Origin of the sequence: Aeromonas dhakensis (assembly GCF_000820305.1) — a bacterium.
Taxonomy (GTDB): Bacteria; Pseudomonadota; Gammaproteobacteria; order Enterobacterales; family Aeromonadaceae; genus Aeromonas; species Aeromonas dhakensis.
In genome coordinates this window covers 56307-113977 of the sequence record NZ_CDBH01000015.1, presented here as the reverse complement: position 1 = coordinate 113977, position 57671 = coordinate 56307, and the positions used below count along the sequence as shown (strand labels likewise).

Annotated in this window: 38 protein-coding genes and 1 tRNA gene (2 of these 39 cut by a window edge); 13 read left to right on the top strand and 26 right to left on the bottom strand. The window is 63.6% G+C overall.

Annotation, left to right across the window (positions count from 1 at the left end; genetic code table 11):
• Positions 1-735, top strand: partial view of a siderophore ferric iron reductase gene (locus BN1143_RS01515; protein WP_042049396.1) — the 3' portion only. Its footprint begins 72 nt before the window's first position; only the last 735 of its 807 coding nucleotides appear in the window; the start codon falls outside the window, past its left edge; its stop codon occupies positions 733-735.
• Between the two features lie 147 nt (positions 736-882).
• Here BN1143_RS01515 and BN1143_RS01510 read toward each other — a convergent pair whose 3' ends face one another.
• Positions 883-1803, bottom strand: a complete 921-nt coding sequence (locus tag BN1143_RS01510) for a LysR substrate-binding domain-containing protein (protein WP_042049395.1) — start codon at positions 1801-1803, stop codon at positions 883-885.
• Between the two features lie 170 nt (positions 1804-1973).
• On the opposite strand from BN1143_RS01510, the gene metE reads away from it, so the two are divergent.
• Together metE and BN1143_RS01500 are read left to right on the top strand one after the other, a co-directional pair.
• Positions 1974-4238, top strand: coding sequence for a 5-methyltetrahydropteroyltriglutamate--homocysteine S-methyltransferase (gene metE, locus BN1143_RS01505; protein WP_042049393.1), 2265 nt, complete (start codon positions 1974-1976; stop codon positions 4236-4238).
• Positions 4239-4665: 427 nt separating this feature from the next.
• Complete coding sequence (locus BN1143_RS01500; protein WP_082038392.1) at positions 4666-5331, top strand: substrate-binding periplasmic protein; 666 nt, start codon at positions 4666-4668, stop codon at positions 5329-5331.
• 72 nt (positions 5332-5403) lie between these two features.
• Here BN1143_RS01500 and BN1143_RS01495 read toward each other — a convergent pair whose 3' ends face one another.
• Positions 5404-6525 carry a glycosyltransferase family 9 protein gene (locus BN1143_RS01495; protein WP_042049391.1) on the bottom strand — a complete coding sequence of 374 codons (1122 nt, stop codon included), beginning with the start codon at positions 6523-6525 and terminating at the stop codon, positions 5404-5406.
• Between the two features lie 284 nt (positions 6526-6809).
• Here BN1143_RS01495 and BN1143_RS01490 point away from each other — a divergent pair, with 284 nt between their 5' ends.
• Positions 6810-7937 (top strand): HPP family protein, encoded by a 1128-nt coding sequence (locus tag BN1143_RS01490; RefSeq protein ID WP_042049390.1) that lies wholly within the window; start codon positions 6810-6812, stop codon positions 7935-7937.
• Positions 7938-8068: 131 nt separating this feature from the next.
• Here the strand turns inward: BN1143_RS01490 and BN1143_RS01485 are convergent, their stop codons facing one another.
• The 3 genes from BN1143_RS01485 to BN1143_RS21655 all read right to left on the bottom strand — a co-directional run bounded on the left by BN1143_RS01485 (position 8069) and on the right by BN1143_RS21655 (position 11158).
• On the bottom strand, positions 8069-9322 hold the full coding sequence (locus BN1143_RS01485; protein ID WP_042049389.1) for a D-amino acid dehydrogenase: 1254 nt from the start codon (positions 9320-9322) through the stop codon (positions 8069-8071).
• Between the two features lie 151 nt (positions 9323-9473).
• The gene (locus BN1143_RS01480) at positions 9474-10994 is read right to left on the bottom strand and encodes a cryptochrome/photolyase family protein (protein WP_042049388.1); all 1521 of its coding nucleotides are present in this window, start codon (positions 10992-10994) and stop codon (positions 9474-9476) included.
• Positions 10994-11158 carry a DUF2256 domain-containing protein gene (locus tag BN1143_RS21655; protein WP_082038391.1) on the bottom strand — a complete coding sequence of 55 codons (165 nt, stop codon included), beginning with the start codon at positions 11156-11158 and terminating at the stop codon, positions 10994-10996. Before BN1143_RS21655 ends, BN1143_RS01480 begins: the two co-directional genes overlap by 1 nt.
• A gap of 470 nt (positions 11159-11628) precedes the next feature.
• On the opposite strand from BN1143_RS21655, the gene BN1143_RS01475 reads away from it, so the two are divergent.
• On the top strand, positions 11629-13014 hold the full coding sequence (locus BN1143_RS01475) for a tryptophanase (RefSeq protein WP_042049387.1): 1386 nt from the start codon (positions 11629-11631) through the stop codon (positions 13012-13014).
• A gap of 107 nt (positions 13015-13121) precedes the next feature.
• Here BN1143_RS01475 and pbpG read toward each other — a convergent pair whose 3' ends face one another.
• From pbpG to nrfA, 9 genes are all read right to left on the bottom strand, one after another.
• Positions 13122-14042, bottom strand: a complete 921-nt coding sequence (gene pbpG / locus BN1143_RS01470; protein ID WP_017782682.1) for a D-alanyl-D-alanine endopeptidase — start codon at positions 14040-14042, stop codon at positions 13122-13124.
• Between the two features lie 401 nt (positions 14043-14443).
• Positions 14444-14899 (bottom strand): NUDIX hydrolase, encoded by a 456-nt coding sequence (locus tag BN1143_RS01465; RefSeq protein ID WP_042049386.1) that lies wholly within the window; start codon positions 14897-14899, stop codon positions 14444-14446.
• Between the two features lie 137 nt (positions 14900-15036).
• Positions 15037-16227, bottom strand: coding sequence for a heme lyase NrfEFG subunit NrfF (gene nrfF, locus BN1143_RS01460; RefSeq protein ID WP_042049385.1), 1191 nt, complete (start codon positions 16225-16227; stop codon positions 15037-15039).
• A complete protein-coding gene (locus BN1143_RS01455; protein WP_042049384.1) occupies positions 16224-16823 on the bottom strand; it encodes a DsbE family thiol:disulfide interchange protein in 600 nt (199 codons plus the stop codon). Before BN1143_RS01455 ends, nrfF begins: the two co-directional genes overlap by 4 nt.
• Positions 16820-18781 (bottom strand): heme lyase NrfEFG subunit NrfE, encoded by a 1962-nt coding sequence (gene nrfE, locus BN1143_RS01450; RefSeq protein WP_042049383.1) that lies wholly within the window; start codon positions 18779-18781, stop codon positions 16820-16822. The genes BN1143_RS01455 and nrfE overlap by 4 nt, the downstream gene beginning before the upstream one ends.
• A 173-nt stretch (positions 18782-18954) precedes the next feature.
• The gene (gene nrfD / locus BN1143_RS01445; RefSeq protein ID WP_042049409.1) at positions 18955-19908 is read right to left on the bottom strand and encodes a cytochrome c nitrite reductase subunit NrfD; all 954 of its coding nucleotides are present in this window, start codon (positions 19906-19908) and stop codon (positions 18955-18957) included.
• A gap of 90 nt (positions 19909-19998) precedes the next feature.
• The gene (gene nrfC, locus BN1143_RS01440) at positions 19999-20673 is read right to left on the bottom strand and encodes a cytochrome c nitrite reductase Fe-S protein (protein ID WP_042049382.1); all 675 of its coding nucleotides are present in this window, start codon (positions 20671-20673) and stop codon (positions 19999-20001) included.
• A complete protein-coding gene (nrfB, locus tag BN1143_RS01435; RefSeq protein ID WP_042049381.1) occupies positions 20670-21263 on the bottom strand; it encodes a cytochrome c nitrite reductase pentaheme subunit in 594 nt (197 codons plus the stop codon). Before nrfB ends, nrfC begins: the two co-directional genes overlap by 4 nt.
• 51 nt (positions 21264-21314) lie before the next feature.
• Positions 21315-22760 (bottom strand): ammonia-forming nitrite reductase cytochrome c552 subunit, encoded by a 1446-nt coding sequence (gene nrfA / locus BN1143_RS01430; protein WP_042049379.1) that lies wholly within the window; start codon positions 22758-22760, stop codon positions 21315-21317.
• Between the two features lie 720 nt (positions 22761-23480).
• Between nrfA and BN1143_RS01425 the strand changes: the two genes are divergently transcribed.
• Complete coding sequence (locus BN1143_RS01425; protein WP_042049378.1) at positions 23481-34163, top strand: retention module-containing protein; 10683 nt, start codon at positions 23481-23483, stop codon at positions 34161-34163.
• Positions 34164-34274: 111 nt separating this feature from the next.
• On the opposite strand, the gene glpC is transcribed toward BN1143_RS01425, so the two are convergent.
• The 4 genes from glpC to BN1143_RS01405 form a co-directional block, all read right to left on the bottom strand.
• Positions 34275-35477, bottom strand: coding sequence for an anaerobic glycerol-3-phosphate dehydrogenase subunit GlpC (gene glpC / locus BN1143_RS01420; RefSeq protein ID WP_042049377.1), 1203 nt, complete (start codon positions 35475-35477; stop codon positions 34275-34277).
• A gap of 51 nt (positions 35478-35528) precedes the next feature.
• Positions 35529-36809: a glycerol-3-phosphate dehydrogenase subunit GlpB gene (gene glpB, locus BN1143_RS01415; protein WP_042049376.1), complete on the bottom strand. Its 1281-nt coding sequence runs from the start codon at positions 36807-36809 to the stop codon at positions 35529-35531.
• Positions 36799-38478, bottom strand: a complete 1680-nt coding sequence (glpA, locus tag BN1143_RS01410; protein ID WP_042049375.1) for an anaerobic glycerol-3-phosphate dehydrogenase subunit A — start codon at positions 38476-38478, stop codon at positions 36799-36801. Before glpA ends, glpB begins: the two co-directional genes overlap by 11 nt.
• A gap of 193 nt (positions 38479-38671) precedes the next feature.
• Positions 38672-39127, bottom strand: coding sequence for a YchJ family protein (locus BN1143_RS01405; RefSeq protein ID WP_080689407.1), 456 nt, complete (start codon positions 39125-39127; stop codon positions 38672-38674).
• Between the two features lie 131 nt (positions 39128-39258).
• Between BN1143_RS01405 and BN1143_RS01400 the strand changes: the two genes are divergently transcribed.
• The 4 genes from BN1143_RS01400 (at position 39259) to BN1143_RS01385 (ending at position 44514) form a co-directional block, all read left to right on the top strand.
• Positions 39259-40926, top strand: coding sequence for a methyl-accepting chemotaxis protein (locus BN1143_RS01400; RefSeq protein WP_005300314.1), 1668 nt, complete (start codon positions 39259-39261; stop codon positions 40924-40926).
• A gap of 130 nt (positions 40927-41056) precedes the next feature.
• On the top strand, positions 41057-42268 hold the full coding sequence (locus tag BN1143_RS01395; RefSeq protein WP_005300317.1) for an ROK family transcriptional regulator: 1212 nt from the start codon (positions 41057-41059) through the stop codon (positions 42266-42268).
• Positions 42265-43848 (top strand): ATP-binding protein, encoded by a 1584-nt coding sequence (locus BN1143_RS01390; protein ID WP_042049373.1) that lies wholly within the window; start codon positions 42265-42267, stop codon positions 43846-43848. Before BN1143_RS01395 ends, BN1143_RS01390 begins: the two co-directional genes overlap by 4 nt.
• Complete coding sequence (locus BN1143_RS01385) at positions 43849-44514, top strand: response regulator (protein ID WP_042049372.1); 666 nt, start codon at positions 43849-43851, stop codon at positions 44512-44514.
• 78 nt (positions 44515-44592) lie between these two features.
• Here BN1143_RS01385 and BN1143_RS01380 read toward each other — a convergent pair whose 3' ends face one another.
• The 6 genes from BN1143_RS01380 to BN1143_RS01350 form a co-directional block, all read right to left on the bottom strand.
• Entirely contained in the window at positions 44593-46125 is a 1533-nt protein-coding gene (locus tag BN1143_RS01380) for a tripartite tricarboxylate transporter permease (RefSeq protein ID WP_042049371.1), read from the bottom strand.
• Between the two features lie 9 nt (positions 46126-46134).
• Positions 46135-46596, bottom strand: a complete 462-nt coding sequence (locus BN1143_RS01375) for a tripartite tricarboxylate transporter TctB family protein (RefSeq protein ID WP_005300329.1) — start codon at positions 46594-46596, stop codon at positions 46135-46137.
• 57 nt (positions 46597-46653) lie between these two features.
• Entirely contained in the window at positions 46654-47619 is a 966-nt protein-coding gene (locus BN1143_RS01370) for a tripartite tricarboxylate transporter substrate binding protein (protein ID WP_042049370.1), read from the bottom strand.
• A 231-nt stretch (positions 47620-47850) separates the two neighbouring features.
• Complete coding sequence (locus tag BN1143_RS01360; protein WP_042049368.1) at positions 47851-49368, bottom strand: MltF family protein; 1518 nt, start codon at positions 49366-49368, stop codon at positions 47851-47853.
• A gap of 197 nt (positions 49369-49565) precedes the next feature.
• On the bottom strand, positions 49566-51251 hold the full coding sequence (locus tag BN1143_RS01355; protein WP_010634129.1) for an aspartate:alanine antiporter: 1686 nt from the start codon (positions 51249-51251) through the stop codon (positions 49566-49568).
• A gap of 774 nt (positions 51252-52025) precedes the next feature.
• A tRNA-Asn gene (locus tag BN1143_RS01350) sits at positions 52026-52101 on the bottom strand.
• A gap of 136 nt (positions 52102-52237) precedes the next feature.
• Between BN1143_RS01350 and uvrB the strand changes: the two genes are divergently transcribed.
• From uvrB to BN1143_RS01335, 3 genes are all read left to right on the top strand, one after another.
• A complete protein-coding gene (gene uvrB, locus BN1143_RS01345; RefSeq protein WP_042049367.1) occupies positions 52238-54250 on the top strand; it encodes an excinuclease ABC subunit UvrB in 2013 nt (670 codons plus the stop codon).
• Positions 54247-54504, top strand: a complete 258-nt coding sequence (locus tag BN1143_RS01340) for a YkvA family protein (protein ID WP_010634127.1) — start codon at positions 54247-54249, stop codon at positions 54502-54504. The genes uvrB and BN1143_RS01340 overlap by 4 nt, the downstream gene beginning before the upstream one ends.
• Positions 54505-54670: 166 nt before the next feature.
• Complete coding sequence (locus tag BN1143_RS01335; RefSeq protein WP_005300347.1) at positions 54671-55324, top strand: DedA family protein; 654 nt, start codon at positions 54671-54673, stop codon at positions 55322-55324.
• A gap of 253 nt (positions 55325-55577) precedes the next feature.
• Here BN1143_RS01335 and dsbB read toward each other — a convergent pair whose 3' ends face one another.
• Both dsbB and nhaB read right to left on the bottom strand, forming a co-directional pair.
• On the bottom strand, positions 55578-56099 hold the full coding sequence (dsbB, locus tag BN1143_RS01325; protein WP_005300350.1) for a disulfide bond formation protein DsbB: 522 nt from the start codon (positions 56097-56099) through the stop codon (positions 55578-55580).
• Between the two features lie 86 nt (positions 56100-56185).
• Positions 56186-57671 carry the 3' portion of a Na(+)/H(+) antiporter NhaB gene (nhaB, locus tag BN1143_RS01320; RefSeq protein ID WP_005300353.1) on the bottom strand. It continues 95 nt past the right edge of the window, so 1486 of the gene's 1581 nt are visible here — the last part of the coding sequence; its start codon lies off the right edge, out of view; it ends in the stop codon at positions 56186-56188.

Below are 57671 nucleotides of genomic sequence, written 5' to 3'. Positions count from 1 at the left end.
CACGGCGCCCTGTTCGCGGCCGCCGCCGGGCTTATCCCATCCCTCAAGGGGCGGCTGGTGGCCGCCGGCGAAGCTGCGGCACTGTTGACGACGACCAAGCAGGCCACGCCGGCCGAGGTGGCGGCCGCACTGCACGAGTATTGGCGACTGGCCCATCCGGAGGCAGGTCCCGCCTACTGGCTCACCCGCAGCTGGGGCATGCTCTGCTGGCAATCCATCTATCTGGCCATGGTGGCCGTCTATCGGCTGCGGGCCGTGCCGGTGCTGGATAGGTTGGGCCAGGGCTATCAGGATGGGCTGGTATCGGGCTTTACCCTGCCGGCCGAACCCATGATCAAGGGGGAGCTGGAGCTCTTGATCAAGACGGCGGGTGAGCGGCTGCAGACCCATTGGCAGGCACTGTTCGCAGCGCTCGGGCAGGTGCAGCGGCTGCGACCCGGTTTCGTGCGGCCGCTCTTGGCGGACGATCTGCTGGCGGCGCTGGTGCGGGTGCCCGCGTTCTTTGACGAGATAAGCCCCGCCGAGGTGGCGGCCCATGCGCCGCACTGGCTTGCCGCCTGCGGTCTGCCGACCGAACATCTGGCGGGCTGGCAGCCGGCGCCCTGGCCGCCAGCGGCCGGCTTGGTCGGTTACGTGCGCCAGCGCTGCTGCCTGCACTACAAGCGCCGCGATGGTGAGCTGTGCGCCAACTGCCCGCGGCGGCAGGGGGCGGCGAGCTGTGAAGAGGGGGCTTGAATAAGAAGCCCTGCGTGATGACAAGCCGCCCTCAGGCGGCTTTTTACTGCGCCTTGCCATATGGATGACTGCGCTTTTACATCGCCCATGCTTGATACGAATCTGCCGTCTGCAGGTAAGCCGGCGCAGTGTCCCTTCTTCTGCACATTACTGCGCCTTTGTGTCGCCCATCTTGCTGCGAATTCGTTCAAACAGGCTCTGCAGACAGGCTTGATCCCGGTCGGCGGCGCGCACGGCGCCATACATATGACGGCGTACTCCCTCGGCGAGCGGGCGCGCCTCGAGCAGCCCTTGGCGGACAAACTCCTCGCAGGCCCAGCGCGGCAGGGCAGCGACGCCCAGGCCGGCGGCGGCCATCTGCAGCATCACGGAGGTGTTGTCCACCGGCTTGCAGCGGGCGGGTTCGATGCCGGCCGGCTGCAGGAAGCGGCTGAACACGTCCATCCGGGCCCGCTCCACCGGGTAGACCAGCAGCACCTCGGGGCGCAGATCCTCAGGCTTGATGGTCTGCTGTCCACAGAGGGGGTGATCCGGCGCCATCACCAGCACCAGCTCGAAGGCGAACAGCGGCTCGAAGTGAAGATCGCCGCGCGCCTGCACGTCCGAGGTGAGCAGCAGGTCGAGCTGGCCGCCGAGCAGGGCGCTGATGGCATCAAAGCCCGGTACCGATTCCACCTCCAGATCCACTCCCGGCCACTGGCGGCGAAAATCGGGCAACAGCGGCAGCAGCCACTGGATGCAGCTGTGGCAATCGAGCGCCAGGTGAAGGCGACCGGCCTCGCCGCTGTGCAGGGCCTGCAGCTGTTTCTCGGTCTGCGCGAGCGCCGGCAGCACCTGGCGGGCCAGCCCCAGCAGCTGGTTGCCGGCCGCGGTCAGCACCAGCGGGCGGCTCTTGCGCAGATAGAGCTCCAGGTTGAGGCGGGTCTCCAGCTCCTTGAGCTGGTGGGAGAGGGCGGACTGGGTGAGGTTGAGGGTCAGTGCCGCCCCGGCCAGCGAGCCCTGCTCGGCCAGCGCGCTCACCGTTTTCAGGTGCTTGATGTCGATCCCCGGGTTGCTTGACACCGCCATGGTATCCCTCCTTGTTGTGCCTGAGTGGCGCCTTGAGAATTTCTTGAGAGCCAGTTGAAAAGGATTCAATAGCCAACGCCACCTTATCTTGTCATTTTGGATGTGTAAACATCTGGATGGCTAAATCATCCAGTTCACCATCAGATGAATGAGCATAAGGAATGGAACCTATGACCTGCGCACACACCCTTGGCTTTCCCCGTATCGGAGCCAAGCGCGAGCTGAAATTTGCCCTCGAATCCTACTGGCGCGGCGAGACCAGCCAGGCTGAACTCATCGCCACCGGCAAGAGCCTGCGTGAGCGTCACTGGCAGGCCCAGCAACAGGCCGGCGTGACCCTGCTGCCGGTGGGTGACTTCGCCTGGTACGATCAGGTGCTCGGCACCAGCCTGCTGGTGGATGCCATCCCCGCCCGTCACCGCCATGGCGACACCGATCTCGATACCCTGTTCCGGGTCGCCCGTGGCCGTGCGCCGACCGGTCCGGCCGCCGCCGCCGCCGAGATGACCAAGTGGTTCAACACCAACTACCACTACCTGGTGCCCGAGTTCAGCCGCGACCAGCGTTTCAAACTGGGCTGGAGCCAGCTGTTTGACGAAGTGGAGGAGGCCAAGGCGCTGGGGCTGCCGGTCAAGGCGGTGCTGCTGGGGCCCGTCTCTTACCTCTGGCTTGGCAAGGAGAAAGAGAGCGGCTTCTCCCGTCTCGAGCTGCTCGACCGCCTGCTCATCGTCTATCAGGAGATCCTGGCGAAACTGGCCGCCCAGGGGGTGGAGTGGGTGCAGATCGACGAGCCGGCGCTGGCGCTGGACCTGCCGGACGAGTGGCGCCTCGCCTATCTCAATGCCTATGAGCGTCTGGCTGGTCCCTGCAAGCTGCTGCTCACCACCTATTTTGGCTCTGTTGCCCATCAGCGCGACATCATCACCAGCCTGAAGGTGGATGGCCTGCACCTGGATCTGGTGGCGGCCCCCGAGCAGCTGGAGACCCTGGTCCCGCACCTGCCGGCCCAGTGGGTCATCTCGGCCGGTGTCATCAACGGTCGCAACGTCTGGCGTGCCAATCTGGCCAAGCTGGTACCGACCCTGAAAGCACTGAAAGCCAGGCTTGGCGAGCGGCTCTGGGTCGGCTCCTCCTGCTCCTTGCTGCACAGCCCGGTGGATTTGACCCTGGAGCACGAGCTGGATCCCCAGACCCGCAGCTGGTTCGCCTTTGCCCTGCAAAAATGCTACGAGCTGGGCCTGCTGGCTGACCATCTAAACGGCGGGGAGCTGGACAAGATCAATGCCTACAGCCAGCCCATCGTGGATCGGGAATCTGACAGCCGGGTGCACAAGAAGGCGGTGCAGTCACGCCTCGCCAGCCTCACCAACAGCGATTTCGAACGCCACAGCGCCTACCCGGTGCGGGCCGAGGCGCAGCGCGCGGATCTCAAGCTGCCGCTCTTGCCGACCACCACCATCGGCTCCTTCCCGCAGACCTCGGAAATTCGGGTGCTGCGCCAGGAGTGGCGAGCCGGTCGTATCGACGATGGTGCCTACGAGGCGGGCATTCAGGCCCAGATCAAGGATGCCATCCTGCGCCAGGAGGCCATCGGGCTGGACGTGCTGGTGCACGGCGAAGCCGAGCGCAACGACATGGTGGAGTACTTCGGTGAGCTGCTGGATGGCTTTGCCATCACCCGCTTCGGCTGGGTACAGAGCTATGGCTCGCGCTGCGTCAAGCCGCCGGTGATCACCCGTGACATCGACCGGCCGACCCCCATGACCCTGGCGTGGACCCAGTTTGCCCAGAGCCTGACCGACAAGCCGGTCAAGGGTATGCTGACCGGCCCTGTGACCATCCTCTGCTGGTCCTTCCCGCGCGAAGACGTGAGCCGCGAACAGTCCGCCCTGCAGATTGGCCTGGCCATTCGCGACGAGGTGGCAGACCTGGAAGCCGCCGGCATCAAGATCATCCAGATCGACGAACCGGCGATCCGTGAAGGTCTGCCCCTGCGCAAACAGGATCACCAGGCTTATCTCGACTGGGCGGTGCGCGCCTTCCGTCTGAGCGCGAGCCCGGTGGTGGACAGCACCCAGATCCACACCCACATGTGTTACAGCGACTTCAACCTCATCATAGAGGCGGTGGCGGCGCTCGATGCGGACGTGATCACCATCGAGACCAGCCGTAGCCAGATGCAGCTGCTGGGGGCGTTCGAGCGCTTCAACTACCCCAACGAAATCGGCCCGGGCGTCTATGACATCCACTCGCCAAACGTGCCGAGCCAGGGCTGGATTGAGGATCTGATCCGCAAAGCGGCCAAGCAGATCCCGGCAGAGCGGCTGTGGGTCAACCCGGACTGCGGCCTCAAGACCCGCGGCTGGGAAGAGACCGAGGCCGCCCTCAAGGTGATGGTCGATGCCACCAAGGCGCTGCGTGCCGAGCTGGCCTGAAGAACATCTGCAAACAACAAGAGAGTACGGGCATAACGAACGAGGGAAGGCGCAAGCCTTCCCTCTCTCTTTTTATGCCGGATCAGCCGTTGATGTTGGCCGGGGGAAGATCTGTAGCAATGACGGCGCGGGCAGGCCGGGTGGCACGTCGGTCCCGGAATACTGGACGCAGCCCCCATAACCCCCGCCATATCCACTCTGTTTTGCAAGGCTGGCTCCTCGACCAGCAAGCGTGGCCGCTTGACGATATCACCCCGCCTGCGCCGGCGAGGCCTCGCCCATTTTTTCATTCGATGCGCTTGCGCTAGGCTCAGGGCAGGGTGATGACGGTGGGGCTGACATGATGAAAGCGGGTCTCTGGTTTTGGTGTTTATGGGGGCTGCTGTTGGCGGCATCTTCCCAGGCGGTTGCCGTCTCTTCGCTCAACATGGTCTATTTCGATGATTTTGCCCCCTACTCGTGGCGTGACGAGGAGGGCAAGATGCGCGGCCTCATGGTGGATGTGATGGACAGGGTAGGGCTCGAGCTTGGGGTTCAGGTGCATCATGAGGGATATCCCTGGTTGCGGGCGCAGAAACTGGTCCGTGCCGGTCAAGCCGACGGCTTCGTCACCGTGCCGACCCGGGAGCGGCGAGCCTATACCCGGGTGGTCGAAGCCCCGGTGGCCTTCTCACCCTTGACCCTGTTCACGCAAACCGGGCATCCGGCCCTGGCTCGTCTCAACCAGGCCCTCGCCTTGAGCGATCTCAAGGCGTTCACCATTCTCGACTACATCGGCAATGGCTGGGGCAAGGAGAACCTGGTCGGTTTCAAGGTCCATCTCACCAGCAATGTGGACAATGTCTTCAAGTTGCTGGCGGCTGGTCGGGGGGATCTGATGATCACGGATCCTCTGGTGGCGCGCTTCAAGCTGGCTCAGCTGGGATTGGCGGGAACGATCACGGAAGTCCCCCTGCAACTGGAGCTGACACCGCTTCACCTCTGTATTGCCAACTCATCCCCCTTCGCCGCCAGGGTGGACGAGTTGACTCGCATCTTGGCGCGATTGCGGCAAAGTGGCGAGCTGGCCAGGATGGAGGCTCACTATCGTTGACGCTGATGATGAAAAGAGGAATGGAACGGCAGGACGAGCTGAATCGCCCTGCCGGTGTGGGCGCAGGCTGGATCAGCCCGCAGCAGGGATTGGCAAGGGCGCACCTGACAAGCAAGGGGCCGGGGTTGGCGCAGGTAACCTCTCCTGATTGAGCGGGGTGCGTGCCATGACCCCGGCCAGCCAGTGGTGATCGAGGGGGATGGCATTGCGATCGCCGATCACCAGATTGAGGTGCTGGGCACCGAGGCAGCCGTAGCGGGCGGGATCGGTCTGGGTAAAGAGACCGAGGCAGGGCACGCCGCTGGCGGCGGCCAGGTGCAATGGCCCGGTGTCGCCGCTGACGAAGAGGGAGAGGCCGCCGGCAAAGCGGGCCAGCTCGCTCAGGCTGGAGAGGGAGACCTGCACGTCGCCGAGCTGGGGCTGGGGATCGGCGGGATCCTCGAGCTGGATCAGCAGGGCGGCGGGATAGTGGCGGCGCAGATCCCCGAGCAGCCGCTGCCACTGGGGCAGGGAGAGCCCCTTGCCCTTGCGGGCACCGGTGAAAAAGCCGATGAGCGGCCGTTCCGGGTAGTCCTGCCTGAGCGCCAGCAGCCGTGGGCTGGCGCTGTGCAACAAGCTGCCGAGCTCAATCTGATCGGCGAGATGACCGTGCATGCCGAGCAGTTGCAGCGGCTGGTGGGCGTAGTGGCAGTGATCGTTGGGAGTGAGGGGCTGGGGGAACAGGGCATCCCCCTTGGCATCGTCAAAGCCCAGCTTCTCGCGGGCCTTTACCCAGCCGGCGATGAGGTGATCGGTGCTGGAGGCAAAGGGCACATAGACCCGATCGTAATGCTGACGGCGCAGCTGCCATAGCACCGACAGGGAGGCCAGCAGACGCTTGCCCTGCAACCTGACCGGGTGAATGCGCTGCAGCTGCAGATCGGCCAGGAAGGGGAGCAGCTGGCCGCCGATGCACACCAGCTCTATCTCGGCATGGGGGTGGGCACTGCGTACCTTTTGCAGGAAGGGCAGCAGAAACAGGTTGTTGCCGATGCGGCAGGTGCTGCGAATGACCAGGATCCGCTGGGGAGGCTGGCTGGCTGCCGGCAGTCGGCCTTGACGCGCGAGCCAGGCGAGGGCTGCCCGCTCCAGCCCGGCGGTCCAGCAGCGGCGCTGACCGTCGAAGCGGCGCAGGGCAACTCTGATAGTGCTCATAAGTAGTGGCTCCGTGCATGAATATGGCCTCAAGGTGACACGACATTTCTTAAGCCGAGGTTAAGAAAAGAGAAAAATGAGGGGGGGACGCCATTTTTTGTAAAAATTTGTTGCTGAGTCACAGTTTCAGAGTGCTCGGATGGAACAGGGGTATTTCCGTATGATTCCTGTTTTCCTGGGGCGGGATGGTTGAGCGGAGTAGATCGCACCTCCTGGTGGCATTTGGCGGCGGTATGTCGTTAAAATCGCGCATTTGAAATGAATGTTATCCTCGCAGGAGCCCCATGCAGTTCAGGGATTTCTTTCCGGTATCCACCAATACCAGTCTCAAAGAGAGTTGTTACGGCGCCCTGGGCGCCTTCGTCGGGCTGTTGGGCACCGCCCTCTTGTGCCGCTGGGGGCTGGGGCTTGAGGTACACTGGCTGATCGCCCCCATGGGGGCCTCCGCCGTGCTGCTGTTTGCAGCGCCAGCCAGCCCGCTGGCCCAGCCCTGGTCCATCCTGGTGGGCAACGGGGTGTCGGCGCTGATGGGGGTGCTGAGTGCCAGCCTGGTGGCGGATCCGGCGCTGGCTGCGGCTCTTGCCGTGATGCTGGCCATCGCCGCCATGTTGCTCACCCGCAGCCTGCATCCCCCCGGCGGCGCCGTGGCCTTGACCGCTGTCATCGGTGGCGAGGGGATCCGCCAGCTCGGGGTCGGCTATGTGCTGCTGCCGGTGCTGCTCAATTCGCTGTTGTTGCTGCTACTGGCGCTCTGCTACAACCGGCTGCTGGGGCGCCGTTACCCCAACAGCGGTCAGGCCCGGCCCAACCGCCATCAGACCGCCGATCCCCAGCCGAGCGAGCGGGTGGCGACCCAGGCGGAGGACATCGACTTTGCGCTGGAAAAGCACGGCGAGCTGCTCGACATCAGCCGCCAGGATCTGCAGGCGCTGCTGCAGGAGGCCCAGCTACACGCCCTGCGGGCCAGGGTGGGCACGGTGCGGGTGCAGGAGGTGATGTCGCGGGATCTGATCCTGATAGCGGCGCCGCAGCCGGCCATGGCGGCCTGGCAACTGCTCTCCCACCATCAGGTCAAGGCGCTGCCGGTGGTGGACGAGGCCGGCCGGCTGACCGGCATCATCACCCTGCACGACCTGATGATCGACCGGGCACTACAACAGCCGCGAGGCGCGGCAGAGCTGGCTGAGTTGCGGGTCGCAGATCTGATGACCCGCAAGGTGTCGACCGCCCGCCACGATCAGCCGCTCTACGATCTGGTGGGGGCCTTCTCCGATGGAGGCCTGCACCACATGCCGGTGTTAGATGGCGAGCAACTGGTGGGGATCCTGACCCAGTCGGACATGGTGGCGGCACTGTTCAACCTGGCGCTGCACCCGGCGCAGGGTGAAACCGGCGCGCCGGTCGGTCCATAAGCAAGGCCCCTCACGGGGCCTTTTTGTTGTCTGTGCCTTGGCACTGCATGGCTGGACAAACTGAACAAGTTCAAAGAACGAGGGAGTGCCAGGCACTCCCTCGTTGGGATAAGAGAGACGGAGGACAAGGCTCAGCCGTAGCGGGCCAGGGTGAGCCCTTCGTCGCTGATGGCAGTGTCGCTGCCGCTGATGAGATCGCACAGCAGCTGACCCGAGCCCGCCGCCATGGTCCAGCCCAGGGTGCCATGGCCGGTGTTGAGCCAGAGGCCGGGGATGGGGCTCGGACCCACCAGCGGGGTGCCGTCCGGCGTCATGGGGCGCAGCCCGGTCCAGAAGTCGGCGCGGCTGATGTCGCCCCCCTCGGGGAAGAGATCACCGACCACCATGGCCAGGGTGTCGTGCCGTTTCGGGTTGAGGGCCAGGTTGTAGCCCGACAGCTCCGCCATGCCGCCGACCCGGATCCGCTCATCGAAACGGGTGATGGCCACCTTGTAGGTTTCATCCAGCACAGTGCTGCGCGGCGCGGCCTCGGCGTTGATCATCGGCAGGGTGAGGGAGTAGCCCTTGACCGGGTAGACCGGCAGATCGAGCCCGAGCGGGCGCAGGAAGCCGGTGGCATAGCTGCCGAGGGCACAGACGATGGCGTCGGCCTTGAAGCGCTGCTCGCCGGCCCGCACCGCCACGGCGCGTCCCTGCGCCAGCTCGATCTCGTCGATGGCGCAGTTGAACACGAACTTGACCCCGAGTCGCTGCGCTTCTGCTGCCATGGCCTTGGTGAAGCGGAAGCAGTCACCGGTCTCGTCCCCCGGCAGGCGCAGGCCGCCCACTATCTTGCCGCGTACCCGGGCCAGTGCCGGCTCTGCCCCTTCACAGCCAGCGGCATCGAGGGACTGATAGGGCACGCCGTACTCTTCCAGCACCTCGATGTCGCGCTTGCTGGCATCGAGCTGGGCCTGACTGCGAAACAGTTGCAGGGTGCCGAGCTGGCGCCCCTCGTAGTCCAGCGCCAACTCATCGCGCAGCAGCTTCATACAGTCGCGGCTGTATTCGGCCAGACGCACCATGCGCCCCTTGTTGACCGCATAGGCTGCCGGGGTGCAGTTGGCAAACATCTTCAACATCCAGCGCAGCTGGAAGGGATCCGAGGTCGGCCGCACCGTGAAGGGGGCGTGTTTTTGCAGCAGCCACTTGGCGGCCTTGAGGGGAATGCCGGGGGCCGCCCAGGGGGCCGCGTAACCGGGGGAGATCTGGCCGGCATTGGCGTGGCTGGTTTCAAGGGCCACCCCGTCACGCCGCTCCAGCAGGGTCACCTTGTGACCCGCCTTGGCCAGATACCAGGCGCTGGTCACGCCGACCACGCCACCACCGAGTACCACTATGTCCATCTTGTCTCTCCTTGACTGGGGCCCTCACATTAATCAGCCGCCACAGGATATTCAACTGGTGTAGATATAATTGGGATATATATCTATTTACAATTATTTAACTGGTTTTCAATGTTGAAATTTGTGGACTTGTTGGCATTAGCTGTGGCAGTCAGAGCTGCTCCAACCGGATCAGGTACTGCTCCGCCGTCGCCAGGATGGCGTGCTGCTGTTCGGCGGCCTGGCCATCCCAGTTGGCATAGGGCAGGGTGAGGCGAGGATTGCTGCCAAGTTTGTCCCGGTTGCGCCATAAAAAATGCCAGTAGAGGCTGTTGAAGGGGCAACTCCCGTCGCCGCTGCGGGCCTTCACCTGGTAGTGGCATCCCTTGCAGTAGTGGCCCATCCGCTCGAGATAGGCGCCGCTGCTGGCGTAGGGCTTGCTGCCCATCAGGCCGCCATCGGCAAACTGGCTCATGCCGCGGGTGTTGGGCAGCTCCACCCACTCGATGGCATCCACATAGATGCCGAGATACCAGGCATCCACCTCGTCGGGAGCGATCCCCGCCAGCAGGGCAAAGTTGCCGGTCACCATCAGCCGCTGGATATGGTGGGCGTAGGCGTGATCCAGAGACTGGCGAATGGCGTGACGCACGCAGGCCATCCTGGTTTCTCCACTCCAGAAGAAACTGGGCAGCGGCCGTTCGGCCCCGAGATAATTGGTGCGCTGATAGGCAGGCATCTTTTCCCAGTAGAGGGCGCGTACGAACTCGCGCCAGCCGAGGATCTGGCGAATAAACCCTTCCACCTGCGCCAGGGTGATGGTGCCCTGATTGGCCTGCCAATGGGCTTCGGCTGCGCGGATCACCTCGAGGGGATGGAGCATCTTGCTGTTGAGGGAAAACGACAGGCGGCTATGAAACAGGCTCCAGCCCCGCTCGCTCAGGGCATCCTGATAGCGGCCAAAGTGGGGCAGACAGTGCGCCAGAAAATGGGCCAGCAGCTCGCGGCTCTGGCGCCGGCTGATGGGCCACGGCAGCTTGCTGGCATCCGCCTCGCCGATGGTGGCGACCCCGTGGCGGGTCAGCATGGCATCGATGTCGCTCACCTCGTTGGCAAAGGTGAGGGGTGCCGGGATGGGCTGGCTCGCCGGCAGTTTGGCGCGGTTCTCGTCATCGAAGTTCCAGCGCCCGCCAAGGGGCTGGCTGCGCTCATCGAGCAGCACCCGGTACTGCCTTCGCAGGGCGCGGTAGAAGAACTCCATCCGGCTGTGGGGGTAGCGCTGCCAGCCATCGCGGGGGGTGAGAAAATGTTCGCTCTCCACCTCGGTGGCAGGGATGGTCAGGCCCGCCGCCCAGCTTTTTAGCTGGCTTGCGAGGCGCCACTCGTCCGGGCTCTGCCAGGCGAAGCTGTCGGCCTGATGCGCTTCAAGCTGGGCCGTCAGCAGACTGGGCAAGTCGGGCCAGCGGGCGCTCTCATCGAGGGTCAGGTAACAGACGCGGTGGCCAGCTTTTTTGAGAGCCGCCGCGAAGGCGCGCATGGCGGCAAAGAAGGCCAGCACCTTCTGGCGGTGGTGGCGGCAGTAGTCGGTCTCTTGGCGCAGCTCCGCCATCAGGTAGCAGACCGCTGGATCCGGGGTGCGAAACCAGCTGTGAGCGGCGTTCAGCTGATCGCCGAGTACCAGGCGCACTTCCATCAGGCTGGTTCCCCATTATGTTGACGGTTGTTGTGGCGAGCGTAGCGACAGCGCTCGCTGCAGTAGCGAACCTCCTCCCAGCAATTTGCCCACTTGCGCCGCCAGCTAAAGGGGCGCTGGCAGACGGGGCAGATCTTCTCGGGCAGATGGGCTTTGCGATGCATGGGACTTCCGATGGTTGGCAATAAGCGGCGTGAACAGGGTCAAGTCACCGGGATAACAGCTTAACGAAGCTGGGTGCTGGGGAGATCACTGTCGCCTGTATCGAGTCCGCTGAATGGGCGCTTTGTGAGCAGACGCACAACCCGTTGACACTCAGATTGTTTGTATGGCAACCAGTTGTTAACTTGGCGAGGCTGCCTGCTGGCAGCACCCATCAATGGATCTTATTGGCCACCGACTGGTTACAACCGACATGGAGGGGAGTGATGCCAATCGTGACAGCTACGCCCCGGGCAGCCTGCCTGCTCGCCCACTGGTACACCCGGGATCCCATTCTGACCCTCGACTTTCCTCACCGCTGATTGGCGGCAGCCGCCGTTTGAATTTGTCAGCCGGACGACCTTGATCGCCCCGGCCTCTTTGCCAATTCCAATTTCAAACACACTGGCCTTGCGCCGGTGAGGAGTCTTATATGCGTCGTATACCCGAGCCGTTTCGTATCAAGATGGTCGAGCCCATCAAACAGACCACTGGCGCCGAACGCCGCGCCGCCCTGGAGGCCGCTGGCTGGAACCCCTTCCTGCTGCTGGCCGAAGATGTCTACATCGATCTGCTGACCGACAGCGGTACCGGCGCCATGTCCGATCGTCAGTGGGCCGGCATCATGATGGGGGACGAGGCCTATGCGGGCAGCCGCAACTTCGTCGAGCTGGAGCGCACGGTGCGCGAGATTTTTGGCTACCAGCATGTGATGCCCACCCACCAGGGGCGAGGGGCCGAGCAGATCCTCTTCCCCGAGCTGGTCAAGCGCTGCCAGGGCAAGGCGCCGGTCTTCATCTCCAACTACCACTTCGACACCACCAAGGCCCACGTGGAGTTGGCCGGCGCGCGGGCCATCAACCTGCTCACCCCGAAAGCCCTCGACACCACGGCCCCTTACCCCTGGAAGGGGGATTTTGATCTCCCTCGCCTGAGCGACACCATCGAGACCCTGGGGGGCGCCAACGTGGCCGGCATCATCATCACGGTCACCTGCAACAGCGCCGGTGGCCAGCCGGTCTCCATGGCCAATATGGAGGCGGTCGCCGAGCTGGCCCGTCGCCACTATATTCCGGTGGTGATCGATGCCGCCCGTTTTGCCGAGAACGCCTGGTTTATCAAGGAGCGGGACCCGGCCTATGCCAAGTGCAGCATCAAGGAGATAGTGCGCCAGATGTTTGCGCTGGGGGACATCTTCACCATGTCGGCCAAGAAGGACGGGTTGGTCAATATCGGCGGGCTCTGCTGTTTCAAAGAGGATCTCGAGCTGTTTCGCGCGGTGCAGGTGCGCTGCGTGGCGATGGAGGGGTTTGTCACCTATGGCGGCCTTGCCGGGCGGGACATGGCGGCGCTTGCCATCGGCCTGCGCGAGGGGATGGATGAGGAGTATCTGACCTATCGCATCAGTCAGGTGGCTTATCTCGGCGAGCGGCTGGCCGAGGCCGGTATCCCCATCCAGACCCCCACTGGCGGCCATGCGGTGTTTGTGGACGCCAAGAAGCTGCTGCCCCATATCCCGGCCGAGCAGTTCCCGGCCCATGCGCTCGCCTGTGAGCTCTATCTGGAAGGGGGCGTGCGCGGGGTGGAGATAGGCTCCCTGCTGCTGGGGCGCGATCCCGCCACCGGCAAGCAGGAGGCGGCGGACTTTGAGCTGTTGCGCCTGACCATTCCGCGCCGAGTCTACACCCGGGATCACATGGACTATGTGGCCGACTGCCTGATCGCGGTGAAAGCACGGGCCAGCGACATTTGCGGGCTTACCTTCGACTACGAGCCGCCGCTGCTGCGCCACTTCACCGCACGGCTCAAGCCGCTCTGATCGCCAGCACTTCGGCGCCGTAGCCAGCAGGCTTGAGCACAAGGCTCAATAACAAAAGCCCCCGCACCTGGATGCGGGGGCTTTTTTAGCGATGATGGCCGGGAGCCTTACTGGCTGCTGAACAGCTTGGTCCGGGGGCTGGACTGGGCGGTCAGGCTCATGCGACCGGAGGTCTCCAGCCAGGATTTGATCCGCTTGGCATCGGCCACCCGGGCGTTGGGAGTGTCGGCGTTGAGCAGCACCATGATCACCGGCTCGCGGTTGATCTGGGTGGCCATCACCAGGCAGCGACCCGCCTCGCGGATGTAGCCGGTCTTGGAGAGGGAGATGGGCCAGCTCCCTTCGCGTACTAGTCGGTTGGAGTTGAGGTAGTGCAGCTGACGCTTGCCGTTGCGCACCATGCGCTCCTCGGTGGAGGAGTACTGGCGAATGAGCGGATAGGTGGATGCCGCCGCCACCAGCTTGGCGAGATCGTGGGCGCTGGAGACGTTGCGAGGGGTGAGCCCGGTACTGTCGGAGAACTGGGTGCTCCACATGCCGAGCATGCGGGCCTTGGCATTCATCGCCTCGATGAAGGCGCGCTGGCCACCCGGGTAGTTTCTGGCCAGCGCCGAGGCGGCGCGGTTTTCCGACGACATCAGGGCGATGTGCAGCATGTCGGCTCGGCTCAGGCGCGAGCCCACCGCCAGTCGCGACCCGGTGCCCTTGAGCCTGTCCACGTCGGCCATGGTAACGGTCAGCATCTCGGAGAGACGCTGGTTGGCATCGAGCACCACCAGTGCCGTCATCAGCTTGGTGATGGAGGCTATCGGCATCACCCGGTTGGCGTTGCGCTCCGACAGCACTTCACCGGTGCGCGGGTTGGCCACCACGAAGGCGGCGGAGCTCAGCGCCAGATCGTTGCGCTGCTCCAGAAAGCTGTTGGGGGAGTGGGACTGGGCTGAAAACGGATTGGCCTGGGCGCTCTCCATGCTGACGGGAACAAGGAAGGCACCGAGCAACAGGGTAAGAAAAGGGCGAGTAATCATGATTTGACGCTACCGTACGGCTGACAGGGATATTTGGCTAAGTTATATGACGGTAATTGACGCTTCACAACGTCTAATGGCCCGATATTTCAATTTTATGGGATGGCGCACCTTGAAATAACGGTAATGAGCGCCATGAGCGGCTTCATACGAGTAATGATAGGGTTGGTCGGCGTGAGAAACATGGCTGCAGTGTGCGGCTGGTGGCGCCCTCTTGCCGTCAGATGATCGATCTTTTAGCGGTCTCTATTGCCTGCGTCCCTATCTTCACTCATTCCTGGTGATCATCTCTGTTGAAAACGGCCTGTTCAGGGGGGCAACATGTGCTGATGGCGGCCATGGCCGGCAGCGGATCACCACAGGATCAAGAAGATAACGAGAGGGCTCCTGGCATTCACGCGCTATGGCGTCATGGTTACCCGCATCAGCGCCGAGGGGCTGTTTTCGACAAAGTAGTGCCAGAGGTGATCATAGAGTGCCTGCTGGCCGGGGAAACTCACCAGTGCCTTGGCCTCGGCCAAGGTGCACCAGCGATATTCGGTGTGCTCATCATTGAGGGTGACCAGCTGATTGGGCGGGCAATAGACCACAAAGACCGGCACTACCTCCACCGTATTTGAAACGCTTTCATAAAATTGTTCCAGATAATGGGCTGTGTATAACTCGCAAACTCTGATACCCGTCTCCTCGCCAAATTCGCGAATAATGGTCTGCCAGCCGGTTTCCCCCGCCTCGACCGTGCCCGCCACATGGCACCAGAAACCACCCTTTACGCGTTTCATCACCAGCAGCTTTGTTTCACCATCAATCGTTGAGAGGGCGACACCGGAGACGGTTTTACAGCGAATGGGGATCATGGGATAGGCTCCAATAACAGGTTCAATGGACGCCTATTGTTCGGCCGCCGACGGGAGGTTGGCAAGTGATTTCCCTGCCGGCGGAGTTTTTGCGGGCCCAACGTGACAGGGGCATTCAGCCCCTGTCACGCGTGCGGTCAGCCTCCCATCATACGGGCGGTCTGGATCGCCTCGATCAGCGCGGCCCGGTTGATGCGGGGGCGCTCCTCGTCCAGCAACTGCTGCCAGAGGGCGATGGCCCGGGAGTAGCGACCGTGCAGGAAGTGATCGGAGGCGAGCAGCATCAGGGCACTCACCTCACCCTTGTCCTGTTTGAGCGCACTACCCAGCAGGCGCTGCGCCTCCGGGGTCAGCTGCTGGCCCGCCTGGTAGTAGAGCACGGTGGCCTGGGCGGCCTGAGTCGCGGCGCTGGCGCCGCCCTCCAGCAGGGCGAGGCGCTGGTAGGCGAGCAGGGCGTTGGCGTACTCGTCCCGATAGAGATACAACTGGCCGAGCGCCGCCCAGCCGTCGAGATCGGTAGGGTTGGCTTGCAGGCGCTGGTGCAGGGCGCCCAGCTCCTTGTCCTGCAGATCCCGCGGGCTCAATCCCGCCAGCGGATCGGGGCGCGACTGATAAGCCTGCCACGCCTGATAGCGGCCGGTGCCGGCATAAATGCCGGCCATCAGCGCCAGCAACAGGGCCCCAAGCAGTATCCATGACCGCAGCCTACGCTGCGGACGAGCGGTGCTATCTCTTGCCAGCCGCTTGCTCAGGGCCAGCTCGGCGGTGGGGGTGGCGTTGGCGAGGCGAGCCAGCTCCAGCTCCCGGTAGAGGCGGCTGTGGGGGGCAAGCCCCGCCTGCTGCTCGGCCATGATCAGCCGGTTCAGCTCGGCCCTGGGGTCGTGGGCGAGCGCCCCCTCGGCTTTGTCGCCGACAAGCGGCACCCGCGCCGGTTGCCGGCGATACAGGCTCCTGCGCAGGCGATGGAGCGCCAGCAACAGCAAGAGGGCGGGGCCGCCCCACAGCAGCGCCGTGCTGGCTTTGAAGGGGGGATCGTAGCGCACGAAATCGCCGAAGCGCTCCGTCATGCGAGCGATCACCTGCTCATCAGACTGTCCCTCGTCCACCCAGCGATAGACCTCGAGCCGCAGATCCCGGGCGATGGGAGAGTTGGACTCTACCAGGTTCTGGTTCTGACACTGGGGGCAGCGCAGGGCGCGGGCCAGCTCCTGAGCGCGGGTCTGCCGCTCGGGGTGGCGAAACTGATAGGTGTCGACCCCGCTGGCAAGGGCCCCGAGGCTCAAGGCCAGCAAGAGTGGCGCGATAAGGGTATGGCCGAGACGGCTCATTGCTTGCTCTCCTGCACTTCTCTCTCCACTTGTATCTCCACTTCTCTCTCCACTTCGGGCTGGCTGGCGGTGTTGCTGCGGGCCTTTGCCAGCAGGGGGGCAAACTGGCGTTGCCAGACTTCCCGGGTGAGCTCACCCGTGTGGCGGGTCAGCAGGGTGCCGTCGCCGGCAAAGAGATAGGTCTCCGGCGTGCCGTAGACGCCGAGCTCCAGCGCGAGTCGGCCGTCGGGGTCGGCCAGCACGGCGCGATAGGGGTTGCCCGCCTCGGTGAGCCAGGCGCGGGCGGCGTTCCCCTTGTCCCGGTAGTTGAGGCCGTAGAGGGGCACGGCGCTGGCCAGCTCACCCAGCAGCGGATGCTCGGTGCGGCAGTTGGGGCACCAGCTGGCCCAGACGTTGAGCACGAAGGGCTCCCCCTTGAGCGCAGCAGTGTGGATGGGGGCGCCACCAAACAGATCGTCACTCTGCCAGGCGGGCAGGGTACGCCCGGCGACGGCCTCATCCTGGCTGTAGGGATTGTTGCCAAGGCCGAGCCAGAGCAGAGCACCGAGCACCAGGGTGAGCACGAGCGGCACGAACAGGCGCAGACGGGCGTTCATAAGGACTCCTGTTCAAGCCGAGGGTAAGGGGCGGTCGCTGGCGCAGGATGGCTAGCCAGCAGCGGTCGGCGGGCGAGCAGACGCAGGGCGCCGCCCGCCATCATCAACAGGCCGCCGAGCCAGATCCAGCGCACCAGCGGCTTATGGTGCAGCCGCATGGCATAGGCGCCGGGCCCCATCTTCTCGCCAAGCACCACGTAGAGGTCGCCAAACAGCCCCCACGCGATGCCGGGCTCGTTCATGTTCATGGTGCGCACGCTGTAGTGGCGCCGCTCCGGGGTGAGCCTGGCCACCTCTTTACCGTTCTTATGCACGCTGAGAGTGATGCGCTCGGCGGTGTAGTTGGGGCCGATGATCGGCTCGCTCCCCTCATAGCGAAACTCGAAGGCGCCGAGCCGATAGGGCTGGCCTGCGGCGAGTACGGCGCCCCCCTCCTGGCTGTGGTGACTCACCTGTGCAATGCCGAGGGCGCACACCGCCACCCCGAGGTGGGCCAGCAGGCTGCCGAACCGATTGAGGGTGAGCTCGCGCAGCGACGTCGGTTGCAAGAGCGGGAGCAGCAGGCTGGCCATCAGCCAGAGGCTCAGCACGTTGGCCGCGAGCCCCAGCCAGCTTGCCCGCAGCGGCTCTGGATAGGCGAGGCTCAGCAAGGCGCCCCCCAGCAGGCCGAACAGGCATGGGAGCAGCACCTTGATGCGGCGCTGGGCTGCCAGATGCTGCCAGCGCAGGCGCGGCAGCTGGGTCATCAGCGCCATCAGGCAGAGGGCCAGCGGTACGAAGATGGTATTGAAGTAGGGGGCGCCCACCGAGAGCGAGCCCAGATGGAGCGACTGGAACACCATGGGGTAGAAGGTGCCGAGCAGCACGCTGGCGCAGGCCACGCAAAGCAGCATGATGGCGGCGCCGAGCAGCCCCTCTTTTGACCGCAAGCCAAAGTGGGCATAGGGGGCGCGAATGTCCGCCCGCAGGGCAAACAGGGTGAGGGCGCAGGTCAATAGCAAGCCGAGCAGCAACAAGAGGGTGAGGCCGCGGCTGGGGTCCACCGCAAAGGCGTGCACCGAGGTGAGCACCCCGGAGCGCACCACGAAGGTGCCGAGCAGGCTCAGCGAAAAGGTAAAGATGGAGAGCAGCAGCACGGCGTGACCGTATGCGCCGCGCTTCTCGCACACCACCAGGGCGTGCAGCAGGGCGGTGCCGAGCAGCCAGGGCAAGAGGGAGGCATTTTCCACCGGATCCCAGAACCACCAGCCACCCCAGCCGAGTTCGTAGTAGGCCCACCAGGAACCCAGCACGATACCGGCGGTGAGAAAGACCCAGGAGCCGAGCGTCCAGGGGCGGCTCCAGTGGGCCACGGCGCCATCGAGCCGGCCCGAGTGCAGCGCCGCCATGGCGAAGGCGAAGTTGACCGCAAAGCCGACATAGCCGAGATAGAGCAGGGGCGGGTGGATGATGAGGCCGATATCCTGCAGCATGGGGTTGAGATCGCGCCCCTCCAGCGGCCCCGGGAACTGGCGGTCAAACGGGCTGGAGAAGATCAGGGTATAGAGGCCGAACAGCCCGACGATCAGCCCCATGATGGCCAATACCCGGGTGCGGATCAGCGGATCGACCCGCTTGGAGCAAAGGGCTACCAGCGCGCCCCACAGCCCCAGGGCAAAGACAAAGAACAGCATGGAGCCCTCGTGGCCGCCCCACACGGCCGCCAGCTTGAAGCCAAGGGGCAGGGCGCTGTTGGCGTGCTGGGCCACATAGACCAGGGTGAAGTCATCCTGGCCAAAACAGCTGGCGAGCAGCAGCAGGGCGGCCCCGAGCAGGAGCGCGACCAGGAGGGCCAGCGGTGTTGCGCAGCCGAGCAGCGGGCGTGAGGCGAGCCGCAATCCCAGCCAGGGCAGCAGCCCTTGCAGCAGGGCGAGTCCGGTCGCCAGCAACAGTGAGAGATAGCCGAGCTCTGCCAGCACACAACCTCCGTTTCAATCTTTGATGTCATTCATGTCATGCCACACACGCCGCGTCGTCTTCCTTTGGGGAAAAACATTGCCAAGCAACGGGTGTGGCATCACCAGAAATTCATTGGGCCAGCAACAAATCAGCGCCAGTCACCGGAGGGCGGCTGGCGCTGGTGATCATGCCTTTAAATTACCGTCATCTGGCCGGCGTATAGCACGAAGTAGCGCAGCAGCAGGATCCCCACCAGGGTCAGGCTGCAGACCAGCACCAGATAGCCGTTTTTGGCCCGCAGCGGTGCGGGGGCCAGCAGGGCCAGCAACTGGGGCAGCAGCATGCCGATGCCCACCACCCCGAGCCAGAACACCTGAGCCCAGAAGCCGCTGCCGATGGCGGCCCACATGGCTGCCTCCTTCTGGCCGCCACCGAAGTAGAGGCCGGTAAAGAAGCAGACCAGCAGCAACACCTCCACCGCCAGCACCGGCCGCTCGAAGCGGTGGACGAAGCTCACCCCCTGGCTGTGATGGTTCTCCTTGAACAGGGTGACCGCCAGCAAGATGGTGGAGGCGATGCCGGAGCTGACGCCGGAGATGAGGAACAGCACCGGCAGTACCGGGTTGTTCAACAGCGGATAGGTCTTGAGCGCCGACAGCAGAAAGCCGGTGTAGGCCCCCAAGAGCACGGCAAGCAGCAGCAAGAGCGGCGCCAGCAGCCGCTCGATGCGGGCGAGCCAGCCAATGAGGCCATCCACAAAGGCGAACTTCTCTTGCAGCAGGTGCCTGCGCAAGGTCTCGATCTCGGTCCGAAACACCACCGCCAGCCAGGCGAACAGCACAGCCATGTAGACCTGGAACAGCATGACCCCCATCGACATCACGGAGTCGAACTGGTAGTGGAACATCAGCTTCCAGAAGGTCCAGGGGCGGGCCAGATGGAAGATGAGGATCAGTAACCCCAGCACCACGCTCACCGGCGCCAGAATGGCGGTCGCCTTGATGATGCCGCTCTCGCTGCCGGCCCCCTTGCGGCGCAGCAGCACCGAGAGGGTGGTGGCCCCGGCGGAGATGCCGAGCAGAAAGAGATAGATCGCGATCGGCCAGTCCCACACGAGGGAAGGGAAGTGAAATGCGTCATGCCACATGGTCATTCCCTCCATTGGCTATTGCCGTGGTAGATGGCGATGGGGCAAATCCCCACACCAACGAGGGGAAGTGAAACGCCGCTTGCATGGTCATGACTTTATCTCCCCTTTGGGCACGCGGTACATCTTGGGCGAAGTGCCGAGTGCCTGCTTGTAGCGATAGGTGGTCTCCTTCACCAGCCGTTTGGCGATGGGGCTGTCCGGGTCATCCAGATTGCCGAACACCAGCGCCTTGGTGGGGCAGGACTCCACGCAGGCCGGCTCCTTGCCCGCCGCCAGGTTGGTCTTGCGGCAAAAGTCGCACTTGTCGGCAACCTTGGTCACAGGGTTGATAAAGCGCACCTGATAGGGGCAGGCGGCCAGACAGTACATGCAGCCAACGCAGAGATCCGGGTTGACGTCGACGATGCCATCCTCCTTGCGGATATGGGAGGCACCGGTCGGGCAGACGTGCACGCAGGGGGCGTTGTCGCAGTGCTGGCAGGACTTGCGAAAGAAGTGGTACTCGGCATCGGGAAATTCACCGATAGGGCCGGAGCGGATGATCTCGAGGCGCGAGACCCCCTGTGGCACCTGGTTTACCTCCCGGCAGGCGTCCATGCAGGCGGTGCAGCCGATGCAGGCCGTCTCGTCGTGGAGCATGCCGTAGCGTACCCCGTCGATGGTCTGGCTGTGGGCGAGGGTGGTGGCACGAGCAGCCCCCGTCATCATGATGAGGGCCCCCGCGCTCATCCCCGCCATGAAGTGACGGCGAGAGCAGCTCATTGTGCCTCCTTGCCCGAGGTGGTGTTCGCCTTGGCCGCCTTGACGGCCTCATGCTGCTTGCTGTGGCAGTCGACGCAGAGCTTGATGCGGGACTTTTCCGGAATCGCCACCATGGGCTCCTTGGCCGGGTGCAGCTGGTGGCAGCTGGTGCAGGTGAGCTTGGTGGCGTGCACGTCGTGGGCCCAGAGCGCTTCGCGCAGCACTTTGGGCTCGTGACAGCTCATGCAAACCCCGTTCTGCTCGGCGATGGGGTAGCGCTCGGTACTCTGTTTGTTGTGGAAGCTGTCGCTAAAGCGCATCACGTCCTTGACCCCTTCCCGGTGTTTGGGGGAGGGCTGACCATGGCAGTTGGTGCAGGTGACCGGCGCCAGGTTGTTGGGGTTGGTCGCCTGGCCATGCTTGCCGTGCATACCGTATGCCTGCTCCTTGTGGCAGTCGGTGCAGGCCTTGTCGGCACTGCGCAGAAATTCCACTTCATGTGTAGTCGGTGCCGGGGCGGTTGCCGCATCGGCGGCCTGGCCCTGCAGGCTGGTCAGCAGCATGGCTGCCATCAGCATCAGTCGTAAGAAATCCATCGTTAAATCACCCATAGGAAGCCTCCATCCGGCGGCGGGCCCGACACTGCGGGCCCGCCTGCCTCGTCATTGTGCGAGCCGTCCGGCCGCTTTGGCCTCGGCATCCCAGGCGGGGACTGTGGTCTTGAGGAACTGGGCCTTGTCGCTGTTCATCTGCTTCATGTCCATGCCAAGAGCGGCCTGGGCCTTCTCCTTGCTGGAGATGTCAGGAATGGCGATCTCCTGGCTGAGCCCCTTGGCGGCCAGCAGGCGTGCCAGCTTGGTGCGGGCATCGGCGGCCTTGTCCAGGGAGGTCCCCAGCATGCGCAGCGCGACTTCCGGGGCGTGCATCTGCACCCCGTGGGAGGCGATGGAGAAGTCCCAGCGCCATTGGGCGTGACGGATGTCCTGCAGAATGTCCTTCATCTCGGCCTCGGTGGCGCCGGCATCCCAGGCGGCCTTGGCTTCAAAGTGGGCGTGCACCAGCTGCTTTTCGACTCTGATCTTGAGATCGTGAATGGCATCCTTGCGCTGCTTGACCACCCCTTGCAGCATCTCCTTGCTCTGGGTGTGGCAGTTGCGGCAGGTCTGGTCGAAGCGATCGAAGGGGTTGCCCACCTTGTGATCCGTGTAGACCTTGCCCTGTTCGTTCTGCACCTTGGGCATGTGGCAGTCGACGCAGGCGACGTTGTTCTGGCCGTGAATGCCGGCGCGCCAAGTCTCGTACTCGGGGTGCTGGGCTTTGAGCATGGGGGTCTTGGAGAGAGCGTGGGTCCAGTCGGCGAAGCCTATTTCGTCGTAGTACTGCTCCATCTGCTCCACCGTGGTGCCCTTGTCCCAGGGGAATTTCACCGCCTTGGTGGGGCCGCTGAAGTAGTACTCCACGTGGCACTGGCCGCACACCTGGGACTGCTGATCGAAGCGCCCTTGCTCCTTGAACGGCTTGCCAATGGCGGTCATGGCCCGGTCGGCATAGGGACGGGAGAGGTGCAGGGCGGGTTTGCCCTCCTTGAACTCTTTCGAGGCGGTGTCGTGGCAGTCGGCGCAGCCGATGGTGTTGACGATCTCGGGTCCGCCTTTTGCCCACATCCCCTTGAAGTAGCCATCCTCACCCTTTTCATCGATGACGCGGGCCACGTCCGGGCCTTTGCAGCTCCAGCAGGCCATGGGCAGCGGACCGTCTTCGGCGCTCTTGGGGGCGCCGGTGCGCAGGGTCTCCCGCACGTCGGTCAGGGCATAGAAATGACCGCGCGGCTTGTTGTAATCCTTGGCAAAGGCGTAGCCGGCCCAGAGCACCACCATGTTGGGGTCCTCGGCCAGGGCATCGGTGCGCTCGCGGCTCTCGCCGGTGGCCTTCCAGCTGCTGAACTGATCGGCGTGATCCTTGGCGAACAGCTCGCTGCGCGCCTCTATCTTGCCCTTGATTTGCGCCTCATCGGCCGCCTGTGCCCAGCCGCTGGTGCCAAGGACGGTGGTAAGCAGCAGGGCGGCGAGGCCCAGCCTGGTCTGTCTGTTGTGTGAACTCACGATCATCACTCCCAAATCGATCTCATTGCCAAGCCTGACCGTTCCATCCTGGAGCTGGGCATCAGCCCCCGCGCAAGGCAGGAGCAGGCAGGCCGATTAATTGTTATTGGTGAATAAAACCCATGTATTTATGCGATTGCTCGAGCTGGATATTACCAAATGGGTAAAACGAATGATGATTTATCGGGGGCGGGATTGCGCTAGATCAATTGTCGGAGCAGGCAACAAGCGGAAATGAGATCCCGGTTAAATTATGAGGAAACTCAACTTATTGCACCATTGTTAACGCTGCTGTCTGGCGACAGTGGGCTCAGTTGCCCGCCAGCCCGCGTCAGGCAAGGAGACGTCCGCAATGCGGCCGGTTTTCTATCTATTTGGGGATAATAAAATCCATGTGAATAAATATGCTGTATGAGCGGCGCGGAAGAGGGCATCAAGGTTCCCGTTGGCAGTCCGATTCAATCAGGGGGAGTGGGGGAAGATGCGTCAGCCTTTGCCATACTGGATCCGGCAGGAGAGAGGCAGATCCTGCCTGGCGGTCTTCAATTGGGATCTTGTTTCGGTATTGAAACGTTTTACGTGCAAAAAAGCGGATGTATCCGCTACGTGATCGCATTTTCTATCGAAATTATGGGGAGATCCGCAAGTAACATGCTTATAAAATAAGCGCTCAAAATTTGACTCGAATTGGCATCCGGGGCCCGCTCACTATTTGCTGGAGGTTGTATGGCAGAGCTGCGTATCGAAAAACCCACCGTCATGACCCAATTGGAGGGAACCGTCTTCGTCATTCATGACGATGGCACCGTGGTGCGCGCCAGGGCCGGCGTCTTGTTGCAACCGGGCGACCGGATCCTCAGTGGTGAAGGCAGCTACCAGCTGACCGACGCCATCGAGCTCTCCCATCAGGAGGAGGGGACTGCGGCTGGTGAGGCGGCGGCGCCCACCGCGCAGCCCGCCGATCCCGCAGCAGAGGCTGACGGCGAGCTGGCCGCCCTGCAGGCAGCGATCCGCGCAGGTACCGACCCCACTGCCCAGTTCGAGGCGAGCGCCGCCGGCAACCCGGCGGCGGGCGGCACCATCGGCGGCGTGGCCGGCTCCAGTTCGGGGGGCTTCGTGGTGGTCGATCGCACCAATGATGCCACCCTGGCCGAGGCCGGTTTCGATACGGATCACGCCGACTTGCCCCGGACCGACGAGCCGTTGCTGGAGGGGGAGCGTGATCTGTTTGCCGCCATCACCATCACCGAGCCGCAGACCGACGACAACATCATCAATGCCGACGAGGCGACTGGCGTCATCATCCGCGGCACTGTGGAGGATGTGGAGGTTGGCCAGCCGGTTACCGTTACCCTGCTGGATCAGGATGGCAACCGACTCACCGTCACTACTGTGGTATTGCCCGGCTTGGTCTGGGAGGCCAATTTTGGCGATCTTACCGGCAAGCTGGTGGACGGCCCCCTCATCATTCAGGCCGATACCCAGGATGCCGCCGGCAACCGCGCCAGCGATCTGGGCCAGACCCTGCTCGACACCATCACCACCATCACCCTGGATCTGGCCGATGAGAGCGACACTGGCGTCAGCCAGAGCGATGATCTGACCCGCGACAATACCCCGCTGCTGCAGGGCAAGGGGGAGCCCGGCGCCACCGTCACCCTGTCCCTTGGCGGCAAGGTGCTCGCCACTCTCACCGTCGATGGCAACGGCAACTGGCAATATCAGCTGCCCGATGCGCTGGCTGACGGGGCGCATGATTTTCGGGTCGATTCGGTGGATATCGCCGGCAACCGGGCCAGCGATACCCTCACCATCGAGGTCGATACCCAGGCCGCCATCGATATCGATGATCTCGACGCCGCCACCCTCTTTGGCAACGGCAATGCCACCCTGAGCGGCACCACCACCAATGTGGAAGCAGGCCAGAGCGTGACCATCACCTTGGTTGGCAGCAACGGGCAGGCGCTGCTCACAACCTCCGCACTGGTGGGGGCCGATGGCCGCTGGCAGGTATCAGGTCTTGATCTCTCTGGCATCACGCAATCTTTTGAGGTGCGCGCCAGCGTCACCGATCTGGCAGGCAACTCGGCCTTGGACGGGGCGCCGCTGATCGGTCAGAGTGAGACGCTCACGCTCACGCTCACGCTCTCCGAAGCCGGACTGGCCGATGGCCCGATCAGCGCGACCGGCAGCCTCAACACCGGCGCCGGCATCGATGGCAACCTGCAGGTCACCTTCGCCGCCGACCAGAGTGCTTTCGAGGGGTTGGGACTCACCAGTCAGGGTGTGGCACTGGATTATGTCTGGGGTGGCCAGACCCTGACCGCCAGCGCCGCTGGCGTCACTGTCTTTAGCCTGACCCTTGGCAATGATGGCAGCTATCGCATCGTCTGGCACCAGAGTCTGGATCACACTCAGGGTGATGCCCTGCGTCTGCCGTTCAACCTCGAATACCGCGATGGCGACGGTGATCTGGTCAAAGCGCCGCTGGTGATCACTCTGCTGGACAGCAACCCGCCGAGCTTCGAGATCCCGGCCATTACCCTCACCGAGGATGACTTTACCAACGGCGCCGCCGTGGTCGGGGAGAGCCGCTTCGTGGTCGGCCACACCGCCGATCCCCTGCTGGCCGACTCGCTGGTGTTCAGCAACCAGAGCGACACCCTGGCCAGTCTCAACAGTGCAGGCCTTGCCAGCGATGGTCATCCGCTTGCCTTCGAATTTGCCGATGATCGTACCCTGCTGGGTTACTACCCGGGTAGCAATGGTCAGCGGGTTGAAGTACTGCGCGCCCAACTGCTGGCCGACCAGCAGGGGAGCGATGTGGGCGGCCGGGTGGTGGTCACCCTCACAGGTCCGCTCGATCATCAGAGCAGCGACAGCCTCTCGCTGGGGTTGCAGGTGAGCGCCAGCGAGATTGATGGTGACACCACCAGTGCCAACCTGACCCTGACTATCGACGACGGCCGCGATCCTGCCCTCGGTCTGGACAAGGGGATCTCGCTGCAAGAGGGGGGCCAGCAGAGCATCGATGGTCAGCTGCCGGTCACGGTGGGCAGCGATCGCCTGGTCTCCCTCAGCTTTGAGGCGAGCCAGCCGGCTCTGGCGGGCCTCACCAGCGGTGGCAAGCCGACCAGCTATCAGGTGAACGGCAACCTCATCACCCTGCTGGACGCAGACGGCAAGGGCATTCTGACCGTCACCCTGGATCTCGATGGCAAGTACCATCTTGAACTCGACGGCGTGCTGGATCAGCCGGTGGCCACCGACAGCGTCAATCTGGGGCTGCAGGTGGTGGGCCGCGACTTTGACGGCGATCGGAGCAACCTCGGCACCCTCAACATCACCATCACCGACGGCGCCTTACCGCAGGTTGACCCTGTTTCCCTGACCCTCACCGAGGACAGCGACTGGCAGCTGGGTCAGACCCTTGGCGGCGAGCTTGCCATCACGGCGGGCAGCGACCCGCTGGTGAGCATCGTGTTTGATGTCAATCAGCCGGGCCTGCAGGGGCTCAGCTCGGGCCAGCAGAGCGTCACGGTCACGGTGGCCGATCACCTTATCGAGGGGCGTACCCCAGATGGCGAGCTGGTCTTTACCCTGGCTCTGGGGAACGACGGCAAGTACAGCTTTACCCTCCATCAGCCGCTGGATCAGGGCTGTGCGGATGCACTGCTGACGGCGGGGCTGACCCTGACCGACAGCGACGGTGACAAGGTGGCCACAACCATCACGGTGGCGGTAGGCGATGGTGCTAATCCGACCATCTCCGCCGCCACCGGCACCGCCATCACCGAGATGGCGCAAGGGGAGGCGGCAGCGGTCAGCACCATGAGTTTCGTGGTGACCCATGGCAGCGATGCACTCGATCCTGCCTCCCTCGGTTTTGACATTGCCACCATCCAGCGCACCCTGACCGGGCTCACCAGCCAGGGTAGTCCGGTAAGCTTCTCCCTCGCGGCCGATGGCCAGCTGGTGGGCATCACGGCGGATGGACGCGAGATCCTGCGCGCCGAGTTGAGCCTGGTCGAGCAAAGCGGCAACTGGAGCGTAAGCGCCAGGGTCATCCTCGCGGGTGAGCTGGATCATCTGGGGAGCGATGCCCTCTCGTTGCCGCTGGCGGTGACGCTGGCCGACCAGGATGGCGACGAGATCGGCACCACGCTGCCGCTCACCATTCACGATGGCCGCGCCCCCACCTTTGTGGCAGGCAGCGGCGTCACCCTGAATGAAGGGGATCTCACCGGCAGCAACAGCCTGAGCCAGACCGGCCATTTCGATGTGCAGGCAGGGTCGGATCGGGTGGTCGAAGTGGCCTTTGCCGATGCCGGCCAGCAGCCGGCGCTCACCGCGCTCGGTCAGCCGGTGCAGTATCAGCTGGTGGATGGGGATCCGAAGATCCCGGGCAGCCAGCTGCTCAAGGGCTTCGTGATGGTGGATGGCCAGCGGGTCGAGGTGTTTGAGGTGCGGCTGGTCGGCACGCTGGATCAGGCGGGCAAGAACGGCTTTGACTATCAGGTGACCCTCTATCAGGGGCTCCATCAGGGCGCCAACGCCGTGACCGAGCTGCCCATCAAGGTGATCGTCAACGACTACGACAAGGCGGGCGGCAACAACGACAGCACCAGTGGCACCCTCACCATCTGGATTGGTGAGGGGGAGAAACCGACGCTGACGCTTACCGGCGTGACCCTCGGTGAAGGGCGCTTCGATGGCGCCGCCAATAACCAGAGTGCGGACGATCAGCAGGCCACCGGCAAGATCACCATCACCGCCGACTCCGACCCAGTGGTCGATGTGCGTCTGACCTTGGCGGGCCAGGCAGTGGATGCCAATGGCAACCCCATCACCCATAATGGCGAAGCCTTGACCTGGCAGGCGGTGGGCAGCGACGGCCATAGTTTCCAGGCTGTCACGGCCGGCGGGCTGGTGGTGATGACGGTGACCCTGGTGCAGGTGCCGGCGACTATCGGCGCTCACACCACTGCGACCCTCGACTATCAGGTGACGGTGCATACCAACCTGGATCACGGCGCTGATGACCAGCTTGAGCTGACACTGCCGGTGCAGGTCACCGACAGCGATGGCAGCCAGAGCCAGGGGTCTGCCACCATCAGGGTGACGGACGGCGCGGCTCCTCTCATCTCGGCCATCGACGCGGTCGAGGTGAAGGAGTCTGCCCTCGATGGCTCCGCCAGCCAGCATCCGGGCACCACGCCGGCGGATCAGGGCGAGGTGGCCAGCGGCAAGGTGACCATCAGCGCTGGCTCGGATCGGGTCGCCTCCCTCGAGCTTGACGTGGCGGCCTTCAATCAGGCAAACCACCTCACCTCGGGTGGCAAGGAGGTGATCCTGGCGGCCCACAGCCCGGGCTGGTATCTGGCCACGGCAGAGGGTGGCAAACCGGTCTTCTGGGTTCACCTAGACGTCACCGGCAGCTACAGCGTCTATCTGGTGGGGCTGCTCGATCACGGCGTGCAGGGTAAAGATGATCTTGCCATCGAGGTGCCGCTCTTTGTCACCGATCACGATGGCGATCGCAGCCCCAATGTGAGCGTGACCGTGACGGTAGAGGATGACATGCCCATCGGTACCGTGCTGGCGCATACCCTGAACGAGGGGAGTTCCCCCGTCAGCGGCGATCTGCTGCCGGCAGCCAACGAAGGCGCCGATGGTGCCCGGGTCGAGTCGATCACCATCAACGGCCAGACCCATGCCGTCAATGACTCCCTCACTCAGGAGGTGATGAGCCCGGATGGCAAGCAGGTGATGGGCTCTCTCACCATTTCGGCCGATGGCAGCTACTGTTTCACCCCGGCGGCCGGGTTTGATCACGACAATGCACAGCTGAGCCAGGTCATCACCGCCCATCTGGTGGATGGCGACGGTGACCGTGCCGACAGCACCCTGACTCTCCATCTGCAGGATGAGCCGGTGAGCTTTACCGTCACTGCGGCCCTGGGCAACGAAGATCAGGGGGCGCAGGATCCGAGCGCCGGTATCCCCATCCAGATGCAGCTCGACATCGGCGATTTCGACCGGGGCGAGCATGTGGAGCAGCTCCTTGTTCAGGCACCCGCCAATACCCACGGCAGCTTCTATTACAACGGAGTGGCGCTCACCACCACGGCCGATGGCAAGTGGTTTATCGTGCCGCCCGAGGCCATGGTCACCAGCGATAACGTGCACTACCGCACCCAGGGGGTGACCTTTGTGCCGGCGGCCGACTGGTCCAGCTGGAGCAATCAGGGCCAGCCGCTGCACTTCCAGGTGCAATTGCAGGTGGGGGTGGCCGAGGGGGATGCCCCTGCGCCGGTCACCGGCGATCTCGCCATCACGGTACGCGGCGTGGCCGACAAGCCGCTGTGGGATACCGACCATACCAGCCAGCACTACGACACCCATGAGGACAGCAGCGGCATCAGGCTCAATGTGCAGGCGGGCCTCACCGATACGGATGGCTCAGAGACCCTGAGCTACCAGATCCGGTGGGAGGCAGGTCAGGGCACCCTCATGCTCAACGGGGCCGAGCTCAAGCCAAACGCCAGCGGCCTCTACAGCGTCTCGGCCGGCAACATCAACAAGGTGAGCGTGGTCCCTGCCAAGGATTTCAGCGGCGACATCAAGCTCTCCATCACCCCGGTCAGTACCGAGAAGGCGCCGGTCGCCAGCGGCCAGAACAAGGTGTTTGGGGATGCCATCGAGCTGGTGATCAACGTCAATCCGCTGGCGGATGATGCCAAGCTGACCGTGCGCGACATTCAGGGCAAGGAGGACACCCTGATCGATCTGGGCAGCAAGATTGGTCTGGCCCACCTGGGGGACACCACAGATGGCTCCGAGCAGCTGTTCGTGCGCATCGGCGGCCTGCCTGCCGGGGCGACCCTGTGGCTCGGCGGGGTGGCGGTCACCCTGGATGCCAACGGTTACTACGAGGTGCCCTTCGATCGCATCAATGACCTCAAGCTGCTGCCGCCAAAAAACAGCAACGTCGACTTCGATCTCACCATCAAGGGGGTAGTGAAGGACACGGCCACCCTGACCGATGCCAATGGCCAGCCCCATACCGTGGTGAACGAGAAGGAGACCGGCGCCCAGACCCTGCATGTGGATCTGGTGGGGGTGGTGGACGAGCCCCATTTCGACCTCAATACCTCCGGCTGGAGCCAGGATGGCAACGGCTACACCATCACCATCCAGGAGGATGGTCGGGCACCGCTGGACTTCAAGCTCACCTCCGGGGAGTGGACCGACACCCCGCTGGATCACTCGGAAACCTTGAACCTGGTGCTGGAAGGGCTGCCGGCAGGGGCCAAGGTGTTCGACGGTAATGGCAAGGCGCTGACCCTCACCTTCGCCGGGCTAGACGGCAAGGGCAACCCCCTCTATCAGGTGGATGTGTCGAGCCTTGGCAACCTGCAGATCCAGCCGCCGGCCAACAGCACCGCCGATCTGCACCTCATCGGTCATGTTGTGGTGACCGAGAACGACGGCGACAGCAAGAGTTTCGAGGTGCCGCTCACCATCAAGGTGGAGCCGGCCATCGACGCCACCGACTACGCCAAGACCAGCCATGGCCTGGAGGATCAATTCACCGTCCTCGACTGGCAGCCTGACCTGACCGACGGCGCCGAGCAGGTGACGCACCTCGGCCTCTCCGGTATCGAGCCTGGGTATGAAGTCTGGATCCGCGTGGGCGGGGTCGAGACCCAGCTGACCGTGAGCGGCGGCGCCGTGGAGTTGAGCGACGGCGAGCTGCAGAGCCTGCTCGGCGGTGGCCAGTTGCTGGTGAAAGGGCCCGAAGACAGCGACAAGAACACCACACTCCAGAGCCATGTCACGGTGACGCAGGTGGATGTGGACTCCAGCGCCACCGCCCAGAAGGTGATCGACGGCACCCTGCATCTGGATATCCAGGCGGTGGTGGAGCCCGATGGCAACCTGGTGCAGCACGGTCAGCTGGAGAGTCCGGACGGGCACGACATCCCGCTGGACGGCGTCTTCGTGTTCGAGGATCTGGACCCCAGCAGCGTCGAGACCATCGATTATCTGGTGATCAGCGACCTGCCGCCGGGCTTCGTGGTGGTGGGCGGGATCAACGACGGTCAGGGCAACTGGACCATCCCCCACGACGCCCTCGGCAGCTATGCCCTGCGCTCGCCGGATGGCTTCACCGGCACCGTCACCTTCAAGGTCAGCGCCAGGGTGATCGACCTTGGTGACAACAACGAGGGGGATGTGAGCGCACCGGCCTATCGGGAGCTCACCGCCAGCGCCGACTTTAATGGCGCGACCCACTCGGGCCAGGTGGCCGCCGACGTCGATTTCGACAACAGTGCCCCCATCACAGGGGTGGAGGATCAGAGCGTCAATTTCGGCAGTCAGCTCAAGCAGATGGTGACCCTGGGCACGGCAGACAGCGGTGACGACGAGCTCAGCATCGTCATCACCGGACTGCCCGCCGGCGTCAATGTGCAGGGGCTCACCTTCGACTTCGTCAACGGCGAGTACCTGATCAAGTTGCCGGGTGGCCTCGGTGATCTCGACCGGCTCACCCTGACTTTGCCTGAGGATTACGCCGGCGACGGCCTGGGCTTCAAGGTGCGTCTGGTCAACACCGACACTGTCAGCGGTGACACCAGGATGGTAGAGAAAGAGATCACCCTCTCCATCACCCCGGAGGTGGACATCAATGGCGGGGCGGATGGCCTGCCCGAGCTGCAACTGAACGTGAAGGATATGAACGGCGACGGCCAGCCGGACAACCTGGAAGACACCGAGACCCACCTCGATCTGTCGGTGAAACTGGCCGATATCAGCCCCTCGGTCGCCAACGGCGGTCTGGAAACGGTGGAACGGGTGGTCGTGACCGTGGATCCCCAATATGGTCACTTCCTCGACAAGCACGGCCAGCCGGTCTCCACCCTCACGGTGAACGACCCGGCGGATCTCAAGGATCTGGTGTTCGTGCCCAAAGAGCACTTCAGCGGTCAGGTGCCGCTCGACGTGACGGTGGATATTCTCGACACCGCCACCACGGGTACGGATCGCGGCAGCTGGAGCGGGCAGGTCGGCTTTGAGGTGCGACCGGTCAACGATCCGGCCGTGCTCACGCTGCACGATGTGGCGGGCGACGAGGATGGCGCCATCAGCCTGGCGGGCCTCGGGGCTGCCCTCATCGACACCGATGGCTCCGAGCAGATAGTGGCGCTGCAGATAAAAGGAGTGCCGGACGGTTTCACCCTCTCGGCCCCGGCGGTCAACAATGGGGGCGGTGTCTGGCAGGTACCGGTAGGCACCGATTTTGCCAAGCTGATCCTGATCCCGCCGGCTGATTTCAGCGGCACCGTGGATCTCACCCTGAGCGCCTTTACCCTCGACCAGGGGTTGACCTTGCCGCTCGAAACCAGCGGTAGCTTCACCGTGACCGTCAATCCGGTGGGGGATGCGCTCATCAGCGATCTGGTGCCCACCGCCAGCGGGGTGGAGGGCGACAGGATCCTGCTCAATCTGGGGCTGGAGACCCGCGATACCCAGGCCACCGGCGGCAGTGCGAGCAATGTGCATGAAAATGGCGCCGAGCAGGTGCGGGTGACCATTCGCAACGTGCCGGAGGGGGCCGCCATCGCCCTGCCTGACGGGGTGGCCGGTGAGGCCATCAGACTGCCGAACGGCGACTGGCAGGTGACCACGGTGGGCGGCAACCTGGCGAGCCTGCTGCTGGTGACCAACGACGTCAATGGCACCCTGAGCCTCGAGGTGATCGCCCAGAGCCTGGACAACGGCGCGCTGGGACCAGAGGTGAATGGCAGCATCGATGTCACCATAGCGGCGGTCAACGACGCGCCCGAGAACATTTTGCCCACGACGCCGCTGGTGGCCGAAGAGGATGTGCCCTATCGCATTGACGGTCTGCAGGTCAAAGACGTGGATGCGGGCAACAGCACCATAGAGGTACGCCTCTCGGTGGAGCACGGCACCCTCACCCTGGCGGATGGCAGCGGCGTGACCCTGACCGGCAACGGTACGGGAACCCTGGTGCTGAGCGGGCCGCTCGATGCCATCAATGCATTGTTGGCGGGCGGCGTGACCTATCTGGGTGAGCAGGACTTCAACGGCCAGGATCGGCTCACCATGGTGACCGATGATCGCGGCAACACCGGCAGCGGCGGCCCCTTGAGCGACACCGACGTAGTGCCCATCGAGGTGCTGGCGGTCAACGATGCGCCGGTCAATCAGCTGCCGGGCAGCATGACGGTGAAAGAGGATAGCTCTCTGTCGCTATCCGGCATCAGCGTGAAGGATGTGGATGCCGGCAGTGCGCCCATGGCCATGGTACTGCGGGTCGAGCACGGGGTGCTGACCCTGCTGGGAGCGGCGGGCGCGGTCTCGGTACAGGGGGCGGGCAGCAACGAGATGACCCTGGTGGGGTCGCTTGCCGATCTCAACCAGCTGCTGGCCGGCAACCTGCACTATGAACCGGCCAGGGATTTCTGGGGTGAGGACAACCTCACCATCACCACCTCGGATCAGGGCAACAGCGGTGCGGGCGGGCCCTTGAGCGACACCGATCAAGTGATCATCACGGTGACGGCCGAACCGGATCTGCCGAGCCTGACGGTGGGGCCCCACGAGCTCCATGCCCTGCAGGGGGCTATGGTGCCGCTCAATCTGACCGCCAGCGTGGTCAATCCGGCACCGGGCGAGCTGTCGCTGCGCATCAGTGGTCTGGCGGGGGCCCAGGTGCTGGATGAACTGGGGCAGCAGGTCGGCCATGCCGATAGCAACGGTGACTGGCTCATTCCGGGTGGCCACTCGCTGCCGCTTTATCTGGACGGCCTGACGGCGGGAGACCATGTGCTGGGACTGAGCGCAGAGTCGAGTCTGGGGGGCACTACCATCAGCTCCCCCCTCGATACCGTGACCATCCATACCCAGGCCGGTCATACGCTGACGGGGTCGGATCAGGGGGATTGGCTGTTTGGCAGCGCGGGGGATGATCGCCTGCTGGGCGGTAAGGGCGATGACATCCTGACCGGCGGCGCCGGCAGCGATCTCTTCGTCTGGCAGCAGGGGGATGCGGGGAGCGCAGGCCAGCCCGCCATCGACACCATCACCGATTTCAGCCCGCAGGCGGGTGACAGGATCGATCTGGCGGACCTGCTCAAGGGGGTGACCGACAGTAGCGTGGACGGCCTGCTGGGCCATCTGCAGGCGTCGGTGACCAGCGCGAGCAACGGCCTGAGCGATGTGAACCTCTCTGTGTCGCCGGCGGGGGATGGCCAGGTGACCCAGCAGATCACCCTGAAGGGGGTGGACTTGAGCAGCTGGCAGCTTGGCGGCACCTCGTCCCACGACATCCTGCAGAGCATGCTGGATCAGCACAGCCTGATCGTCCAGCACCCTTGATGGGGCGGATGTGAATAAAAAGAGCCGGCGCTTGCCGGCTCTTTTTCCATTTGATGTTTGCTTGTCGGCTTTTTTGCCGAGCGGGCCGTCTGGCCGGGCGTGGCAAGGGGATCAAGCCAGAGCCTGGGCCAGCAGGTGGATGGGGTGCTCGCAGGGGAACGCTGTGCTCATCTCGATCTGCCATTTGCAGGTTTCGCAGTCGGTGATCACCAGATCGGGCTTGAGCCGGTTTATCTGATCAAACAGCCCCTCGCCGATGGCCTGGCTGGTCTGGTAGTTCTCCGACTTGAAGCCGTAGGTACCGGCGATGCCGCAGCACTGGGAGTCCAGCACCGTCACCTTGACCCCGGGGATGGCGCGCAGCAGCTCGAGGGTATAGATGACGCCCCCCATCTTCTCCATGTGGCAGGGGGTGTGGTAGGCGATGTGCAGATTGAGCGGCTTCATCGCCGGCTTGTTGCCCTGGTAGAACTCGTTCCACAGGAAGCGGGTCACCAGCGAGATGCGATCGCGCACCTTGTGGTTGTCCTGCTCCAGCAGGTGGGGATATTCGTCGCGCAGGGTGAAGCCGCAGGTGGAGGAGGTGGCCAGTAGCGGCATCTCGTTGCCGAGCAGGGTGTTCTCCAGCTGCTGGATGTTGAAGGCCGCCTGCTGCTTGGCCTTGTCCATGAAGCCGTTGGCAATCAACGGCACGCCGCAGCACTTCTCCCGCTCCAGCAACTGGACGCCGATGTTCATGGCGTTGAGCACCTGCACCAGCTCCTTGCCGAGCTGCGGGTGGTTGTAGTTGACGTAGCAGCCGTGGAAGTAGGCGATTTGGCGCGCAAAGCGGGCCTGACTCGCTTTCTGTTTCTTGTACCAGCCGCGGAAGGTGCCCTGGGAGTACTTGGGCAGATCCCGGTGGGAGGAGACCCCCAGCGCCTTGTCCAGCACCAGCTTCATCGGCTTGAGGCCGGTGGTGAAGTTGACCACAGGGGCCATCAGGGTGGACATGCTGCCCATCAGGTCGGTGTGGGAGAGCACGAACTCGCGGATCCCCGGCTTGAAGCCGCTGTACTGGTGCTTGGCCTTGGCGATGATGTCGCCGATGCGCACCCCGCTCGGGCAGGCCACCTCGCAGCGCTTGCAGTTGGTGCAGTACTTGAGGGCGCTGTCAAAGAGCTCCGGGCTCTTGATGCGCAGCCGCTCCCCATCCGGGCCCGCCTGCTTGGGGCCTGGGTAGGCCGGGTTGGCCTTGGCCACCGGGCAGTAGGCGGTACAGACGGTGCATTTGATGCACTGATCGAAGGTTTGGTTGGCATGATCCAGTAGCATGTCAGTTCTCCTCCCGTTGGGTGTGAAGGCTCGGGATATGGGTCGAAATCATCATTGGGCTGAACTCAAAATATGACCGGCAGCCTGCCAGCCGGTGGCAACGGCCACGCCTGACCCTGACCCTTCTTTTATGGGGTCATAGTGCGCCAGCACGCTGCCGGCGCCGTAGAGGTTGGCGAGCGGTTTGCCGCCACGCAGCACTCTGAGTTTGTCGTCGGTCTTGACCCCGAAACCCATGAAGGGGTGGTGGTCGAACAGGCGGCGGCCGGCCCAGGCGTCGCGCTCGGGCAGGCTTAGCACGTCGGCGTTGAAGATGGGCTCACGAATGCCGCGCAGACGCGACTCCAGCCCGCGGCTGAAGAAGCTGCCGGAGGCGAGTACAAAGTTATCCGCTTCAAAGAGTTGATCGTCGCCATTCTGGCTGTGTACGCCGATGACCCGATCGCCGTCATAGCGGGCGCCCAGCACCCGCTCGCTGGTGAGGAAGGTGCCGCCAAGGGCCATGAAGCGGCGCTTGAGGGCCTCCTGCATCCGCATGCCGATCAGTGACGGCGGCATGGTGGCCACCTCCTTGATGATGCAGCCGGTGCGCAGCTCCAGCTCCGCCAGGCGCGGGCCGACCAGCCCGAGTGACAGGCAGGCGGGCAGCACCAGGTGGCGGCATCGCGGCTCGCCACTCTCCTGCACCATGCGGCTGATCTCGCGGGCCAGATCTGTCAGCAGGTCATGCTGGCCATTGCCCTGCTTATCAAACAGGCGGGCGATGTCGGCAGAGCGAAACTCGTGGGGATTGCGGCTGAACTCGGCCAGCTGGGGCAGCCGAATTTCCCCGGTCAGGATGCGGCAGTGGGCGAAGCGCGCGTGGGTCGCGAGATTAGCCGCCGCGAGCTCGGGGTGAAAGTCGCGAAATCCCTCCAGGGTAGCCAGCAGGATGGCGTCGGGGGCCGGCGCATCGGTCACGCAGGCACAGGTGTCGGGGGAGATCCAGGTGGCTTTGAGGGTGCCGATGGGGGTCAGCCGCTGGTGGTTGCGCTCCTGGCGAAACAGCGGCAAGCCCTGGGCGGCACAGTGGCGCTGCAGATCATCGAGGCTGGCCGCGATATGGGCCAGCCCTACCTTGCTGTAGGGGTGTTCGGGGTTGGCGGCCATAAAGGCGGGCAGGGCGGTGCGGGGATCTCCCTCGCTCTCCAGCAGATCCACCGAGCCGGAGGAGAAGTGCAGGGCGCTCTGGCCGGAGGCCATCAGCAGGGTCTTCTGGCCGGCCTCGGCCAGACGCAGGGCCGCGGAGAGGCCCGCCATGCCGCCGCCGATAACGATGCTGTCAAATTTCATGGCTGCGCTCCTTGGTGGGATTGGCGGTGTTGGCGTCTTGCGGGAAGGGCGGCTCGGCCACCAGGTGGGGGGCCGTCCACTCGCCAAGGCCGAACAGCCCCTCGTAGATCCAGTAGGTAAATTCGGCTTCGCGCAGGGCATCGCCCCACAGCACCGGCCGGGTGCCCTTGTAGCGCTCCTCCAGGAACTGGCGCAGCATGACGCAGGCCTGGCGGCCGTCGGCCTTGCCGTATTCCTGCATCAGGCCGGCGGCGCGATAGGCGCACAGCTCCCCCTGACAGGGGCCCATGCCGAGGCGAGTGCGGCGGCGCAGATCCACCAGGTTGTCCACATCCAGCTCGCGCAGGGCATATTCAATTTCACCGGCGGTGACCATTTCGCACTCGCAGATGAGGGCGTTGGCCTTGGGATTGTCGCGGAAAAAGGCGATGACCCGCTCGCCGTGGCGGTACTGGGCCGAGCCTTCGGCCGGCACCGAGAGGCCGGGGGCGGAGACCTTCTCCGGATCCCGCGAGCCGGGCAGACTCAGCTCGGCGGTGCGGCAGGGCTTGCTGTTGCCCAACTTCTTGGCCAGCAGATCGGTGGCCCATTCGGCCATCAGCCGGTAGGTCATCAGTTTGCCGCCGGTGATGGTGTTGAACCCCTTGAGGCCGTCACGTTCGGCGTGATCCAGCAGCACTATGCCACGGCTGATGTTGCGGCCGGACTCGTCGCCATCCACCGCCACCAGCGGGCGTACCCCGGCATAGGCGCGCAGCAATCGGGTGCGGGCCATGATGGGGGCCAGTTTTATCCCTTCGCGCAGCAGCACCTCCACCTCTTCGGGTTCGACGGTGAGCTGGTCAATCTTGTGGTAATCGATGCGGCTCGAGGTGGTGCCGATGAGGGAGATGGTATCGCCCGGCACCAGGATGTCCGCATCCGCCGGTTTGCGGCAGCGATTGAGCACCAGCTGGTTGATGCGGTAATCCATGATGAGCAGGGAGCCCTTGGCCGGGAACATGCGGATGCCGAGATCGGCGTACTCGCAGATCTGCTGGCCCCAGATACCGGCGGCGTTGATCACCTCCTGGCACTCCACCTCGAATGCTTCACCGGTGCGGGTGTTGATCGCCTTGACCCCGTGCACTCTGTCTTGGGTGCGCAAGAGTCCAAGTACCTTGCTGTGGGTGAAGATGCGAGCGCCGTGCTCCTTGGCATCCAGCACGTTGGCGGCGGCCAGGCGGAAGGGGTCGACCGTGCCGTCCGGCACCTGGATGGCACCGATCAGCGCCGGGTTGACGTTGGGTTCGAGGCGCAGCGCATCGGCGGGATCCAGCTGGCGGGCGTCGATGCCCGCCAGGGCGCAGGCGTTCATGAAGGTATTTTGAAAATGGATGTCATCTTCCGGCAGGGTAATGAAGAGGCCGCCGGTGTCCTCGACGCAGTGGCTGGCGATCCGCTTGAGGATGCGGTTCTCCTGAATGCACTCGCGGGCGGACTCCTGATCCGTCACCGCGTAGCGGGCGCCGGAGTGAAGCAGGCCATGGTTGCGGCCGGTGGTGCCGGCGGCGATGTCGTCCCGCTCAAGCAGGATGCAGTCGATGCCGCGCAGTGCGCAATCGCGCATGATGCCGGCTCCGGTGGCGCCACCCCCTATGATGACGACTTGTGTGGTTATTCTTTTCATTCTTGCCCGTCTCATCTCTTCCAGATGGTGCCAGTGTGGCCTGTCTCTGGGCAGAAATGTTTGATATGGGCCAAGTTAATGTTCGCAAACGCTCATTGGTAGGGGTGTTAATGAGCAAATCGTGATTGTTGTCACACTCTCATAACAGCAGAGGGGACCGCTGGGCCCCCTCTGTCGACACGAGTCACGGCGCTCAGCCGCAGCACTTCTTGAACTTCTTGCCGCTGCCACAGGGACAGGGGTCGTTGCGCCCCACCCGCAGCGGTGCCGGATCCTGTTCGCCATCGGTATAGACCCAGCGCCCCTGATGGCGTACGAAACGGGATCGCTCATGGAGGCAGTGGCGCTCTTCACCCTCCATAAACCAGGCCTTGAACTCCACCATGCCAAGGGTGTCAGCGGGGCCGCCCTGGCTGGCGAGGATCTCGAGCCCGTCCCATTGGGTGTCGGTCTGGGAGAGCTGCTCCGCGGTCAGCCCGTTCAGATAGTCAGGGTGCCAGCTGTGTACCAGATACTCCCCCAGTCCCAGCACGAAGGCGCTGTAGCGCGAGCGCATCAGCTGCTCCGGGGTCTGGGGGGCGGCCCCCTGGTGCAGTGATCCACAGCACAAATCGAGAGAAAGAGTTGAACTGCAAGGGCATTTGTTCATGTGACTGGCCATCTGAGTCGATAGAGATAGAGGGCGGGGATTGTAGCGAAAGCGGGTCCCCGTCGACCAGCATCCTATACTGGTCTGGTAGGAACGGAACACTCATAAAAACAGCTGCAAGGATGTAAAAGATGACGCTAAAGCAGAAAATCCTGTTGTTGGGAGCCGTCCCCGTGCTCCTGATGGCCCTGGTGGTCAATCTCAGCAACTACATGATTGCAAAGAGTGATCTGGAAGCCGATCTGGTGGTGGCGCGGGAGAATGCGATCAAGGATCGCAAGGAACTACTCAGCAGCTATCTGATGCTGGCCAAGACGGCCATCGATGCCGTCTACAGCCAGCCGGACAGCCCGGCGGTGCGCAAGCAGGTGATCGAGATGCTGCGTCCACTGCGCTACAGCAGCGACGGCTACTTCTTCGTCTATGACTTTCAGGGCACGGCGATACTCTTGCCTCCCCGTCCCGAGATGGAGGGCAAGAACCGCTGGCAAGACAAGGATGCCAAGGGCAAGCTGCTGATCCAGGAGATCGTCAAGGCGGCGCGCCAGGGGGATGGTTTCTCCGAATACTGGACCGCCAAGCCCTCCATCGGTCGGGACGCCCCCAAACTCTCCTTCAACCTGGTACTCGACAAATACCAGTGGATCATCGGCACCGGTTTCTATATCGACGACATCGACAACGAGCTGGCGGCGCTGCGTACCGTACGCGAGAGCAACATGCGTGACTCGCTGCAGAGCAGCGTGCTGCTCATTCTGGTCATTCTGGGGGTGACCCTGGCCGCCACCGTGGTGATCGGCAACCGGGTCACCCGGCCGCTGGCGGACGCGGTATCGGCCCTCAACGACATCGCCGACGGGGAGGGGGATCTGACCCAGCGCCTCAAGGTACAGAGTCACGACGAGATCGGTCAGCTGGCCACCGCCTTCAACCGTTTCGTGGCACGGATCCAGTCGGTGGTGAGCCAGGTGGGGGAGACCAGCAACCACCTGTTCAGCGCGGTGGAGAAGCTGCACCACCTGAGCGAGCACTATGACCATCAGATGCACGGCCACAGCCGGGAGACGGATCAGGTGGTCACCGCAGTGACCGAGATGAGCTCCACCGCCCAGGAAGTGGCGGCCAGCGCCTCCAACGCCGCCACCGCCACCAGCGATGCGGCGCGCGAGTCCGATGCCGCCCGCGGCGTGGTGGGCACCGCCATCAACAGCATCAACCGGCTGGTGGGCGAGGTGCACACCGCCTCCGGCGTCATCGAGCAGCTGGCGCAGGAGACCGCCAAGATAGGATCCGTGGTGGAGGTCATTCGCGGCATTGCCGAGCAGACCAACCTGCTGGCGCTCAACGCCGCCATCGAGGCGGCCCGGGCCGGCGAGCAGGGGCGCGGCTTTGCAGTGGTGGCGGATGAAGTCCGTTCGCTGGCCGGCCGCACCCAGCAGAGCACCAAGGAGATCAACGAGATGCTGCAGCGTCTGCAGGGCGGGGTGAAACAGGCGGTTGACGTGATGCAGGCGAGCGAGGATCGCAGCCAGGAGACGGTGCAGGAGGCGAGCCACATCGCCACCTCCCTCGACAGCATGGTGATGGCGGTCAGCACCATCAACGACATGAACATCCAGATCGCCACCGCCGCCGAGGAGCAGCATGCGGTCTCCGAGGAGATCAACAAGAACCTGGTGGCCATTCAGCAGATCGTCAGCGAGCTGACCGATGCGGCGGTCGAATCCAACAGCACCACCCGCGATCTGGCCAGCACCGGGGACAAGCTACGCAAGCTGGTCTCCCAGTTCCGCTACTGATGGGATGACAAGAGGGGATATCCCTCACAAGATGCGGCCTGGCCCCCGGTTCAGGCCGCACTTTATTTGGGGATTGATCAATAATGTGTGAAAATTGTCGCCCTCTGTGTCAGCTGTTGCCCCTTACCCTATGAATGAGATCGTGAAAGGCAGTATCGATTTGATCCGTCAGCTCAACTATGGCCTGGTCTACGCCAGCCTGGAGGAGCACAAGGAGCTGTCCCGTACCGATCTCTCCCGCCTGACCGGCCTCTCGCCTGCCAGCATCACCAAGATCACCCGCGAGCTGCTGGACGGCGGTCTGGTGGTCACCTGTGGCGAGAGCTCGGTGGGGCGCGGTCGCCGCCAGACCCTGCTGCGCATCAACGAGCGCCGCTTCCAGTTTCTCTCCATGCGCCTTGGTCGCGGTTATGTGGACATGGCGTTGTTCGATCTGGCCGGCCGCTCCCTCGCCCGCCATCGTCACGTGTTCAGCGAAGGGGAGCGCGCCGACCTGCTGGCCAGCCTGGTGCGGGCCATCGAGGGCTTCTTGCCCAAAAAAGCGCTGCGTCTGGCCTGCATCGCCCTCTGCCTGCCGGGGCAGGTGGAGCGCCACTCCGGCATGGTCAAGCACTTCCCCTTCTACGATCTGCGCAACTGGCCGCTTGGCCCGACCCTGCAGGAGGCTTTCGCGGTGCCGGTGCTGGTGAGCGGCGACGTGCGCACCTGGATCCAGGCCGAGCGTGAGTGGGGAGCCGCCAAGAACTGCGCCGATGCGGTGCTGGTGTTCGTACACAACGACATCGGGGTCGGCATGGTGGTCAACGGCCAGCTTATCGAGAGCGAGAACGCGCTGCTCGGCGATCTCAGCCATCTGCAGCTCGAACCCTACGGTCAGCGCTGCTACTGCGGCGGCTTCGGCTGTGCCTGCACCCTGGTGACCAATCAGGCGCTCGAAGCCCAGTATCGGGATCTGCGCGAGCGGATGCAGGAGCACGATCTGCCCGAGAGCGTCACCATTCGCGAGCTGTGCGAGCTGGCGCTGGCGGGCAACAGCCTCTGTCAGGACATTCTCCATCAGGCGGCTGGGCGGCTCTCCCGGGTGCTCTCCAACCTCATCTGTCTGCTCAATCCGGGCAAGCTGCTGCTGGGGGGGGAGATCACCCGCGCCGATCGGCTGCTGTTCCCCATGCTGCACCAGTCGCTGGCCAGCCAACTGCCGGCCGAGTACCTGGTACGGTTGCAGATCGAGTCCACCCACTTCTACGAAGATCCCACCAAGCCCACCTCGGTACAGGTGCACAAGGCCCTGCGCGACGGCAGCCTGCTGCTCGACTTGTTGCGAGGCGACAAGGAGGCATGAGGCTGGGGTTGCAAGGACGCATCCTGCTCATACTCTGTCTGGTCAGTCTGCTGCAGCTGGTGCTGCTGAGCGGGGCCAGTTACTACTATGTGTCCGAGCAGCGCTACCGCGAAGTAGGGGATCAGGCCCTCGACGTGGCGCGACTGGTGGCGCGGGAGTCCGGTGTCATCGCCGGGGTGAAACGGGCCGACACCGCCCGCCTCAATGTGCAGGTGGAGCGGATCCGCGCCGAGGTGGGGGCGAGCTACATCGTCGTCGGCGATAAGGAGGCGCGCCGACTGGTGCACCCCAATGCGGATCGCATCGGCCAGCCCATGATGGGGGATGACCCGCAACGGGCCTTGCAGGGGGAGTCCTACATCTCCCGCGCTCAAGGATCCCTCGGGGTCTCGGTGCGTGGCAAGAGCCCCATCCGCGATGAGCTCGGTCAGATCATCGGGGTGGTGTCGGTCGGTTATCTGGTGCGGGATATCGAGGCGGATCTGCAGGGCTTTCTGCATTTCGGTCTTGCCATGACCTTGCTCATCGTGCTGCTCAACAGCCTGGCCGCCACCTGGCTGTCCCGCCGTTACAAACGGGCGCTGCTGGGGTTCGAGCCCGAGCAGATGGGGCGTCTCTACACCGAACTCGACTGCACCCTGCGCACCGTGCGCGAGGGTATCCTCACCATCGACGAGCAGGGGCGGCTCACCTCCCTCAACCCCAATGGCATCCGCTTGCTGCGTCTGGACGAGGCCACCGCCCGGGCCGCCATCGGCCAGCCGGTTACCCGGCTGCTGCCGGAGAGCCGCATGCTCTCCCTCATTCAGGATCCGCGCCCCCAGTTTGATGAAGAAATTGTGCTCAACGGCCAGTCCCTCATCGTCAACCGGCTGCCGCTGGTGCGGGACGGCAAGCTGATCGGCGCGGTGTCGAGCTTTCGGCGCAAGGACGAGCTGGAAGAGCTCAGTGCCCAGCTCTCTCAGGTGCAGGCCTACAGCGATCTGCTGCGGGTGCAGACCCACGAGCACCACAACCAGCTCGGCACCATCGCCGGGCTCATCGAGCTGGGCGCCACCGGCGAGGCGCTCGCCTTCATCGGGCGGGAGGCGGCCACCGAGCAGAGCCTGCTCAACTTCCTGATGACCGCCATCGCCAAACCCAAGGTGGCCGGCCTGCTGCTTGGCAAGTACCACAGGGCCCACGAGCTGGGGCTGGTGCTGGAGGTGGACCCGGATTCTCGCCTGCACGACATCCCCCTTCGCGTCAGCGGCTCCCAGCTGGTGACGGTACTGGGCAACCTCATCGACAATGCCTTCGAGGCGACCCGCCGCCACGGCGCCCCCTACCAGCCGGTGCGGGTGGCCCTGAGCGATCTCGGCCAGGATCTCATTCTGGAGGTGGAAGACGGGGCCGGCGGCATCGATCCTGCGCTGGCGGATCGGCTGTTCGAGCGGGGGGTGAGCAGCAAGGCGGAGCCTGATCACGGCATCGGCCTCTCTCTGGTGCGCAAGACCCTGGATGCCCTGCAGGGGCAGATCACCATTGAAGCCACGGCGCAGGGAAGTTGCGTCGTCTGTTACATTCCCAAGGAGGTGTGAGTGATCAAGATCCTGATCGTCGAGGACGATCCGGCCATCGCCGAGATCCACCGCCGTTTCGTGCAGCGGCTGGCAGGTTTCGAAGTATTGGGGGTGGCGCTCACCCTGTTCGATGCCAGGGAGCAGATCGCCATCCTCAAGCCCGATCTGGTGCTGCTGGATGTCTGGCTGCCCGATGGCGAGGGGTTTGCCCTGTTGCGCGAGCTGCGCCAGGCCGGGGCCAGTCTGGACGTCATCCTGCTCACCGCGGCGCGGGAGGCCGCAGCCCTGCAGGAGGCGATGCGGCTCGGGGTGGTGGATTTCATTTTGAAGCCCGTGGTATTCGAGCGGCTGCGCGACACCCTCGACAAATATTGCCAGAGCCGCGCCGCCCTGGCGGCCCTGGCGGACATCGATCAGCAGGCGGTGGACGCCCTGTTTGGCACGCCGTTGCAGCAGGTGGCGGCGGGTGGCCTGCCCAAGGGGATCGACGGCCTTACCCTGCAGCGGGTGCTGGCGGCCTTGACCCAGCAAGGAGCCAGCGCCGAGGAGATCGGCGGCCGGGTCGGGGTGAGCCGCACCACGGCGCGCCGCTATCTGGAGTTTCTGGTGGGCCAGCAACTGGCGAGTCCGGAGCTGGAGTACGGCACCGTCGGCCGGCCGGAGCGGCGTTATCGCCAGCCCTGACTGGCGTAACTCCCCATCCTGTCTTGCCAATAAAAAGAGCGCCTGTCGGCGCTCTTTTGCTGTGTGAGATCCGCCAACTCAGCTTGGCTCGGATTGCAGTGTGGCGGCCGGTGCGCGGCGTGCCTGCCACCACTGCCACAGCGGCAACAGCAGCATCACCAGGGTGATCACCGTGAAGGCCAGGGTGATGGGGCGCTCCCACAGGAAGCTCAGGCTGCCGTCGTTGATCACCAGGGCCCGGCGCAGGTTGTCCTCCAGCATGCCCCCCAGGATAAAGCCGAGCAGCATGGGTGCCATGGGGAAGGTGAGCAGGCGCAGGCCGATGGCGATCAGTGCCACCAGGGTCATCACGTGGATGTCCATGGTGTTGAAGGAGACCAGATAGACCCCGGTCAGGGAGAACAGCAGCACCATGGGGATCAGCACGGGGCGCGGCACCGCCAGTACCTTGGCCAGATAGGGGATGAGGGGGAGGTTGAGGATCAACAGCACCACGTTGCCCAGGTACATGGAGATGATCACCGACCAGAAGACGTCCGGATGCTCCATGAACAGACGCGGGCCCGGCTGGATGCCGTAGGCCACCAGGGCGCCCAGGATGAGGGCCGTGGTGCCGGATCCCGGGATCCCCAGGGTGAGCAGGGGCACGAAGGAGCCGGTGGAGGCGGCATTGTTGGCCGCTTCCGGCGCGGCCAGACCGCGCAGGCTGCCCTGGCCGAACTGCTCCTGGCGCTGCTTGCCGGCGATGTTGCGCTCGGCGCCGTAGGCCATGAAGGCGGCGATGGTGGCGCCGGCCCCCGGCAGCACGCCGATGAGAAAGCCAAGCACCGAGGAGCGGGCGATGGGGGGCGCTATCTCTCTGACCTCCTCCTTGCTCAGCTTGAGGCTGCCGAGCTGCTGCATCTGCCTGGCCTCTTCCTCGCTGTTGTCCTTGCCGGGGCGCAGCACCGCCATCAGGATCTCCGCGAGGGCAAAGGTGGCCATGGCCAGCAGCAGGAAGGAGAAGCCGTCGCGCAGGTCCGGCAGGCCGAAGGTGAACCTGTCCACCCCGACGCTGCGGTCGATGCCGATGGTGGAGAGCATGATGCCGAACAGCGCCATGATCAGCGCCTTGAGCACCTGCCCCTTGCCGGCAAAGGCCGCCACGGCGGAGAGCCCCAGCACCATGAGGGCGAAGTAGTCCGCCGACTGGAAGGAGAGGGAGACTTTGGCCAGCAGGGGCGCTGCCACCATCAACATGATGGCGGAGAGGGTACCGCCGGTGAAGGAGGCGTAGGCGGCGATGGCCAGCGCCTTGCCCGCCTGTCCCTTGCAGGCCAGCGGATAGCCGTCGAAGGCGGTGACCACGGTGGCGGAGCAGCCGGGGGCGTTGATCAGGATGGAGGAGGTGGAGCCACCGAAGATGGCGCCGTAATAGACGCCGGCCATCAGGATGATGCCGGAGGAGGGGTCCAGGCCATAGGTGATGGGGATCATCAGGGCGATGGCGGTGACCGGGCCAAGGCCCGGCAGCATGCCGATAAAGGTGCCGATGAAGCAGCCAAGCACCACCATCATCAGGTTGACCGGCAACAGTGCGGTGCCGAGTCCTTGCAAGATTCCGTCTAACATGGTGACTCCTTAGAAACCGAGCAGGGTGAACAGGCGACCCGGCTCCAGATAGACGTTGAGCCCCTTGGTGAGCAGGGCCCAGAAACCGATGGAGAAGGGGACGCTGATCATCAGGCCGTAGCGCAGGCTGGGCTCACCCAGTACCCGGATGCCCACGCTCAGGAAGGCGATGGTGGAGAGCACGAAGCCAAACCAGGTGAGCCCCAGTCCGTAAATGACCATGAGCCCGAGCAGGATGAAGACCCGGCGCCAGTCCCCCTCTTCCCGGCGCAGGGGCTCACCCCCGGGAAAGAGCACCAGCAGCAGGGAGAGCAGCGCCCCGATCCCGGCCAGGGCATAGGGTAGGGTACTGGCGGTGAAGGGTTCGTATTCGTCGCCGGGGTAGCCCGGTATCTCGGTGGCGTAGTAGCCATAGGCGAGGGAGAGCAGCAGAAACAGCAGGCCCCCCAGTCGCTCCTTGGTGATGTTCATCTCTTGACTCCAACATGAGCGGCGGGCCTGTGCCCGCCTGCGATGTGACAACGAGGGTTACTTGATGAAGCCGAGCTCGCGCATCAGGCCGCCGATCTGCTGCTCCTGGCCGTCGAGGAAGGCGGTGAACTCGGGACCCGACTTGTAGAGGTTGGTCCAGCTGTTGCGGCTGCGGACCACTTCCCACTCCGGCTTGTCGTACATCTGCTTGAGCAGGGCGGCAAACTCGGCGGATTTCTCCGGGCTGATGGTGGGAGAGGCGAAGTAACCGCGCCAGTTGGCGAAGATGGTGGGATTGTTCTGCTCGCTGAAGGTGGGGATCTGCTCCGCCCCCGGCAGGCGCTTGTCGGAAGTGACCCCTAGGATCCGCATCTGGCCCGACTTGACCGCTTCCATCGCCTCGCCAAAGCCGGTGGAGATGGCCTGGGTCTCCCCGGCCAGCACGGCGGCCATGGCGCTGCCGCCGGCATCGTAGGCGACGTAGCGCAGCTTGCTGGCGTCGGCACCGGCATTCTTGAAGGTCAGGGCGGCGACCAGGTGATCCAGGCTGCCACGGGCGGAGCCCCCGGCGATCTTCACCTTGGCCGGGTTCTCCTCGTAGGCGGCCAGCAGCTGGGCCCAGTTCTGATAAGGGGAGTCCGCCTTGACCGCCAGCGCCTGGTAGTCGGCGATGATGGCGGCCACCGGGGTCAGGTCACGGAAGGACTGGGGCAGTTCCTTGGAGAGGGATTTGACGATGATGGGGGTGGAGTTGACCATCAGAGTCTTGTCGGACTGGGCCGAGGTCTCGATGAGGTGGGCGATGGCCTTGGCGCCGCCACCGGCGGACATGTTCTGATAGGAGACGGTCTTGACCAGACCGGACTTGGCCAGCACTTCACCTGTGCCGCGGGCCGTGGTATCCCAGCCGCCGCCAGCGCCGCCCGGGATCAGGAAGTGGACTTCGTTGATCTGGGCGTGGGCGCCGAAGCTCAGTGCGAGCAGGCTACCGATCAGGGTGCGCTTGAAGGTTCCTTGCAACATGGTGCTCTCCTTGTGATTGTTGCGGGAAGGTTAATTAATCATGTCTGGCTGGAAAACAATCTGACCGTAATGGCTATTAAGGCTGTTGTGGCCATTTTGTTCATTCTGGTCACGACAGGGAGTACTGCTCGCTCATGGCAGGCCGGAAGGGGGCAGGCTGCACTGCGCCGCCGGCTGAAAAGGCGCGAGGCTCCCCGTCAGAAGGGGAGCCTCGCGAAAGAGGGAGCTGACTTATCCCTGTGATGCGGGTGCGACGGAGACCTGGTCGCCGCTGGCTCCCTGCTGCTTGAGGGCTTCACTCGCCTGCTGCTTGCGCTGCAACTGCTCCACCACCAGCTTGTAGGCGATGTAGTACTTGTAGATGTTGCCCACGTAGGTCACGGTCTCGGGCCCTATCTTCTCCGCCGCCACGTACTCGACGTTGTGAAACCAGACGTTGGGATCCAGTCCTCGTTTCTTGGCCTCGGTGCGCAGCCGTGCCACCCGGGCGGGACCGGCATTGTAGGAGGCGAACGAGAAGAGCGCCTTGTCGAGGGCTGTCATGGGCTCGTCCGCATAGTAGTGGTCGATCATCCAGCGCATGTATTTGACGCCGCCATGGATGTTGGGCTCAAGCTGGCGGATGTCGCCCACCTTCAGGCCCTTGCCGGTGGCGGGCATGATCTGCATGATGCCGATGGCGCCGACGTGGCTGCGCGCCTGATGGTTGAGGGCCGACTCCTGGTAACCCTGAGCTGCCATCAGCAGCCAGTCCACCTCGTATTTCTCGCCATACGCGCGAAACAGATCCACCACTTGCAGAAACTTCTTGCGCTCGGCCTCGGCGGCGGCGCTCTTGACGAACTTGTTCTGCTTGAGATAGCGGGCGAGGAGCTCGTCCCCGGTCGCCTTGCCGCGCAGCGCCTTGATCTGTTCGTTGAGCATGGCCAGCAGTTGCGGGCTCTCCTTACGCACCGCCCAGGCGATGACGCCCCCTTGCCGGAACACCGGCTGTTCATGGAGCCGGATGGCGGGAAAGATCTTCTGCCAGAAGCGAGCCTTGTGCTCGTCCATGACTATGAAAGGGAGCAGGCCGGCGTTGACCATCTCCACCAGATCTTCGTCCTCCAGTGCCTCGGGGGCCGGCTGAATGTCGATGATCGGCTCTCCCCCCGCCTTGCGTGCCTGGTTGTAGGCCATGAGGCTCTCGAAGTAGCTGGAGGAGGGGCGCACGTAGATGCGCTGGCCGGCCAGGTCGGCGGCACTTTCCACCTTGGGGGAGAGGGGGCCGGAGATGAGCAGCTCCCGCACGTTGTCGAGCAGGGGAGCGGTGAATGCCACGCCCTGCTCCTTGCGCTTGTCCGTGATGGTGAGGTTGGCTGCGGCGATGTCACCCTTGCCCGCGATGAGGGCATCCAGCAGGGCTTCGCGTGCCACCGGGATGAAGATCAGGTGCAGCTTGAGATGGCGCTTGAGGTTCTTTTGCTTGCGCAACTGCTCGTTGAGCCGCTTCTCCAGCAGCATGAAGGCGTCATAGGTGACGCCCCGCTGTATCCCCTTGTCGATGAAGTAACCTGTCTTGTTGTAGGTGGTGAGCACCCGGATGGAGCGCCGTGCCAGCATGGCATCGAGATCGCCAAGCTGGGGCTGGGCCAGCTGGTCGCTGTTGAACGTCAGTGCGGCCGGCTCGGCGTCGGTCTGCGTTGGCGTTGCGGCCTGCAGCGGGCCGCACAGCAGTCCGCACAGGAGGAGGATCCATAACCGCGTCATGATACTGCCCTCGTCTGTTTCATTGAGTGTAAGCGGCATGGGGCGGGCGCCTTAGCTCATTGGGTTTGCTCGGCGGGGGGTGGATAGCACCATAGGCCCTATCCGATGAGGGGTCGGCGAGCGGGGGAAGTGGTGGACAGAGCAGAGAATAAAAAGGGGAGCCTCAGTGGCTCCCCTTTGACGACACTTGGTCGGCGCTAGAACCAGAAGCCGATGATGAAGGAGCCCGCCAGGGTCAGCATGACGTTGGCCACCGCATAGGTGCCGGCATAGCCGAGCGCCGGGATGGAGCTGTTGGCCGCCTCGTTCACCACGTCCATGGCCGGGGCGCAGGTACGGGCCCCGGTGATGGCACCGAGCAGCAGGGCCGGGTTCATCTTCAGCACCCAGACGCCGAACAGATAGCCCACCAGCACCGGCAAGGTGGTCACCAGCATGCCGGAGAAGAGCACCACCATCCCCACTTCGCTCAGGTGATCCAGGATGCCGCCACCTGCTTTGAGGCCGGTGCTCACCATGAATACCGCCAGACCGAGATCCTTGGCCAGACGCAGGGCGCCCGGTGGCACATAGCCGACCGTGGGGTGGTTGGCGCGCAGGTAGCCCATCAGGATCCCCGCCAGCAGCAGGCCGACGGCGTTGCCGAGGCCAAACTCCAGCTGGCCGAACACCAGGGAGACGGAGCCAATCAGCAGGCCCAGCACGAAGAAGGTGGTGAAGGCCACCAGATCCGTGGTCTGGCTGTGAATGCTGATGAAGCCGATCTTGTTGGCCAGCAGCTTGACCCGCTGCTTCTCGCCACTGATCTGCAGCACGTCGCCCTTTTGCAGCATGATGTTGCGATCGAACGGCATCTCGATCTGGGAGCGCACCACCCGGTTGAGGAAGCAGCCCTTCTCGGTGAGGTTGAGCTCCACCAGATGGCGACCCACCACAGCGTCGTTCTTCACCACGATCTCTTCGGTGACGATCTGCAGGTCAAGCAGGTTGCGGTCGAACACCTCCTTGCCGTTGCGGTAGTTGACGTCGAGCTTCTCGTGACTCTCTGGGTAGCCCACCAGGGCGATCTCGTCCCCTTCCTGAATGACGGCGTCACCATCCGGACTCGCCAGGATGCCGTTGCGGCGGATCCGCTCCACGTAGCAGCCGGTGTGAGGATAGATACCGGTCTCGCGCAGGGTGCGACCACCGATCCAGGCCGCCAGTTCGGGGCCGACCCGGTAGGCGCGGATGATGGGCAGGTAGGTCTTGCGGCTCTCGTTGTCGGAGAGACCGCGCTCGCGGGCGATCTTCTGCGCCTCGGTGTTGAGGTCGAGCCGTGCCAGCGAGGGGAGGTAGCGCACCACCATCATCAGGCCCACCAGTCCCACCAGGTAAGTCAGGGCATAGCCGATGCCCATGTTGTCGAGCACCGACTGCATGTCGGTTTGATGGGGGAGGTTGAGCAGGCCGCTGCGCAGGGCATCCTGAGCCCCCACCAGCGCCGGGGTCGAGGTGAGCGAACCGGCCAGGATGCCGGCGGCCATGCCCGGCCCCAGGTTGAAGAACTTGGCCAGTCCCACGGTGAGGAAGAGGGCGGTCAGCAGGATCACCAGGGTCAGGGTGATGTAGTGGATGCCGTCGCGCAGGAAGACGCTGAAGAAGTGCGGCCCCGCTTCGATCCCCACGCAGAAGATGAACAGCATGAAGCCGACGTTCTCCGTGGTGGTGCTGAATTCGAAGCCCATCTGGCCGAACAGCAGGGCGGTAAACAACACGCCTATGGTGTTGCCTATCTGGAAGTTGCCGACCCTGACTTTGCCGAGCAGCAGGCCGAAGGCCAGTACCACGAACAGCAGCAGGGAGTCGCTTTGATGTAGCAGTGTCACGAAATCTATGGTCATGCCCGGAAAAACCGAGGAAAAAAGTGGGGCCGACATTGTGCCGGATCCCTCACCAATAAAGAAGCGTCAAAGGCGCATTAATCGGTACTAACCCGCCACCGCCCTCGGGGTCATGAGGGTAACTGGGGGGCACCTGCGGCAATGACCTCTATTTCTCTCTGCCAGCCCCGCTGTCAATTAGTGATTCCTGCTATCTGTGATCCTCGTCTTTGGGGGCCGCTTGAAATTTTACGCTCTGCTGTTTGGTCGGCTGATTTGGCTCTCTGGCAGCATTTTTGACTGATGGGCATGGGATGAGTCTGGCGGTTGGTCGCGACCCGCCCGTGCAGGGTGACCCATCTGTGGCGGGATGGCGAAAAGATATCTGTAAAAAGCATCTGATGGGGGCACTGGCGACCCATTCGGGGGGCGCGGCAAAAACAGCAGAAAATGAGGTTGGCGAGTCAAACGTGCCAGTCTTGCCGGCAACGGCCTGCCAGCCTAGGCCGTCATTGGCTTTGGCCTACTTACCCACAGAAACTGTGGATAACCCTGTTCATGAAACTTGGTGATCAGGCTGTAGCCCGCGCCAATACTGGGCTGCAAGGGCTGTTCAAAAAATACCGGATAAAGATTGTTTCTATAAAAATCAAATAGTTACGCGCAGCAGAACAAAACGCTGTCGAGGCGGATGGGGGAGAAAAAGGGAGAGGTCACCGCAGGGTGCGGCTTGTGCATTAAAATTGGTAAAGGAAAGCACTAAAGTGGATAACTTGCACCGAGATGGTGAGGAATTGGCTCCCCCGACTGGACTTGAACCAGTGACATACGGATTAACAGTCCGCCGTTCTACCGACTGAACTACGGGGGAACATCAGGCAAGGAGGAGCATCATACAGAGGTCGCATTTCGAGGTCAATAGCCGCTTCTTCTGCCAGAGTGGATACCCAGGCCACCCCATCTCGGAGTACACTTCTGCTCTTGCGTATTTTTTGCCGGGAGTCGTCATGAGCAAGTTATTCAAGCTGGCCAGCCAGTTTCAACCCGCCGGGGATCAACCGAGGGCCATTGCCCAGCTGCTCGACGGTATCGAGTCCGGCCTTGCCCATCAGACCCTGCTCGGGGTGACCGGTTCGGGCAAGACTTTCACCATGGCCAATGTGATCGCGACTCTCAACCGCCCGACCATGATCCTGGCTCCCAACAAGACCCTGGCAGCCCAGCTCTACGGAGAGATGAAGGAGTTCTTCCCCGACAACGCGGTGGAGTATTTCGTCTCTTATTACGACTACTACCAGCCCGAGGCCTATGTGCCGACCACCGACACCTTCATCGAGAAGGATGCCTCCATCAACGATCACATCGAGCAGATGCGGCTGTCGGCCACCAAGGCGCTGCTGGAGCGGCGCGACGTGGTGATCGTCGCCTCGGTGTCGGCCATCTACGGCCTGGGGGATCCGCAAGCCTACCTCAGCATGATGCTGCACCTCAAAGTGGGGGACGTCATCAACCAGCGGGACATATTGCGTCGCCTCGCCGAGCTGCAATACACCCGCAACGACATGGCCTTCCAGCGCGGCACCTTCCGGGTGCGGGGGGAGGTGATGGACATCTACCCCGCAGAATCGGACAAGCTGGCCCTGCGGGTGGAGCTGTTTGACGAGGAGGTGGAGCGCCTCTCCCTGTTCGATCCGCTGACCGGCGCCATCGAGCAGACGGTGGTGCGCTACACCATCTACCCCAAGACCCACTACGCCACCCCGCGCGAGACCATCCTGGGGGCCATCGAGCACATCAAGGAGGAGCTCAAGGGTCGGCGCGAGCAGCTGTTGTCCCTCAACAAGCTGGTGGAAGAGCAGCGCATCAGCCAGCGCACCCAGTTCGACATGGAGATGATGCAGGAGCTGGGCTACTGCTCCGGCATCGAGAACTACAGCCGCTACCTCTCCGGCCGCGCGCCGGGGGAACCGCCGCCCACCCTGTTCGACTATCTGCCGGGGGATGGCCTGCTCATCATCGACGAATCCCACGTCACCGTGCCGCAGATCGGCGCCATGTTCAAAGGGGACAGATCCCGCAAGGAGACTCTGGTGGAGTACGGCTTCCGGCTGCCGTCGGCGCTGGATAACCGGCCGCTCAAGTTCGACGAGTTCGAGGCGCTGATGCCGCAGACGGTGTTCGTCTCGGCGACCCCAGGCCCTTACGAGCTGGACAAATCCGGCGGCGATGTGGTGCAGCAGGTGGTGCGCCCAACCGGTCTGCTCGACCCCGAGGTGGAAGTGCGGCCGGTCAGCACCCAGGTGGACGATCTGCTCTCCGAGATCCGCAAGCGGGTAGCGGTGGAGGAGCGGGTGCTGGTGACGACGCTTACCAAACGGATGGCGGAGGACTTGACCGAATACCTGGCGGATCACGAGGTGCGGGTGCGCTATCTGCACTCGGACATCGATACCGTGGAACGGGTGGAGATCATCCGCGACCTGCGTCTGGGCAAATTCGACGTGCTGGTGGGCATCAACCTGCTGCGCGAAGGCCTCGACATGCCGGAGGTCTCCCTGGTGGCCATCCTGGATGCTGATAAAGAGGGCTTCCTGCGCTCCACCCGTTCGCTTATCCAGACCATAGGCCGGGCGGCGCGCAACCTCAACGGCAAGGTGATCCTCTACGGGGATACCATCACCAACTCCATGAAGGTGGCGATTGAAGAGACCGAGCGGCGCCGCGCCCTGCAGCACGCCCACAACCTGGAGCACGGCATCACGCCGAAGGGGCTCAACAAGTCCATCGGCGATGTGATGGACATGGGGGGCAGCCGCACCACGGGCAAGGCCGGCAAGGGGAGCCGCAAGGCCGCCGAGCCGCAAGGGGAGTACCACGCCCGCTCCGCCAGCGAGATCGCCAAGGAGATCAAACGGATGGAAGAGCAGATGTTCCAGCATGCGCGAGATTTGGAGTTCGAACAGGCGGCGGCGCTGCGGGATCAGATCCAGCGGCTGCGCGGCGAGCTGATCGAGTCATGAGCGCCCGACGCTGGCTCATCTGGCGGCGGTTGCGTCGCCTCTATCAGGGCTTTCGCCATCCTGCCACTCCCTGGTGGGCCAGGGGGCTAGTGATCCTGGTGCTGCTCTACGGCATCAGCCCGGCGGATCTGGTGCCCGACCTGGTGCCGCTGGTCGGCTGGCTTGATGATGCCACCCTGTTGTTGCTCCTCTTGTGGGGCTGGGAGCGCTGTCTGCCGGCGCCGGTGCGAAAGGATCTGGAGAGCGTCTCCTGAGCGGTCAGGGCACGACAGGTTTGCGATATCGGGGGGAGGCTGAGGCGGGATAAACGGTTTCATTCGAGCGACGCCTGGCGGCGAGCACAGGAGGCAGTCCACAGCGATTGTGGCCTGCCTGGCATTGGCGTAGACTCCACGCCGTTCACATCATGAGTATGGAAAAATGGATCTGATCCTCTTTGCAATCGACTTTATCCTGCACGTTGACGTGCATCTGAAAGAGCTGTTTGAAAACTACGGTATCTGGGTTTACGCCATCCTGTTTCTCATCATCTTCTGCGAGACCGGACTGGTGGTCACCCCCTTCCTGCCGGGTGACTCCCTGCTGTTTGCCGCCGGTGCCCTCACCGTGGGCAGCGTGCTGGACGTGCACACCCTGGCGGCCGTGTTGATCATCGCTGCCGTGCTCGGCAACGTGGTGAACTACACCATAGGTCACTTCTTCGGCGAGCAGCTGTTTCGCAACCCGGACTCCAAGATCTTCCGGCGGGACTATCTGGACAAGACCCACGCCTTCTACGCCAGACACGGCGGCAAGACCATCATCATCACCCGCTTCCTGCCCATAGTGCGCACCTTCGCCCCCTTCGTGGCGGGCATGGGGGCCATGACCTATCCGCGCTTCCTGGCGTTCAATCTGGTGGGAGGGCTCTTGTGGGTGATCTCCTTTGTCTACGCCGGCCACTTTTTCGGCAACCTGCCGGTGGTGCGTCAGAACTTTACCCTGCTCATCTTCGGCATCATCGGTATCTCGCTGCTGCCCATGGTGATCGGCATGGTGAAAGCCAAGCTCAACGCCGGCAAGGTGGCTTCCTGAGTCAGCCTTGTTGGCCGTGTCATGAGAAGGAGCCGCAGGCTCCCTTTTTTGTTTGAGCATGGTGCTGATTACTGATTTCTCACTGATGAGCCTGGAGGAAAGGCCAATCGGCGAGCAAGCAGGCAGTCACCAGGATGGCTGGCAGGGGAGCGAGACGTTGAAGAGCGATATCAGAGCTCAAGACGCCGCCCGCAGTCTTCATGAAAAAGGGAGCCACTGGCTCCCTTTTCGCGACGGATGATGTTGATCCGACCTAGTTGCAGCAGCGCCCCTTGACCAGGTTGCCGATGGCCACCACAACGAACACCAGCAAGTAGGCGGCGAAGATGGCCACCAGCCACTGGGGCATGGAGAAGCTCAGGAACTGCCAGCTGACCTCGCTGCAGTCGCCATCCGGGAAGAACATCCAGGGGATCCACTGATCCAGCGGTGCCCAGCTCGGGAAGTCGACAAACCCTTCGCAGACATTGAAGGGAGAGGGGTTCACCTGATAGTCCACATGCTTGAGCGCCAGTTTCAGGCCCCAGAAGGCACTGGCGCCCCACATCAGCAGGGCGCTCCAGCGCACATACCATTTCTGCGGAGCCACCATGCCGAGCAGCGCCGCCATGAGGACCCCGAGAGTGGCGAGCCGCTCATAGATGCACATGACGCAGGGATGCAGACCCAGCACGTGCTGGAAGAAGAGGGCGCTCAACTCGAGGAACAGGGCGGAGGCTGCAAGCAGGCCCCATGCCAGGCGATGGGCGGCTATACGGCGCAGAAACTCAATCATCTGGTTGATCTCACAGAAAAAACAGTGGCTGAATTAGAGCAGAGCAGGGGCCAAAAAGAAAGGGCCCAGGCGGGCCCTCATGGCACTCAGTAGAGTGCGGACAGTACCGCAGGCGCGGCGTTGTCGAGCGTCAACCAGCCGGCCTGATAGTACCAGTCGGTGAGCGGGCCGAGCAGAAACTCCACCGAGAAGAAACCCACCAGACCCAGCACCAGGGTATAGGGCAGCGCCATCCACACCATCCGGCCGTAGGAGAGGCGCAGCAGCGGCGCCAGTGCCGACGTCAGCATGAACAGGAAGGCAGCCTGGCCGTTGGGGGTGGCTACTGACGGCAGGTTGGTACCGGTGTTGATGGCCACCGCCAGCAGTTCAAACTGCTCGCGGCTGATGGCATTGTTGAGCAGGGCGGTCTTCACCTCGTTGATGTAGACGGTGCCGACGAAGACGTTGTCACTGACCATGGAGAGCAGGCCGTTGGCCAGGTAGAAGAGCGCGAGCTGGGCGTCCGGCTCGGCCGCCAGTACCCATTGGATCACCGGCTTGAACAGCTGCTGATCGATGATGACGGCGACCACGCTGAAGAAGACGGCCAGCAGGGCGGTAAAGGGCAGTGCCTCCTGGAATGCCTTGCCGAGGGAGTGCTCTTCGGTGATGCCGGTGAGGGAGGTGGCCAGTACGATGACCGACAGACCGATGAGACCCACCGCCGCCAGGTGCAGGGCAAGCCCCAGAATGAGCCAGAGGGCGATCACCGCCTGCACGATCAGCTTGGCCTTGTCCTGAGCGGTGCGCTCAGCCTCTTCATAACGGTTGTAATCCTCCATGATGCGACGTACCGCGTCCGGCAATTTGGCGCCATAGCCAAACCAGCGACACTTTTCGACCAGGACGCAGGTCAGCAGACCGCAGATAAACACCGGAACCGTGACCGGAGACATGCGAATGGCGAATTCGACGAAGTTCCAGCCGGCCTGTTCACCGATGATCAGGTTCTGGGGCTCTCCCACCAGGGTGCAGACGCCACCGAGGGCAGTACCGATGGCGGCATGCATCATCAGGCTGCGCAGGAAGGCACGGAAGTCATCCAGGTGCTGACGATTGAGCTCGTTGACGGTGCCATCATCGGTGTAATCGTGGGAGTGGCCAAACTCCTTGCCGGAGGAGACCTTGTGATAGATGGCGTAGAAGCCGGTGGCGACGCTGATCACCACGGCAATCACGGTGAGGGCATCGAGGAAGGCTGACAGGAAGGCGGAGACCAGACAAAACGCCAAGGATAGCATCGTTTTGGAGCGGATCCGGATCAGCAGCTTGGTGAACACGTAGAGCAGCAGCTGCTTCATGAAGTAGATGCCGGCCACCATGAACACCAGCAGCAGCAGCACTTCGATATTGGCGACCAGTTCGTGTTTGACCTGCTGTGCCGAGGTCATGCCGATCAGCACTGCCTCGATGGCCAGCAGGCCGCCGGGTTGCAGCGGATAGCACTTGAGGGCCATGGCCAGGGTGAAAATGAACTCGACGACCAGCAGCCAGCCGGCCATGAAGGGATCGAGATAAAAGGCGATCGGG

Excerpts from the sequence above, each read along its gene's own strand:
- nrfA (WP_042049379.1), bottom strand. The coding sequence starts at position 22,760 with ATGATCGTGAGTTCACACAACAGACAGACCAGGCTGGGCCTCGCCGCC.
- BN1143_RS01455 (WP_042049384.1), bottom strand. The coding sequence starts at position 16,823 with ATGAACGCCCGTCTGCGCCTGTTCGTGCCGCTCGTGCTCACCCTGGTG.
- BN1143_RS01425 (WP_042049378.1), top strand. The coding sequence starts at position 23,481 with ATGGCAGAGCTGCGTATCGAAAAACCCACCGTCATGACCCAATTGGAG.
- nrfC (WP_042049382.1), bottom strand. The coding sequence starts at position 20,673 with ATGAGCTGCTCTCGCCGTCACTTCATGGCGGGGATGAGCGCGGGGGCC.
- BN1143_RS01340 (WP_010634127.1), top strand. The coding sequence starts at position 54,247 with ATGAGCGCCCGACGCTGGCTCATCTGGCGGCGGTTGCGTCGCCTCTAT.
- BN1143_RS01390 (WP_042049373.1), top strand. The coding sequence starts at position 42,265 with ATGAGGCTGGGGTTGCAAGGACGCATCCTGCTCATACTCTGTCTGGTC.
- BN1143_RS01480 (WP_042049388.1), bottom strand. The coding sequence starts at position 10,994 with ATGGAAGTGCGCCTGGTACTCGGCGATCAGCTGAACGCCGCTCACAGC.
- BN1143_RS01405 (WP_080689407.1), bottom strand. The coding sequence starts at position 39,127 with ATGAACAAATGCCCTTGCAGTTCAACTCTTTCTCTCGATTTGTGCTGT.
- BN1143_RS01465 (WP_042049386.1), bottom strand. The coding sequence starts at position 14,899 with ATGATCCCCATTCGCTGTAAAACCGTCTCCGGTGTCGCCCTCTCAACG.
- BN1143_RS01380 (WP_042049371.1), bottom strand. The coding sequence starts at position 46,125 with ATGTTAGACGGAATCTTGCAAGGACTCGGCACCGCACTGTTGCCGGTC.
- BN1143_RS01395 (WP_005300317.1), top strand. The coding sequence starts at position 41,057 with ATGAATGAGATCGTGAAAGGCAGTATCGATTTGATCCGTCAGCTCAAC.
- glpB (WP_042049376.1), bottom strand. The coding sequence starts at position 36,809 with ATGAAATTTGACAGCATCGTTATCGGCGGCGGCATGGCGGGCCTCTCC.
- nrfB (WP_042049381.1), bottom strand. The coding sequence starts at position 21,263 with ATGGGTGATTTAACGATGGATTTCTTACGACTGATGCTGATGGCAGCC.
- BN1143_RS01475 (WP_042049387.1), top strand. The coding sequence starts at position 11,629 with ATGCGTCGTATACCCGAGCCGTTTCGTATCAAGATGGTCGAGCCCATC.
- BN1143_RS01485 (WP_042049389.1), bottom strand. The coding sequence starts at position 9,322 with ATGGACATAGTGGTACTCGGTGGTGGCGTGGTCGGCGTGACCAGCGCC.
- uvrB (WP_042049367.1), top strand. The coding sequence starts at position 52,238 with ATGAGCAAGTTATTCAAGCTGGCCAGCCAGTTTCAACCCGCCGGGGAT.
- BN1143_RS01400 (WP_005300314.1), top strand. The coding sequence starts at position 39,259 with ATGACGCTAAAGCAGAAAATCCTGTTGTTGGGAGCCGTCCCCGTGCTC.
- pbpG (WP_017782682.1), bottom strand. The coding sequence starts at position 14,042 with ATGATTACTCGCCCTTTTCTTACCCTGTTGCTCGGTGCCTTCCTTGTT.
- BN1143_RS01510 (WP_042049395.1), bottom strand. The coding sequence starts at position 1,803 with ATGGCGGTGTCAAGCAACCCGGGGATCGACATCAAGCACCTGAAAACG.
- glpA (WP_042049375.1), bottom strand. The coding sequence starts at position 38,478 with ATGAAAAGAATAACCACACAAGTCGTCATCATAGGGGGTGGCGCCACC.
- BN1143_RS01490 (WP_042049390.1), top strand. The coding sequence starts at position 6,810 with ATGCAGTTCAGGGATTTCTTTCCGGTATCCACCAATACCAGTCTCAAA.
- glpC (WP_042049377.1), bottom strand. The coding sequence starts at position 35,477 with ATGCTACTGGATCATGCCAACCAAACCTTCGATCAGTGCATCAAATGC.
- BN1143_RS01360 (WP_042049368.1), bottom strand. The coding sequence starts at position 49,368 with ATGACGCGGTTATGGATCCTCCTCCTGTGCGGACTGCTGTGCGGCCCG.
- metE (WP_042049393.1), top strand. The coding sequence starts at position 1,974 with ATGACCTGCGCACACACCCTTGGCTTTCCCCGTATCGGAGCCAAGCGC.
- BN1143_RS01375 (WP_005300329.1), bottom strand. The coding sequence starts at position 46,596 with ATGAACATCACCAAGGAGCGACTGGGGGGCCTGCTGTTTCTGCTGCTC.
- nrfD (WP_042049409.1), bottom strand. The coding sequence starts at position 19,908 with ATGTGGCATGACGCATTTCACTTCCCTTCCCTCGTGTGGGACTGGCCG.
- BN1143_RS01370 (WP_042049370.1), bottom strand. The coding sequence starts at position 47,619 with ATGTTGCAAGGAACCTTCAAGCGCACCCTGATCGGTAGCCTGCTCGCA.
- nrfF (WP_042049385.1), bottom strand. The coding sequence starts at position 16,227 with ATGAGCCGTCTCGGCCATACCCTTATCGCGCCACTCTTGCTGGCCTTG.
- BN1143_RS21655 (WP_082038391.1), bottom strand. The coding sequence starts at position 11,158 with ATGCATCGCAAAGCCCATCTGCCCGAGAAGATCTGCCCCGTCTGCCAG.
- BN1143_RS01500 (WP_082038392.1), top strand. The coding sequence starts at position 4,666 with ATGGTCTATTTCGATGATTTTGCCCCCTACTCGTGGCGTGACGAGGAG.
- BN1143_RS01495 (WP_042049391.1), bottom strand. The coding sequence starts at position 6,525 with ATGAGCACTATCAGAGTTGCCCTGCGCCGCTTCGACGGTCAGCGCCGC.
- BN1143_RS01335 (WP_005300347.1), top strand. The coding sequence starts at position 54,671 with ATGGATCTGATCCTCTTTGCAATCGACTTTATCCTGCACGTTGACGTG.
- BN1143_RS01355 (WP_010634129.1), bottom strand. The coding sequence starts at position 51,251 with ATGACCATAGATTTCGTGACACTGCTACATCAAAGCGACTCCCTGCTG.
- dsbB (WP_005300350.1), bottom strand. The coding sequence starts at position 56,099 with ATGATTGAGTTTCTGCGCCGTATAGCCGCCCATCGCCTGGCATGGGGC.